The organism is Streptomyces sp. NPDC107522 (assembly GCF_055657525.1).
Genome location: NZ_JBVKAU010000020.1, coordinates 56462 through 112082, shown reverse-complemented (window position 1 = coordinate 112082; position 55621 = coordinate 56462). Strand labels below are relative to the sequence as shown.

Annotated in this window: 56 protein-coding genes and 1 riboswitch (2 of these 57 cut by a window edge); of the genes, 32 read left to right on the top strand and 24 right to left on the bottom strand. The window is 71.7% G+C overall.

Features of this window, described 5'->3' with window-relative positions; all coding sequences use genetic code 11:
- Together ACZ7L6_RS38215 and ACZ7L6_RS38210 are read right to left on the bottom strand one after the other, a co-directional pair.
- Positions 1 to 48, bottom strand: the 5' end (the start) of a protein-coding gene (locus ACZ7L6_RS38215; RefSeq protein ID WP_471932211.1) for a carbon starvation CstA family protein. It extends 2106 nt beyond the left edge of the window; only the first 48 of its 2154 coding nucleotides appear in the window; the start codon lies at positions 46 to 48; its stop codon lies off the left edge, out of view.
- Positions 49 to 163: 115 nt separating this feature from the next.
- Positions 164 to 382: a DUF3311 domain-containing protein gene (locus ACZ7L6_RS38210; RefSeq protein ID WP_471932209.1), complete on the bottom strand. Its 219-nt coding sequence runs from the start codon at positions 380 to 382 to the stop codon at positions 164 to 166.
- A 169-nt stretch (positions 383 to 551) separates the two neighbouring features.
- Between ACZ7L6_RS38210 and ACZ7L6_RS38205 the strand changes: the two genes are divergently transcribed.
- The 5 genes from ACZ7L6_RS38205 to ACZ7L6_RS38185 are packed head-to-tail and all read left to right on the top strand — an operon-like array spanning position 552 to position 5559.
- Positions 552 to 2090: a sodium:solute symporter family protein gene (locus ACZ7L6_RS38205; protein WP_471932207.1), complete on the top strand. Its 1539-nt coding sequence runs from the start codon at positions 552 to 554 to the stop codon at positions 2088 to 2090.
- Between the two features lie 8 nt (positions 2091 to 2098).
- Positions 2099 to 2668 carry a sigma-70 family RNA polymerase sigma factor gene (locus tag ACZ7L6_RS38200; RefSeq protein WP_471932290.1) on the top strand — a complete coding sequence of 190 codons (570 nt, stop codon included), beginning with the start codon at positions 2099 to 2101 and terminating at the stop codon, positions 2666 to 2668.
- Positions 2665 to 2976 (top strand): hypothetical protein, encoded by a 312-nt coding sequence (locus ACZ7L6_RS38195; protein ID WP_471932205.1) that lies wholly within the window; start codon positions 2665 to 2667, stop codon positions 2974 to 2976. Before ACZ7L6_RS38200 ends, ACZ7L6_RS38195 begins: the two co-directional genes overlap by 4 nt.
- A 34-nt stretch (positions 2977 to 3010) precedes the next feature.
- Entirely contained in the window at positions 3011 to 4798 is a 1788-nt protein-coding gene (locus tag ACZ7L6_RS38190) for a glycoside hydrolase family 15 protein (protein WP_471932203.1), read from the top strand.
- 5 nt (positions 4799 to 4803) lie between these two features.
- Positions 4804 to 5559, top strand: coding sequence for an SDR family oxidoreductase (locus tag ACZ7L6_RS38185; RefSeq protein ID WP_471932201.1), 756 nt, complete (start codon positions 4804 to 4806; stop codon positions 5557 to 5559).
- 92 nt (positions 5560 to 5651) lie between these two features.
- Here ACZ7L6_RS38185 and amaP read toward each other — a convergent pair whose 3' ends face one another.
- From amaP to ACZ7L6_RS38160, 5 genes are read right to left on the bottom strand one after another with little or no spacing between them, the layout of a single operon-like run.
- Positions 5652 to 6230: an alkaline shock response membrane anchor protein AmaP gene (gene amaP / locus ACZ7L6_RS38180; RefSeq protein ID WP_471932199.1), complete on the bottom strand. Its 579-nt coding sequence runs from the start codon at positions 6228 to 6230 to the stop codon at positions 5652 to 5654.
- 5 nt (positions 6231 to 6235) lie between these two features.
- Complete coding sequence (locus ACZ7L6_RS38175) at positions 6236 to 6916, bottom strand: DUF6286 domain-containing protein (RefSeq protein WP_471932197.1); 681 nt, start codon at positions 6914 to 6916, stop codon at positions 6236 to 6238.
- Positions 6913 to 7296, bottom strand: coding sequence for an Asp23/Gls24 family envelope stress response protein (locus ACZ7L6_RS38170; protein ID WP_471932195.1), 384 nt, complete (start codon positions 7294 to 7296; stop codon positions 6913 to 6915). The genes ACZ7L6_RS38175 and ACZ7L6_RS38170 overlap by 4 nt, the downstream gene beginning before the upstream one ends.
- Positions 7293 to 7478, bottom strand: coding sequence for a hypothetical protein (locus ACZ7L6_RS38165; RefSeq protein ID WP_062709653.1), 186 nt, complete (start codon positions 7476 to 7478; stop codon positions 7293 to 7295). The genes ACZ7L6_RS38170 and ACZ7L6_RS38165 overlap by 4 nt, the downstream gene beginning before the upstream one ends.
- 60 nt (positions 7479 to 7538) lie before the next feature.
- A complete protein-coding gene (locus ACZ7L6_RS38160) occupies positions 7539 to 8012 on the bottom strand; it encodes an Asp23/Gls24 family envelope stress response protein (protein ID WP_471932193.1) in 474 nt (157 codons plus the stop codon).
- An 87-nt stretch (positions 8013 to 8099) separates the two neighbouring features.
- On the opposite strand from ACZ7L6_RS38160, the gene ACZ7L6_RS38155 reads away from it, so the two are divergent.
- A complete protein-coding gene (locus tag ACZ7L6_RS38155; protein ID WP_471932191.1) occupies positions 8100 to 8819 on the top strand; it encodes a nucleopolyhedrovirus P10 family protein in 720 nt (239 codons plus the stop codon).
- A gap of 42 nt (positions 8820 to 8861) precedes the next feature.
- Here the strand turns inward: ACZ7L6_RS38155 and ACZ7L6_RS38150 are convergent, their stop codons facing one another.
- The 4 genes from ACZ7L6_RS38150 to ACZ7L6_RS38135 all read right to left on the bottom strand — a co-directional run bounded on the left by ACZ7L6_RS38150 (position 8862) and on the right by ACZ7L6_RS38135 (position 12879).
- Positions 8862 to 9665, bottom strand: coding sequence for an enoyl-CoA hydratase/isomerase family protein (locus ACZ7L6_RS38150; RefSeq protein ID WP_471932189.1), 804 nt, complete (start codon positions 9663 to 9665; stop codon positions 8862 to 8864).
- A gap of 132 nt (positions 9666 to 9797) precedes the next feature.
- On the bottom strand, positions 9798 to 10019 hold the full coding sequence (locus ACZ7L6_RS38145) for a helix-turn-helix domain-containing protein (protein ID WP_004002281.1): 222 nt from the start codon (positions 10017 to 10019) through the stop codon (positions 9798 to 9800).
- Between the two features lie 335 nt (positions 10020 to 10354).
- On the bottom strand, positions 10355 to 11953 hold the full coding sequence (locus ACZ7L6_RS38140; protein ID WP_471932187.1) for an ABC-F family ATP-binding cassette domain-containing protein: 1599 nt from the start codon (positions 11951 to 11953) through the stop codon (positions 10355 to 10357).
- A 125-nt stretch (positions 11954 to 12078) separates the two neighbouring features.
- On the bottom strand, positions 12079 to 12879 hold the full coding sequence (locus ACZ7L6_RS38135) for a hypothetical protein (protein WP_471932185.1): 801 nt from the start codon (positions 12877 to 12879) through the stop codon (positions 12079 to 12081).
- A gap of 322 nt (positions 12880 to 13201) precedes the next feature.
- On the opposite strand from ACZ7L6_RS38135, the gene ACZ7L6_RS38130 reads away from it, so the two are divergent.
- Positions 13202 to 13615 (top strand): VOC family protein, encoded by a 414-nt coding sequence (locus tag ACZ7L6_RS38130; protein ID WP_471932183.1) that lies wholly within the window; start codon positions 13202 to 13204, stop codon positions 13613 to 13615.
- A gap of 13 nt (positions 13616 to 13628) precedes the next feature.
- Here the strand turns inward: ACZ7L6_RS38130 and ACZ7L6_RS38125 are convergent, their stop codons facing one another.
- The 3 genes from ACZ7L6_RS38125 to ACZ7L6_RS38115 form a co-directional block, all read right to left on the bottom strand.
- Positions 13629 to 15038, bottom strand: a complete 1410-nt coding sequence (locus tag ACZ7L6_RS38125) for a hypothetical protein (protein ID WP_471932181.1) — start codon at positions 15036 to 15038, stop codon at positions 13629 to 13631.
- A gap of 269 nt (positions 15039 to 15307) precedes the next feature.
- Positions 15308 to 16429 carry an alpha/beta hydrolase gene (locus ACZ7L6_RS38120; protein WP_471932179.1) on the bottom strand — a complete coding sequence of 374 codons (1122 nt, stop codon included), beginning with the start codon at positions 16427 to 16429 and terminating at the stop codon, positions 15308 to 15310.
- Between the two features lie 340 nt (positions 16430 to 16769).
- The gene (locus ACZ7L6_RS38115) at positions 16770 to 17510 is read right to left on the bottom strand and encodes a class II aldolase/adducin family protein (RefSeq protein WP_471932288.1); all 741 of its coding nucleotides are present in this window, start codon (positions 17508 to 17510) and stop codon (positions 16770 to 16772) included.
- 219 nt (positions 17511 to 17729) lie between these two features.
- Between ACZ7L6_RS38115 and ACZ7L6_RS38110 the strand changes: the two genes are divergently transcribed.
- From ACZ7L6_RS38110 to cobC, 16 genes are all read left to right on the top strand, one after another.
- Positions 17730 to 18479: a lysozyme gene (locus tag ACZ7L6_RS38110; protein WP_471932177.1), complete on the top strand. Its 750-nt coding sequence runs from the start codon at positions 17730 to 17732 to the stop codon at positions 18477 to 18479.
- Between the two features lie 163 nt (positions 18480 to 18642).
- Positions 18643 to 19878, top strand: coding sequence for an inorganic phosphate transporter (locus ACZ7L6_RS38105; protein ID WP_471932175.1), 1236 nt, complete (start codon positions 18643 to 18645; stop codon positions 19876 to 19878).
- 34 nt (positions 19879 to 19912) lie between these two features.
- Complete coding sequence (locus tag ACZ7L6_RS38100; protein WP_471932173.1) at positions 19913 to 20134, top strand: hypothetical protein; 222 nt, start codon at positions 19913 to 19915, stop codon at positions 20132 to 20134.
- A 591-nt stretch (positions 20135 to 20725) separates the two neighbouring features.
- Positions 20726 to 20865, top strand: a riboswitch (cobalamin riboswitch).
- Between the two features lie 102 nt (positions 20866 to 20967).
- Entirely contained in the window at positions 20968 to 21927 is a 960-nt protein-coding gene (locus tag ACZ7L6_RS38095) for a cobalamin biosynthesis protein (RefSeq protein WP_471932171.1), read from the top strand.
- Entirely contained in the window at positions 21924 to 23435 is a 1512-nt protein-coding gene (locus ACZ7L6_RS38090) for a cobyric acid synthase (RefSeq protein WP_471932169.1), read from the top strand. Before ACZ7L6_RS38095 ends, ACZ7L6_RS38090 begins: the two co-directional genes overlap by 4 nt.
- Positions 23432 to 27088, top strand: a complete 3657-nt coding sequence (gene cobN / locus ACZ7L6_RS38085; RefSeq protein WP_471932167.1) for a cobaltochelatase subunit CobN — start codon at positions 23432 to 23434, stop codon at positions 27086 to 27088. The genes ACZ7L6_RS38090 and cobN overlap by 4 nt, the downstream gene beginning before the upstream one ends.
- Positions 27085 to 29091 carry a putative cobaltochelatase gene (locus ACZ7L6_RS38080; RefSeq protein WP_471932165.1) on the top strand — a complete coding sequence of 669 codons (2007 nt, stop codon included), beginning with the start codon at positions 27085 to 27087 and terminating at the stop codon, positions 29089 to 29091. The genes cobN and ACZ7L6_RS38080 overlap by 4 nt, the downstream gene beginning before the upstream one ends.
- A complete protein-coding gene (gene cobO, locus ACZ7L6_RS38075) occupies positions 29091 to 29690 on the top strand; it encodes a cob(I)yrinic acid a,c-diamide adenosyltransferase (protein WP_471932163.1) in 600 nt (199 codons plus the stop codon). Before ACZ7L6_RS38080 ends, cobO begins: the two co-directional genes overlap by 1 nt.
- A complete protein-coding gene (locus ACZ7L6_RS38070; RefSeq protein ID WP_471932161.1) occupies positions 29687 to 31255 on the top strand; it encodes a cobyrinate a,c-diamide synthase in 1569 nt (522 codons plus the stop codon). Before cobO ends, ACZ7L6_RS38070 begins: the two co-directional genes overlap by 4 nt.
- Positions 31240 to 31986, top strand: a complete 747-nt coding sequence (cobI, locus tag ACZ7L6_RS38065) for a precorrin-2 C(20)-methyltransferase (protein WP_471932159.1) — start codon at positions 31240 to 31242, stop codon at positions 31984 to 31986. The genes ACZ7L6_RS38070 and cobI overlap by 16 nt, the downstream gene beginning before the upstream one ends.
- 64 nt (positions 31987 to 32050) lie before the next feature.
- A complete protein-coding gene (gene cobM / locus ACZ7L6_RS38060) occupies positions 32051 to 32869 on the top strand; it encodes a precorrin-4 C(11)-methyltransferase (protein WP_471932157.1) in 819 nt (272 codons plus the stop codon).
- Positions 32866 to 34122, top strand: a complete 1257-nt coding sequence (gene cbiE, locus ACZ7L6_RS38055; RefSeq protein WP_471932155.1) for a precorrin-6y C5,15-methyltransferase (decarboxylating) subunit CbiE — start codon at positions 32866 to 32868, stop codon at positions 34120 to 34122. Before cobM ends, cbiE begins: the two co-directional genes overlap by 4 nt.
- Complete coding sequence (cobJ, locus tag ACZ7L6_RS38050) at positions 34119 to 35819, top strand: precorrin-3B C(17)-methyltransferase (RefSeq protein WP_471932153.1); 1701 nt, start codon at positions 34119 to 34121, stop codon at positions 35817 to 35819. The genes cbiE and cobJ overlap by 4 nt, the downstream gene beginning before the upstream one ends.
- Entirely contained in the window at positions 35816 to 36406 is a 591-nt protein-coding gene (locus tag ACZ7L6_RS38045) for a precorrin-8X methylmutase (protein ID WP_471932151.1), read from the top strand. Before cobJ ends, ACZ7L6_RS38045 begins: the two co-directional genes overlap by 4 nt.
- Positions 36403 to 37338 carry a sirohydrochlorin chelatase gene (locus tag ACZ7L6_RS38040; protein ID WP_471932149.1) on the top strand — a complete coding sequence of 312 codons (936 nt, stop codon included), beginning with the start codon at positions 36403 to 36405 and terminating at the stop codon, positions 37336 to 37338. The genes ACZ7L6_RS38045 and ACZ7L6_RS38040 overlap by 4 nt, the downstream gene beginning before the upstream one ends.
- Positions 37328 to 38389, top strand: coding sequence for an Rv2231c family pyridoxal phosphate-dependent protein CobC (cobC, locus tag ACZ7L6_RS38035; protein ID WP_471932147.1), 1062 nt, complete (start codon positions 37328 to 37330; stop codon positions 38387 to 38389). Before ACZ7L6_RS38040 ends, cobC begins: the two co-directional genes overlap by 11 nt.
- A 7-nt stretch (positions 38390 to 38396) precedes the next feature.
- Here cobC and ACZ7L6_RS38030 read toward each other — a convergent pair whose 3' ends face one another.
- The 5 genes from ACZ7L6_RS38030 to ACZ7L6_RS38010 form a co-directional block, all read right to left on the bottom strand.
- On the bottom strand, positions 38397 to 39317 hold the full coding sequence (locus ACZ7L6_RS38030) for an SCO1860 family LAETG-anchored protein (protein ID WP_471932145.1): 921 nt from the start codon (positions 39315 to 39317) through the stop codon (positions 38397 to 38399).
- 167 nt (positions 39318 to 39484) lie between these two features.
- Positions 39485 to 40576 (bottom strand): amidohydrolase family protein, encoded by a 1092-nt coding sequence (locus ACZ7L6_RS38025; RefSeq protein WP_471932143.1) that lies wholly within the window; start codon positions 40574 to 40576, stop codon positions 39485 to 39487.
- A gap of 34 nt (positions 40577 to 40610) precedes the next feature.
- Positions 40611 to 41414, bottom strand: coding sequence for an amino acid ABC transporter ATP-binding protein (locus ACZ7L6_RS38020; protein WP_471932141.1), 804 nt, complete (start codon positions 41412 to 41414; stop codon positions 40611 to 40613).
- Entirely contained in the window at positions 41411 to 42244 is an 834-nt protein-coding gene (locus tag ACZ7L6_RS38015) for an amino acid ABC transporter permease (protein ID WP_471932139.1), read from the bottom strand. The genes ACZ7L6_RS38020 and ACZ7L6_RS38015 overlap by 4 nt, the downstream gene beginning before the upstream one ends.
- The gene (locus ACZ7L6_RS38010) at positions 42241 to 43095 is read right to left on the bottom strand and encodes a transporter substrate-binding domain-containing protein (protein ID WP_471932137.1); all 855 of its coding nucleotides are present in this window, start codon (positions 43093 to 43095) and stop codon (positions 42241 to 42243) included. The genes ACZ7L6_RS38015 and ACZ7L6_RS38010 overlap by 4 nt, the downstream gene beginning before the upstream one ends.
- Before the next feature lie 177 nt (positions 43096 to 43272).
- Between ACZ7L6_RS38010 and ACZ7L6_RS38005 the strand changes: the two genes are divergently transcribed.
- Positions 43273 to 44373 carry a pyridoxal-phosphate-dependent aminotransferase family protein gene (locus tag ACZ7L6_RS38005; protein ID WP_471932135.1) on the top strand — a complete coding sequence of 367 codons (1101 nt, stop codon included), beginning with the start codon at positions 43273 to 43275 and terminating at the stop codon, positions 44371 to 44373.
- A gap of 310 nt (positions 44374 to 44683) precedes the next feature.
- Here the strand turns inward: ACZ7L6_RS38005 and ACZ7L6_RS38000 are convergent, their stop codons facing one another.
- Complete coding sequence (locus ACZ7L6_RS38000; RefSeq protein WP_471932133.1) at positions 44684 to 45643, bottom strand: GlxA family transcriptional regulator; 960 nt, start codon at positions 45641 to 45643, stop codon at positions 44684 to 44686.
- A gap of 140 nt (positions 45644 to 45783) precedes the next feature.
- Between ACZ7L6_RS38000 and ACZ7L6_RS37995 the strand changes: the two genes are divergently transcribed.
- From ACZ7L6_RS37995 to ACZ7L6_RS37985, 3 genes are all read left to right on the top strand, one after another.
- The gene (locus tag ACZ7L6_RS37995; protein WP_471932131.1) at positions 45784 to 46083 is read left to right on the top strand and encodes a putative quinol monooxygenase; all 300 of its coding nucleotides are present in this window, start codon (positions 45784 to 45786) and stop codon (positions 46081 to 46083) included.
- A gap of 130 nt (positions 46084 to 46213) precedes the next feature.
- Positions 46214 to 46708 carry a PaaI family thioesterase gene (locus tag ACZ7L6_RS37990; protein ID WP_471932129.1) on the top strand — a complete coding sequence of 165 codons (495 nt, stop codon included), beginning with the start codon at positions 46214 to 46216 and terminating at the stop codon, positions 46706 to 46708.
- A 15-nt stretch (positions 46709 to 46723) separates the two neighbouring features.
- Positions 46724 to 47047: a DUF4326 domain-containing protein gene (locus tag ACZ7L6_RS37985; RefSeq protein WP_471932127.1), complete on the top strand. Its 324-nt coding sequence runs from the start codon at positions 46724 to 46726 to the stop codon at positions 47045 to 47047.
- Positions 47048 to 47056: 9 nt separating this feature from the next.
- Here ACZ7L6_RS37985 and ACZ7L6_RS37980 read toward each other — a convergent pair whose 3' ends face one another.
- Genes ACZ7L6_RS37980 through ACZ7L6_RS37970 form a run of 3 tightly spaced genes read right to left on the bottom strand, consistent with a single transcriptional unit; the run spans position 47057 to position 51023 of the window.
- Complete coding sequence (locus ACZ7L6_RS37980) at positions 47057 to 48919, bottom strand: GMC family oxidoreductase (protein ID WP_471932125.1); 1863 nt, start codon at positions 48917 to 48919, stop codon at positions 47057 to 47059.
- Entirely contained in the window at positions 48916 to 50310 is a 1395-nt protein-coding gene (locus ACZ7L6_RS37975; protein WP_471932123.1) for a hypothetical protein, read from the bottom strand. Before ACZ7L6_RS37975 ends, ACZ7L6_RS37980 begins: the two co-directional genes overlap by 4 nt.
- On the bottom strand, positions 50307 to 51023 hold the full coding sequence (locus ACZ7L6_RS37970) for a FadR/GntR family transcriptional regulator (RefSeq protein WP_471932121.1): 717 nt from the start codon (positions 51021 to 51023) through the stop codon (positions 50307 to 50309). The genes ACZ7L6_RS37975 and ACZ7L6_RS37970 overlap by 4 nt, the downstream gene beginning before the upstream one ends.
- Positions 51024 to 51215: 192 nt before the next feature.
- Here ACZ7L6_RS37970 and ACZ7L6_RS37965 point away from each other — a divergent pair, with 192 nt between their 5' ends.
- The 5 genes from ACZ7L6_RS37965 to thpD all read left to right on the top strand — a co-directional run bounded on the left by ACZ7L6_RS37965 (position 51216) and on the right by thpD (position 55249).
- Complete coding sequence (locus tag ACZ7L6_RS37965) at positions 51216 to 51743, top strand: DinB family protein (protein ID WP_471932119.1); 528 nt, start codon at positions 51216 to 51218, stop codon at positions 51741 to 51743.
- A gap of 305 nt (positions 51744 to 52048) precedes the next feature.
- A complete protein-coding gene (gene ectA / locus ACZ7L6_RS37960; RefSeq protein WP_471932117.1) occupies positions 52049 to 52555 on the top strand; it encodes a diaminobutyrate acetyltransferase in 507 nt (168 codons plus the stop codon).
- A 55-nt stretch (positions 52556 to 52610) separates the two neighbouring features.
- Positions 52611 to 53882, top strand: a complete 1272-nt coding sequence (gene ectB, locus ACZ7L6_RS37955) for a diaminobutyrate--2-oxoglutarate transaminase (protein ID WP_471932115.1) — start codon at positions 52611 to 52613, stop codon at positions 53880 to 53882.
- Positions 53883 to 53934: 52 nt separating this feature from the next.
- Complete coding sequence (locus ACZ7L6_RS37950; protein ID WP_471932113.1) at positions 53935 to 54339, top strand: ectoine synthase; 405 nt, start codon at positions 53935 to 53937, stop codon at positions 54337 to 54339.
- A gap of 7 nt (positions 54340 to 54346) precedes the next feature.
- A complete protein-coding gene (thpD, locus tag ACZ7L6_RS37945; protein ID WP_471932111.1) occupies positions 54347 to 55249 on the top strand; it encodes an ectoine hydroxylase in 903 nt (300 codons plus the stop codon).
- A 39-nt stretch (positions 55250 to 55288) separates the two neighbouring features.
- Here the strand turns inward: thpD and ACZ7L6_RS37940 are convergent, their stop codons facing one another.
- Positions 55289 to 55621, bottom strand: partial view of a maleylpyruvate isomerase family mycothiol-dependent enzyme gene (locus ACZ7L6_RS37940; RefSeq protein ID WP_471932109.1) — the final stretch only. It continues 687 nt past the right edge of the window; 333 of the gene's 1020 nt are visible here — the last part of the coding sequence; the start codon falls outside the window, past its right edge; the stop codon is at positions 55289 to 55291.

Here is a 55621-nt window from a genome sequence, read left to right as displayed (position 1 = left end):
CTTTTCCGGCGCCGAGCGGCCGGATTCGGGCATGGCTGATGTGGGCATGGCGGCTCCTGACCTCAACAGGTGGGCACAGCAGGGGGTGACGCGAAACAGGGCAGAACAGGGGCAGAGCAGGGGTGAAGCAGACCGGCGGTGAAGCCGTAAGGGAACGTGCGGCTCAGCGATGTCGATGTCGGTCCGTCAGCGCGTACGCCGCGAGCAGGCAGAGGCCGCACCCCGGCACCCAGGCGAGCTGGTACCAGTAGAAGAACGGCGTCCCGGCCAACCGCGGTTCGGCACCGGCGTACCAGGGGACCCACAGCAGGCCTGCGGCGGGCGCCAGAAGCAGTACGGCGATCGCGACGCGCCGTAGCCGGTGATGCCCGGTCCGTGCCATGACCTGCGCTCCTCTCCCGCTCGCTGTCGGTCTGTGCAAGAGTTGCCCACCCGCGGGATCCGGTTGACAGCGAATTTCCAGAAGATTTCCCCCCGGTTTTCTGTCATCCGTTCCGGCCGCTCGCGCAACTACTCGCGTGAGGGCACAGGCACACCAAGGACGGTGACCCATGGCCGATGGCGCCATGACCGCGACGTTTCTCGCCGTGATCGGCGGAGCGTCGCTGCTCGCCGTCACCGCGCGGCGCCTGCGTACGAGCGATCGCCTGCCGTCCCTGGAGGGCTGGGCGCTCGCCGACCGCAGCCTCGGCCCGGTGTGGACCTGGCTGCTGCTCGGCGGCACGATCTTCACCGCGTACACCTTCGCCGCCATACCGGGCCTGGCCTACGGCAACGGCGCCCCCGCCTTCTTCGCGGTGCCGTACACCGTGATCGTCTGCCCGATCGCCTTCGTACTGCTGAGCCGCCTGTGGACCGTGGCCCGCACGCACGGCTACGTCACGGCGGCCGACTTCGTGCGCGGCCGGTACGGCTCGCCGCCGCTGGCGCTGGTGGTCGCGCTGACCGGGATCCTCGCGACGATGCCGTATCTCGCGCTGCAGCTGCTCGGCATACGGGCGGTGCTGGCGGCGGGGGGTGTGTATCCGCGGGGTGCGGCCGGTGATCTGGTGATGGTGGCGCTGTTCGCGGGGCTGGCGGTCGCCACCTACCGGCACGGGCTGCGCGCCCCCACCGTCATCTCCGCGCTCAAGGCCGTGGCCGTCTTCGTCTCGCTGACCGCGGTGACCTGGCTGGTGCTCGACCGGCTCGGCGGCCCGGGCGCCGTCTTCGACGGTGCGGCCGAGCGCCTCGGCGGCCCGGCGCTGCTCCTCACCCCCGAGCAGCAGCCCGCCTACGCCACCCTCGCCCTCGGATCGGCGCTCGCGCTGCTGATGTACCCGCACGTCCTCACCGCCGGTTTCGCCGCCGACGGCCCGCAGACGCTGCGCAAGGTGTCCGTGGCCCTGCCCGCCTGGACCGGGCTGCTCGCCCTGTTCGGCTTCCTCGGCATCGCGGCCCTGGCGACGGGCGTGCGCGCCCCGGCCGGCGGCGCCGAGGCCGCCGTACCGATGCTGGTCGACCGGCTGATGCCGGGCCCGCTGGCCGGGCTGGTGTTCGGCGCGATCACCGTCGGGGCGCTGGTCCCGGCGGCGGTGATGTCGATCGCGGCCGCCACGAGCTTCGTGCGCAACGTGTACGTCGAGTACGTCCATCCGACGGCCACGCCCAAGCGGCAGGTGCGCATCGCCAAGGCGGTGTCGCTGACCGCGAAGGTGGGCGCGGTGGCGTTCGTGTTCGGGCTGCGCGACCAGGACGCCATCAACCTCCAGCTCCTCGGCGGGGTCTGGATCCTGCAGATCTTCCCGGCCGTCGCGGTCGGGCTGTTCACCGGGCGGCTGCATCCGCGGGCGCTGCTCGCCGGATGGGCGGTGGGCATGGTGGCGGGGACCTACATGGTCGTACGGGAGGGGTTCTCGTCGATCGTGGCCCTCGGCTCCGGGCCGGAGATCTACGCCGGGCTCGCCGCCCTGCTGCTCAACCTGACCGTCGCCGTGGCCGGGACCGCGATGCTCGAACGCCTCGGCGTCCCGCGCGGCGCCGACCTCACCGACCTGCCGTCACGCCTGAGTGTCAGGCGGCGCCCCGAGACGGGAGCGAACAACCCGTGAGACAGCATCTGAGACGCGAAACGGAGACTCAATCAGAGACTCCCGTACCGGCCGTGCCCCTCGCCCCCGCGGTGAGCGACCCGGCGGACCTGGAGCGCGAGGCGGGCCTCGCCCGCCTGTTCGAGCTGCACTACTCCTCGATGCTGCGCCTCGCCGTCCTGCTCGGTGCCGACGACCCGGAGAACGTGGTCGCGGAGGCCTACTACCAGATCTACCGGAAGTGGCGGCGGCTGAGGGACATCGAGGCGGCGGAGGCGTATCTGCGCTCCACCGTCTGTAATCTGACGCGGATGCGGATACGGCATCTCCAAGTGGCCCGCAAGCACGTGGAGAAGCCCGCCGAGGAGCTCGTCGCCTCCGCCGAGAGCACCGCGCTGCTCCACGACGACCAGCGCGTCCTGATCGACGCGCTCCAGCAACTGCCCGCCCGGCAGCGCGAGGCGCTGGTGCTGCGGCACTGGCTCGGGCTGAAGGAGAGCGAGATCGCCGCGGCGATGGGGATCTCCTGCGGTTCCGTCAAGACCCATACGGCGCGCGGCCTCGCCGCCCTGACCCAGGCGATGGAGGCCCGGCGATGACGCATCGAGACGCGACTGGGTCGCGGGGCACCGGTCCGGACCGCACGGAGCAGGAACTTCGCGAGGCGCTCTCCGCGCTCGCCGACGGGGTGCAGGCGGCGCCCGACGCCTATCGCACGGCGCGCGGCGAATGGCTGCGCCGGGAACGCCGGCGCCGGCTCGTCCTCGCCGTCCTCGTCATGGTCGTGTTCGCCCTGGCCACGCTGATCGGCCTGTGGGTCCTCAACCAGGCGCCGGCGGACCCCGGCGTGATCTTCTCCGGCACCGGGTCCGCGGCGGGCGCGTCACTCCCCCGGCCCCACCCCTGATTGGCCTACCGGCCCTCGGGGAACCCGCACTTGCGTGCACCCGCGCATCGAGGACTACGCCCTCATCGGCGACGAGCAGACGGCCGCCCTGATCGGCAGGGACGGCTCCGTCGACTGGCTGTGCCTGCCCCGCTTCGACTCGGGCGCCTGCTTCGCGAGGCTCCTCGGCGACACGGACAACGGCCACTGGCGCATCGCCCCCAAGCACGCGAAAGGCCCCTGCACCCGCCGCGCCTACCGCCGGGACACCCTGGTCCTTGACACCGAGTGGGAGACCGACGAGGGCGCGATCCGGGTCACCGACCTGATGCCCCAACGCGACCGCGCCCCCGACCTCGTGCGCATCGTGGAGGGCCTGCGCGGCCGTGTCACCGTGCGCAGCACCCTGCGGCTCCGCTTCGACTACGGCTCGATCGTCCCCTGGGTGCGCAGGTCCGACGGGCACCGGGTGGCCGTCGCCGGCCCGGACTCGGTCTGGCTGCGCAGCGAACCCGAAGTGCACACCTGGGGCAAGGACTTCGGCACGCACTCGGAGTTCACCGTCGACAAGGGCGAGAAGGTCGCGTTCGTCCTCACCTGGCACCCTTCGCACGAGCCGCGCCCACCGCTCGTCGACCCGCACAAGGCGCTGCGCGCCAGCGTGCGCGACTGGCGCAAGTGGGCGGGGCGCTGCCACTACGACGGCCCGCACCGCGACGCCGTCGTCCGCTCCCTGATCACCCTCAAGGCCCTCACCTACCGGCCGACCGGCGGCATCGTCGCCGCCCCCACCACCTCGCTCCCCGAGGAGCTGGGCGGCGTCCGCAACTGGGACTACCGCTACTGCTGGCTGCGCGACTCCACCCTCCTGCTGAACGTGGGACTGTCGGCGGGCTACCGGGAGGAGGCCGAGGCCTGGCGCAACTGGCTGTTGCGCGCGGTCGCCGGTGATCCGGCCGACCTGCAGATCATGTACGGCCTGGCGGGCGAACGGCGGCTGCCCGAGTTCGAGGTGCCGTGGCTGTCCGGCTTCGCCGGCTCCGTTCCCGTACGCATCGGCAACGAGGCCGTGAAACAGCTGCAGTTGGACGTGTACGGCGAGGTCATGGACACGCTGGCCCTGGCCCGGGACGCGGGCCTGCCCATCAAGCCGCACATGTGGGCGATCCAGGCCTCCCTCATGGAGTGGCTGCGCTCGGCGTGGCGCCAGCCGGACGAGGGACTGTGGGAGGTGCGTGGCGGCCGCCGTCACTTCGTGCACTCGAAGGTGATGGTGTGGGTGGCCGCGGACCGGGCGGTGCGCACTCTGGAGAAGAACCCGAAGCTGCAGGGCGACCTCGACGGCTGGCGGGAGTTGCGCGACGAGGTGCACCGCGAGGTGTGCGAGAAGGGCTACGACGCCGAGCGGAACACCTTCACGCAGTTCTACGGCTCCCGTGAACTCGACGCCGCGCTGCTGCTCATCCCGCGGGTGGGCTTCCTGCCGCCCGACGACCCGCGCGTCCTCGGCACCATCGACGCGATCCGCGCCGAGCTCAGCCATCAGGGCTTCCTGCGCCGCTACAGCACCGACGGCACGACCGTCGACGGGCTGCCGGGTGACGAGGGCACGTTCCTTGCCTGCTCGTTCTGGCTCGCGGAGGCGCTGCACATGACGGGGCGTACGAAGGAGGCACGTGAGCTGTTCGACCGGCTGGTGGGTCTCGCCAACGACGTGGGCCTGCTGTCCGAGGAGTACGACCCGGTGGCCGACCGCCAGCTCGGCAACTTCCCGCAGGCCTTCAGCCACATCGGCCTGGTGAACACCGCCCTCGCCCTGTTCGGGGGCGACGGGGCAGGATAGGGGCCATGGATCTTGGACTGAAGGACCGGGTGTACGTCGTCACGGGGGCCACCCGCGGACTGGGCAACGCGGCGGCGCGTGAGCTGGTGGCCGACGGGGCGAAGGTTGTCCTGACGGGCAGGGACGCCGAGCGGGCCGGCGCCGCGGCTGCTGAGCTGGGGTCGAATGCCGTGGGTGTGGCCGTCGACAACGCCGATCCTGAGGCGGCGGCGCGGCTGATCGCCACGGCGGGTGAGCGGTTCGGCGGGTTCGACGGCATTCTCGTCAGTGTCGGTGGGCCGCCTGCCGGGTTCGTCGCGGACAACACGGACGAACAGTGGCAGGCCGCGTTCGAGTCGGTGTTTCTGGGCGCGGTCCGGCTCGCGCGGGCGGCAGCGGCGGAGCTCGACGAGGGTGGCGTCATCGGGTTCGTGCTGTCGGGTTCGGTGCATGAGCCGATTCCTGGGCTGACGATTTCAAACGGGCTGCGGCCGGGGCTCGCCGGGTTCGCCAAGTCCCTTGCGGACGAGTTGGGGCCGCGGGGAATTCGGGTCGTGGGGCTGCTTCCGTCCCGTATCGACACGGATCGGGTGCGGGAGCTGGACGGCATGTCCGCCGACCCGGAGGCGACTCGGGCGGCGAACGAGGCGCGCATTCCGCTGCGACGGTACGGGACTCCGGAGGAGTTCGGGCGTGCGGCTGCGTTTTTGTTGTCTCCGGCCGCGTCTTATCTGACGGGGATCATGTTGCCTGTGGATGGCGGGATGCGGCACGGGTTTTGAGCGCCATTGCCGTCTGACGGTTTGTGGGGCCTGATCGCGCCCGCGCGGCGGAGCCGCATATCGATACAGCCCCGCGCCCCTGTCGGGGCGCCTCAACTCACCCTCTCAGCACGGCGCTTGACGCCCTTCAAGCGGACCTCGGTCGGCAATTGCGCCAAGCCCGCTGAATTGCGGGCGTGGGTGAGGGCCTGTGCCGTGAGGCCGTTCAGTGCCGTCCCGGGATCCACGTGCGGCTCCAGCAGCAGCCGTACCCGGGTCTCGGGTGCGCTGCGGCGGCCCCACAGGTGGACGTGGGCGCGGTGGACACCCTCCATAGTCGTCGCCTCGTTCGCCAGGACGGTCTCCAGAGCCCGGCCCCGCAGCAGTGCGCCCTCGCCGTCGCCGGTGTCGACGAGGACTTCGGTGAGGCGGTGCCGACGCAGGTTCGCGGTCAGCCACCACAGGGCGAGCAGGACAAGGACGGCGAGTACGGCGATGACCGTCGGCCACCACCAGCCGTCGTCCCGCCAGCGCGTCCGTTCGGCTTCGCTGAGCAGGACGTCGTGCCGGCTGTCGTGGATCCACCAGGACGGGGGGTCCAGCCCGAGTCCCACGGCCAGTACGGAACCGCCGATCACGAGCAGCACCAGCCCGACCAGCCCGATCAGTACCCGGTTGACCACCCTGAGCACGGCACTCACCCCTTCCGTCCGAGCCGCCGTACCCGCACCGACAGCGCGGGCGGCCGGGTCAGGCCCAGGCCCCTGATCGCGTCGGCGAGCGTGGCGTCCAGGTCGGCGCGTACGTCGTCCAGCTCGCGGAAGTGGGAGACGGCGCGGACGTCGGCCCGCCTCCGGCGCATCCGCACCCGGACCGACTGGACGCCGGAGACCTCCATGGCCCGGTCGCGCAGCACGAGGGCGGCCAGCTCTCGGTGGAGGCCGGCGCGTACGTCGGGGTGGGTGCGCCGCATCGGCAGGACCGACCGCAGCCCGGGCGTGGTGGCCAGGACGAGCAGCCAGAGGCCGAGGACGGCGGCGACACCCGCGCCGACGAGCACCCAGGTGTCGTCGAGGGGGCGTTCGGCGAGTCCGCGGGCCAGTTCCCGGCGCCAGCGCATGGCTGGCCGGTCGGCGCGCACGGAGGCGATGTCGTACAGGAAGAAGCCGGCGACGACGAAGAGCAGCAGAGCCGTGATCGCGGCCGGGATGCGGCGTGCCGACCAGAAGCGGCGGTTCGCGCCGTCCTCGCCGTCGAGTGCGGGTGGGGGCTTGTAGTCCGCCGCCGACGCCGACTGGTCGAGGGTGTCGGGGCCGGTCTCCTTCTCGATGACCGGCAGTCGCTGTGTGGTGCCTTCGGAACCCTGGGACTCGCTCATCGCGTCCTCCCCTGTGCCGCGCCCTGTCCGGGCGCCGGGTGCAGCCGCTCCACGTGCACGGCGACCTCCGGCACCTCCATGCCCACCAACGCGCCTACCCGCTCGGCGACATGCCGACGCACGGCCGCGCAACGCGCGCCGATGTCGGTGGGGTACTCGAGTTCGACGTGGACGCGGACCCGGGCGGTGTCGTGGGCGACGACGACATTGGCGTACGGCCGGGCGGCGTCCGCGGGCGGCTTCCCCACCGCCTCGCGCGCGGCCTGGGAGGCGACCTTCGCGACGACCCGGTCGGCGATCCGGGTCGCCCCGCGCTCGCCCGGCGGGACGACGGGAAGGGGTCTGCCGAGTTCACCGGCCCCCGTGCTCACCGGCGTCACCGCCGCCGTTCGTCACGGCGCCGGAAGAAGTCACCGAGCTCGTACTCCCCTTCCAGGAACCGCCCGACGACGAAACCGACGGCGCCCAGGGCCGCCACCAGCAGGAAGGCTCCGAATCCGCCGAAATACCCGGCGAAGCCCAGTGCCATGCCGGCGATCATGCCGACCACGGCCATGCTCATGGTGCGCTCCTCAGCTCCTCAGCAACTCCCCGGCCCTTGCGTCGTCCGGTCGCCGGCGCCTCACTGGATCCGACGCTCCGGTTCCTCTTCCTCTTCCTCCGGAAGCTTCACATCACTCACCGCGATGTTGACCTCGACGACTTCGAGGCCGGTCATCCGCTCGACGGCGGTGATCACGTTCTCGCGCACGTCCCGGGCCACATCGGCGATCGACACGCCGTACTCGACGACGATCTCCAGGTCGAGCGCGGCCTGTACCTCGCCGACCTCGGCCTTCACCCCGCGCGTGACCGCCTTCGTCCCGCCCGGGACCCGGTCGCGCACGGCCCCGAAGGTCCGCGCCAGTCCGCTGCCCATGGCGTGCACGCCGTCCACGTCGCGTGCGGCCATCCCGGCGATCTTCTCCACGACGCCGTCCGCGATGGTCGTCCGCCCCCGTGAGCCGGGGTCTCCCCCGCCACGCCTCGTCTGAGCCTTCCGTGTGATGGGGGCCTCGCCTTCCGTCCCCCGGTTCTGCTCCGTCATCTCAGTCATGGCCGCACATCCTTTTCGGTTGTCGTCCTTTGACCACGTTAATCACGGTTACGCGATCGCGCGCCAGGGATACGGCAGGCTGGAGGAATGACGGCGGAAAGATGGACGCAGGCAGTGAAACGGCAGCTCGGCCTCGGCAGGCTCCTGCCCCTGGGCGGCCCGCGCGACGGCGCGTGGATCGCCGAGGCGGCGGCCGAGGCGGTGCTGCGGCGCGCGGCCGAGGACATGCGCGGGGTACGGCTGGGCGTGCTGCGGATCGCGCTCGTCGACCCGGACGACGCCGGAGAGGCGGCCGTACCACCGCCGCCGAGCGCCCTGCCGCCGGGTCCCCTGCGGGTGACGGCGGATTTCGCGGCGACGGCGACCGAGCCGTTGCCGGCAGCGGCGGACCGGCTGCGCGAACTGCTGGCCACCGCGGCGACGGAACGCCTCGGCCTGACGGTGGCGGAGGTCGACCTACGGGTGACGGCCCTGCTCGACGACGACGTGGAACCCGCTCCCGTACGGCAGCCGGAACCGACGCGGGCCGCGGAGCCCGGGAACCCCGACGAGGAGCGCGTCTGCGCCGCGGCACAGGCGGTCCCGGGCGTGACCCGATTGACGGGCGCCTTCGGCGGGTTGGCCCGAGCGGTGCACATCGAGGAGCGGCAGGACGAGGCCGCCCTGCCGCACCGGCACGCGCGCGTCGAGATCGCGGTGAGCGCGGACCACCGGGCCGTGGAGGTGGCCCGTGGGGTCCGCAGGAAGGTGGGAGAGGCGCTGCCGGATCACCCGACGGTGGCGGTGCTGGTCACGGCCGTCGGCTGATCGGCGCATGACTCATCGCCACGTGACGCGTCAGCGCACGGCTCACTCGCCGAGGCCGGCCAGATCCCGCAGCCGCCGCGCCTGCGCGGCCCGCTCGGCGCCGCGCTGCTCGTCGTACGTACGGTCCACGGCACCACGAAGCAGCGCCTTGGTCTCGATCACGGCATCCCGCGGCGCGGACACGATCGCCCCCGCCAGATCCCGTACGGCGTCCTCGAGCTGCTCGGCGGGCACCGCGAGGTTGGCCAGCCCGCTGCTGACGGCCTCCTCGGCCGACACGAACCGCCCCGTCACGCAGATCTCCAGCGCGCGGCCGTAGCCGACCAGCCCGACCAGCGGGTGCGTACCCGTCAGGTCCGGCACCAGCCCGAGGCTGGTCTCACGCATGGCGAACTGCACGTCGTCGGCGACGACGCGCACGTCACAGGCGAGCGCGAGCTGGAAGCCCGCCCCGATGGCATGGCCCTGTACGGCGGCGATGGACACGATGTCGTTGCGCCGCCACCAGGTGAAGCCCTCCTGGAACTCGGCGATGGCAGCGTCGAGTTCACCGTCGCTGCTGCGCGCGAGGTCGATGAACGAGGACTCGCCCTCCATCCCGTCGGGCGTGAACATCTGCCGGTCGAGTCCGGCGGAGAAGGACTTACCCTCTCCGCGCAGCACGACGACCCGCACGCTGCCCGGCAGGACCCGCCCGGCCTCGGCGAGCGTCCGCCACATGGCGGGGCTCTGTGCATTGCGCTTGGCCGGATTGGTCAGGGTCACCGTGGCGATCGCGCCGTCGACGGTGAGCCGTACGCCGTTCTTGTCGAGCAGGGGAGCCAGTTCCTGGTCGGACGAAGCCATGGGGTGCCTCCGATGAGTGCGGTCATCATGGGATGCCCGGAAGGGCACCCCCTAAGTGACTGCACAGTAACCACCCGGTCGATCAGCCGACCGACCGGGTGGCCACCATCGAAGCCGATGGGCCGCCCGGGCTCAGGACGATGCGGCCTTCTTGCCCCGTGTCGCCCCGCCACGCCCACGAAGCGTGACGCCCGATTCGCTGAGCATCCGGTGTACGAAGCCATACGAGCGGCCGGTTTCCTCGGCCAGTGCCCGAATGCTCGCACCGGAGTCGTACTTCTTCTTCAGGTCTGCCGCGAGCTTGTCGCGCGCGGCGCCGGTTACCCGGCTGCCCTTCTTCAGAGTCTCGGCCACCCGTGCCTCCTCATGGGAAGTGCGCTCTGGTCTCCTCATGATCACCCCTCCGGAGCTTCATGGCCACCCATTCGGCAAGGTCCGTGAGACAAGGTTTTGACGACAGGAGCGCATCCCCACATGCGGAATCTGAAATTCCGGCGGGTGGTGTCCGTACGGCCGAACGGGTTCTTTCGCGAAGTGGCAGGTCAGAGACGCGCGACGGCCGAGCCCTTGTCAATAAAGGACTCGGCCACGAAATCGATGTAGTACACACCTCGGTACGAGGAGATCTCACACAGATGATGGATCACCAATGGGCCGAATGATCCATACGCCGGTGATCACGCATTCGATCAAGCCAGGGCGACGAGATCCGCGTAGTCGGCGCCCCACAGGTCCTCGACACCGTCGGGCAGCAGAATGATCCGCTCCGGCTGCAGTGCCTCGACGGCGCCCTCGTCGTGGGTGACGAGCACGACCGCGCCCTTGTAGGTGCGCAGCGCGCCGAGGATCTCCTCGCGGCTGGCCGGGTCGAGGTTGTTGGTGGGCTCGTCGAGCAGCAGCACGTTCGCCGACGACACCACCAGGGTGGCGAGCGCGAGGCGGGTCTTCTCGCCGCCGGAGAGGACGCCCGCCGGCTTGTCGACGTCGTCGCCGGAGAACAGGAACGAGCCGAGCACCTTGCGGACCTCGACGAGGTCCATGTCGGGGGCCGCGGAGCGCATGTTCTCCAGGACCGTGCGGTCGGGGTCCAGGGTTTCGTGCTCCTGGGCGTAGTACCCGATCTTGAGCCCGTGGCCGGGGATGACTGCGCCGGTGTCCGGCTGCTCGACGCCCGCGAGGAGCCTCAACAGGGTCGTCTTTCCGGCGCCGTTGAGCCCGAGGATGACGACCCTCGACCCCTTGTCGATGGCCAGGTCGACGTCGGTGAAGATCTCCAGGGAGCCGTACGACTTCGACAGGCCCTCGGCGGTCAGCGGGGTCTTGCCGCAGGGCGCCGGCTCCGGGAAGCGGAGCTTGGCGACCTTGTCGGACTGGCGGACCTCTTCCAGGCCGGACAGCAGGCGCTCGGCACGCCGGGCCATGTTCTGCGCGGCGACGGTCTTGGTGGCCTTGGCGCGCATCTTGTCGGCCTGCGCGTTGAGCGCGGCGGCCTTCTTCTCGGCGTTCTGCCGCTCGCGCTTGCGGCGCTTCTCGTCGGCCTCGCGCTGCTGCTGGTAGAGCTTCCAGCCCATGTTGTAGATGTCGATCTGGGCGCGGTTGGCGTCCAGGTAGAACACCTTGTTGACGACCGTGTCGACCAGGTCGACGTCGTGGGAGATCACGATGAACCCGCCGCGGTACGTCTTCAGGTAGTCCCGCAGCCAGATGATCGAGTCGGCGTCGAGGTGGTTGGTCGGCTCGTCGAGCAACAGGGTGTCCGCGTCCGAGAACAGGATGCGGGCGAGCTCGATACGGCGGCGCTGACCGCCGGAGAGGGTGTGCAGCGGCTGGCCGAGCACCCGGTCGGGCAGGTTGAGCGCGGCGGCGATGGTGGCGGCTTCGGCCTCCGCGGAGTAGCCGCCCTTGGTGAGGAACTCCGTCTCCTGGCGCTCGTACTGCTTGAGGGCCTTCTCGCGGGTGGCGCCCTTGCCGTTGGCGATGCGCTGTTCGTTGTCGCGCATCTTGCGGATCAGTACGTCCAGACCGCGCGCTGAGAGGATGCGGTCGCGGGCGAGGACGTCGAGGTCGCCGGTGCGGGGGTCCTGCGGGAGGTAGCCGACCTCGCCGGAGCGGGTGATGGTGCCGGCGGCGGGGATGCCGTCGCCGGCGAGGCACTTGGTGAGGGTCGTCTTGCCGGCGCCGTTGCGGCCGACCAGGCCGATGCGGTCGCCCTTGGCGACGCGGAAGGTCGCGGACTCGATGAGGACGCGCGCACCGGCGCGCAGCTCGATACCGGAGGCGGAGATCACGGACAGACTCCAGGGCGGGGGTAGGTGGCGGGATGGGCGGCTGAGGACGTTCCCGCCGTCTAATGCGCGAGGAGAATGGCCATGGGAGCCAGTCTAACGGGGCCGTGCAACCACTTTTTCTGGGTTCACGTGTTCGGACCCCGGCTCGCCGCCGTCCCCTTGCGGACCTCGTTGCCGAGCGGTCTGCGGTGCGGGGCGATGCGTCCCAGGTCGTCCATGGCGATGAGCTGTGCGGTCCAGGCCGCGCGGGGGCAGGGCTGGGCGACGAGGAGCGCCCTGCCGTGACGTACGGCACGCGCGGGTTCGAAGGCACAGCCCTCACGGGCCGGCAGCACCCAGCGCAGGTCGCCGTCGGCGATCCGGTACGCGGAGACGCGGCGGGGCGTCACGACGGCGAGGATGCCGCGGCCGAGGGGGCGCAGGACGCCGGTGCCGCGGTGGGCCGGGAGCCAGTCGCGGGCCGCGGGCAGGGCGCGGTGCCAGCGGACGGTACGGCCGTCGGTGTCGGTGACCATGCCGTCGTCCCACAGCGTGATCACCTCCACGCGCGCGTGGGGCGAGGTGACGCGGAGAGAGGTCAGCGGGCGCCGGCCTTCCCGGGTGTAGCGCCAGTGGGTCGTCCCCGTGCGGGGGGTGTAGGCCTCGACGGCCGTTCCGCGCGTGCGCAACCGGGTCGTCGTCGGCTGCTGTGCGGTGGTGTGCCGTACGCGCGCGTGGACGGTGAGGTGGTCGCCGTAGGGGGTGGGGCGGGTGTGGTGGGCGGCGGTGAGGAGCGGGGCTGCGAGGAGGAGGACCAGGGCGGCTGCGCGGAGGGGGCGGGGGACGTGGAGGGAGCGGCGTGAGGTGGTGCGCGGGGTGGGTTCCGGGAGGTGCTCCGGTCGGGAAGGCACGGCGGTGCTCGTGCGGCCGCCCGGTTCGAGGGTCATCGCTGCGTCGCCTCGGCCGGTAGAACAACCACCCACGCCCCCTTGGGACCCTTCGTGGGGCCTCTCGGCCCTCTCCCGACGGCTGCTTCCGGCGGATCAGGCGCAGAGCGTAGCCATGCCCGGTGCGGGTGGCGGGGCATGCCTTCGGGACACGGCGCGTCGGCGGAGGTCTCTCCCCCGTTCGGCCCTGCGGCCGGGCCGGGCACCTCGGCTCACGGGCCGTTGTCAGTGGTCGCTGCAAGACTGGTCTGCGGGTCGGAATCCGGCATGTTCCGGCGTGTGACGGCAGGTGACAGCGATGGATCACGAAGGGGTGGTCGGCATGGCAGACGCGAGCGGTGGGCGTCCGAGCATCTACCCGACGCTGCTCTACGCGGACGCGAAGGCGGCGATCAAACAGCTCACGGAGGCCTTCGGGTTCACCGAGCTGTCGGTGTACGAAGGCGAGGACGGCTCGGTGCTGCACGCCGAGCTCGTGCAGGGCAACGGCGCGGTGATGCTCGGTTCGAAGGGCCGCGGCGGCGTCTTCGACGCGGCGATGAAGGACGCCGGCACGACCGGGGTGTACGTCGTCGTGGCCGACGTCGACGCACACCACCGGCGGGCCGTGGAGCACGGCGCGGAGATCCTGATGCCCCCGACGGACCAGGAGTACGGCTCACGGGACTACATGGCCCGGGACGTCGAGGGCAATGTGTGGAGCTTCGGCACCTACGCGCCCGCGATTCAGGGCTGAGCGCCGGTCCGGCTCAGTTTCCCCCGGTGTGCACCTGGAAGGCGGCGCGGCGTACGGCCTTGGCGAGGGCGGGGTCGGGGTGCGCGGCGGCGAGCGCGACCAGGACCTGCACGGTGCGGGGGTGACCGACGGCGCGCACCTCGTCGAGGAGCGCGGGGACGGTCGGCTGGAGCGCGGACTCCAGGTGCCGTACGAGCATCGGGGCCTCGCCGTGGTCGGCGACGGCGGCGGCGGTGTCGACCCACAGCCAGGTGGCCTCCTCCCGGGTGAGCACCTCGTGGGCGTCCTCGGGGTCGACGCCGTCGTGCTCGGCGAGCCACAGCAGGGCGTACGGCCGTAGCGTCGGCTCCTCGACTACGGCGCGTACGTCGGGCTCGGCGGGGGCGCCGACGACGCGCAGCGCCTCGAAGGCGAGGCCGCGCAGCAGGGCGTCCTCGCCGCGCGCGGCGGCGAGGAGTTCGGTGACGGCGCTGCCGACGGGGCGGGCGGCGAGCCAGGCGCGGTACTCGTCACGGGCGGCGTTCGGGCGGAGCTGGGCGCAGCCTCGGAGCATGTCCTCGGCGGACTGCTCGATGTTCCCGGCGGGGCTCTGGGCGGCGACGCAGATCTGCTCCAGCTTGACCCAGACCGCCCAGTTGCCGAGGGGGGTGAGCGTGGCCTGTCCGTCGCCGTAGGTGAGGGCGCCGACGGAGGCGAGGGCGTGCAGGGCCCAGTCGAGGAGGGGGGCCAGAGGGGTGTCGTCCGCGGGTGTTGCGGCGTGGGCGACCGGCTCGGGCCGGGGACCGTAAGTGATCTCGCAGCGCTCGGTGCGCAGTTCGGTGACCCGCTGCTCCAGCAGGTCCAGGAGCTGCTCCACGGGGACCGGACCGGCGGACAGCTGCAGGAAGGAGAGCACCTGGGGCATGGCCGAGACGACGTCGGCCACGGCGGCGGCGTGCTCGTGCTGCTCGGGTTCCGGGTGGGCGAGCGACCAGGCGTCGAAGAGGGCGACCCAGCCGCGCAGAACGGCACTGTCGTCACGGTCCCAGGCGCGCAGCCGCCAGCCGGGGCGGGCGCTGTCGCCGTGCACCTCGACGAGGCCGGCGAGGCGGGCGGTGTCCCAGTCGGCACGGACCTGAGCCACGGTCAGGCCGAGGTCGTGGGCCGCCCGTTCGGCAGTCGCGTCGGAGAGCGTGCCCTTGCCGTCGGAACCGGCGCCGTCACGGCCGGGGCGCAGGGCGGTGTCGGCCCAGTGGGCGACGCGGGCCGCGGCGGCGAGACCGGAGCGAGCCATTCTGGCCAGCTCGGCCCGGGCCGGTGTGCCCTCCGGGGGGCGCGGTGCGGGGCGGCGTGGGCGCCGCTGGTTCACGGCTCTGGGGGCGGCGGCCAGGGGTCGCGGGCGGACGAGTCGAAGCCTGGAGTCGCGCGGGATACGGGACGTCACGGGTGCAGTCTTCCGGTTGACGGTCCGAAAACCCAAACGGAATGTCACGAGGGGCGACGGGGATGGCCAACGCACGGGGTGCTGCGGGCGGCGAGGGACCGATAACAGGCCAGTGGTACGGGGTTAAACGGAATCTGTGGGACCGGTACGGAGGGGAGGTGACCGAGGGTGGGAACGGCGCGTAAGGAGAGCGTACGGAGCGACTGACAGAGTCCTGCCGCCGGGAAGGTGCGGAGTGGGCCCTGGGAGAGGTCGGCGAGCCGGCGGGGTCACATGAGGGGTGTCATGAAGCGGCGGAGGGCTTCTTCGTAGGCCTCGGGGTCGGCGTTCCACATGGCTGAGTGGGGGGCGTTCCTGACCGTGTGGAGGGCCACCAGGTTGGGGTGGGCGTCGGCCAGGCGGCGGGAGAGGGCCCAGGGGGCCACCCTGTCGTCCGGGCCGTGGAAGATGAGGGTCGGCACCGTGAGGCGGTCGGGGGCGCCGTCGCCGCGTGCGGTGTCCAGGCCTGTGCGGCCCTGGGCCGCGCGGACCGCGAGCGGCAGCAGGGCGCTCGGCGTGTGGCGGGCCCTGGCGAGGGCACGCAGGGTGGTCTCCCAGCTGAGGACCGGGGAGTCCAGGACGAGGCCGGAGACACGGTCACGCAGACCGGAGTGCGCGGCGGCACGCAGCGCCATCGTCGCGCCGGTGGACCAGCCGAGCAGCACGAACTGCTTGGCGCCGTACCGCACGGCGTACCGCATCGCGGCGTCCAGGTCGCGCCACTCGGTCTCGCCGAGGTGGTTCAGGCCGTCCGGCGGGCGGGGTGCGCCGAGGTCGCCGCGGTAGGCGAGGGCGAGGACCGGGAAGTGGCGGCCGCTGAGGAACCGCATGACGTTCATGGCGTGTTCGCGGGTCGTGCCGAGGCCGTGCACCGCGATGACCCAGGTGTCCCGTGTGGCGGGGACGAACCAGGCGGGCAGGGAGCCGAGTTCGCCGGGGACGTCGACATCGGCGTGGTCGAGGCCGAGGGCGGCGCTCGGGTTGCCGACGTACACGTTCGGGGTGAGCCAGACGCTGTCGCCGGGCCGGAGGGTGCCGTGGGTGACGCGCTCCAGGCGGCGTACGACGGTGTCGGCGGAGTGGTTCGCCGTGGCGAGGACGGGGCCGACGACCGCGTGCGAGGCGTCGCCGGCAAGGCCGTAAGTGCCGGGGCGCAGGGAGGCGAGGTCTCGGGTGAGTGCGATCTGACCGGCGGCCGTGGCGTGCACGGTGAGCCGGGGTTCGGTGGGCAGGGGCCGGCCTGGGGGCGCCGTCAGCGCGGCGCCACTGGCGAACCGGCCGGCGGCGACGCTCGCGGCGCCGGCGGCGAGAGCCACGGTGACGGCAGCGGCCGTCGCTTTGACAGTGCGCACGGGTCCAGTGTCCGGGCGTATGGGGGGAGCGGCCAGTGGGAGGGCGGCATGGAGTGAGGTCCGGTGGGGGTGCGGGGGTGCCGTCGCCGTGGGCTTGCGAGGTGTACGGCGCTGTGGCCGACCGGGGGGGGCGCGTGGCCCGGCGCCAAGGGCGTGCCGCCCGCGTCCTGGATTTTCTCGCCCTCGCCGCCCCTACCCATCCCATACTCCAGGGGCGCTGCCCCTTCGACCCCGGCTCCTGGGGGCTGCCGCCCCCAGACCCCCGCTTCGGCCTCGAAAGGGCCTCGTCCTCAAACGCCGGACGGGCTGAAATACCCCGCCCAACCGCCGGAGGCAACCGTCACGCCCGCTGCCCGTACCCCCGCAACCGCTCGCCCACCTCCGCCACCTGCCCCTCCGACAGCAGCGTCGGCGTGAGCCCCGGTACCGATGACGCCGTGAGCCACAGGCGGCACATCCACTCCAGCTGGGCCGTGCGGTCGTAGGCCTGGTCCAGGGTCGTGCCGTAGGCGATCGTGCCGTGGTTCCGGAGGAGGCAGGCGGTGCGGTCGGTGAGGGCCCGGAGCATGTTCTCGGCCAACTCCTGGGTGCCGTACGTCGCATACGGGGCAACCCGGACCGGTCCACCGAGCGCGGCGGCCATGTAGTGGATCAGCGGGAGCTCGGGGACCAGGGTCGAGACGGCCGTCGCGTGGACGGCGTGGGTGTGGACGACGGCGCCGGCGTCCGTGGCGCGGTAGACGGCGAGGTGCATCGGCAGCTCGCTCGTCGGCACCAGCGCGCCCAGCACCTGCCGGCCGTCGATGTCGACCCCCGTCACGTCCTGCGGCGTCAGGCGGTCGTACGGCACTCCCGACGGCGTGACCAGCACCGTGTCCCCGACCCGCACCGAGACGTTCCCGGACGTGCCGACGACCAGCCCGTCGGCGACGGTCCGGCGCGCCGTCGCCACAAGGGCCTCCCAGGCATCCGCCTCCTCGGGGCGCACGCGCCTGCCCCACGGCTCGCCCACTTCCTGCGCGCGCTCGCGCGCATCCCTCCCACCCCGAACACCCCGCTGGTCCCGTCGCTCCTCAGCCATGTCCTCAGCCATGCGGCGATCCTGCCAGGCCCCATCGCGACGCGGCCTCAAGTCGCCCAGGAGGCGGGGCACTTTAGGCCGGAAGACCGGCGTCCGGAAGGGTGCATATACGGATACATCACTCTCTTCCCGTGCTTGGCCGGAGATCGACAGGCATTCAATGACCTTCCAGTAATCTCTGGGGGATTTGTCGTGCACGTCGCCATTCCGGGGGGAAATATGGCTCGTGATCGCAAACCGTCCCGTCACCGCTCCCGCCTCATAGCGGCGTCCGTGGCAGCGCTCGCCTTCGGGGGGACCGCGCTCGCCGAGATTCCGGCGGCGGCAGCAGGCAAGCCCAAGGGCCACGACGTCTCTTCCCACCAGAAGAACGTCAACTGGCAGAGCTCGAAGGCGAAGGGCGCCACGTTCGTCTACGTCAAGGCGACCGAGTCGCACACCTACCGCAACCCCTACTTCAACCAGCAGTACAACGGTTCCCGCAACGCGGGCCTCATCCGCGGCGCCTACCACTTCGCATTGCCGGACAAGTCGTCGGGCAGGTCGCAGGCGCAGCACTTCGTGCGCAACGGCGGCGGCTGGACGCCGGACGGCTGGACGCTGCCGCCCGCGCTCGACATCGAGTACAACCCGTACAGCAAGCACAAGTGCTACGGACTGAGCAAGGCCAAGATGGTCAACTGGATCCAGTCCTTCAGCAACGAGGTGAAGCGTCTCACCGGCCGTCGTCCGGTGATCTACACCACCACGCACTGGTGGAACACCTGCACCGGCGCCAGCCGCGCCTTCGCCTCGAATCACGCCCTGTGGACAGCCCGCTACAACTCCTCGAGCGCGGGGGCACTGCCGGCCGGATGGCAGTTCTGGACCTTCTGGCAGTACGACAACGGCGGCGGGAGCCTGCCGGGTGACCAGAATCTCTTCAACGGGTCCATGAGCCAGCTGAGGAAGTTCGCCCGCGGCTACTAGCCGTGCGGCGCCCGGGCCGCGCGCTGTCCGACGGAACCGGAGCCTCCGCTCATAGGAGAAACCCTCCCTGCCGGACACCGTGCGGCCTGCCCCAGTTCACCTTCCGTTCACTCAGGTTACCTACGTTCGACAGGCCAACGACCTCGAACGATTGCCTGGGTAAATGGAAAACTTCTCGCTGATCCTCGCGATTGTGGTGGTAACCGCACTCGCGTTCGATTTCACGAACGGTTTCCACGACACCGCCAACGCGATGGCCACGACCATCTCGACCGGTGCGCTCAAGCCCAAGGTCGCGGTGGCCATGTCCGCCGTGCTGAACCTTGTAGGCGCCTTCCTCTCCGTGGAGGTCGCCAACACGATCTCCAAGGGTCTCGTCGACGAGACCGGCATCCGTCCCGAGGTCATCTTCGCCGCCTTGGTCGGCGCGATCCTCTGGAACCTCCTGACCTGGCTGGTCGGACTTCCGTCCAGCTCCTCGCACGCCCTCATGGGCGGTCTGATCGGCGCCACCATCGCCTCGGCGGGCATGGGCGCGGTCCACGGTGACGTACTGGTCACCAAGGTCCTCATCCCGGCGATCGCGGCCCCGCTGGTCGCGGGCATCGCCGCCATGCTGGCCACCCGCCTGACGTACTCCCTGGGCAAGAAGGCCGACGGCAACGCGTCCAAGAAGGGCTACCGCGCCGGCCAGATAGCCTCCGCCGGCCTGGTCTCCCTCGCCCACGGCACCAACGACGCGCAGAAGACGATGGGCATCATCACCCTCGCCCTGGTCGCCGGCGGCACCCTCGCCCCCGACTCCGACCCTCCCACCTGGGTCATCCTCTCCGCGGGTCTGGCCATCGCGCTCGGCACCTACCTCGGCGGCTGGCGCATCATCCGCACCATGGGCAAGGGCCTGACCGACCTCCAGCCGCAGCAGGGCTTCGCCGCCCAGACCAGCGCCGCGACGGTCATCCTGGCCTCCTCCCACCTCGGCTTCTCCCTCTCCACCACGCACTCCGTCTCCGGCTCGGTGATGGGTGCGGGCCTCGGCCGCAAGGGCGGCGTCGTCCGCTGGTCGACCGCCACCCGCATGTTCGTCGCCTGGGGCCTCACGCTCCCGGCCGCCGCGCTGGTCGGCGCGCTCGCGGAGTACGTGACGGGCTTCGGCAACTGGGGCACGGCCCTCGTGGCGGTCTTCCTGGTCGCCTCCAGCGCCGCGATCTGGAAGCTCTCCCGCCGTGAGGTCGTCGACCACACGAACGTCAACGAGACCGACGAGCCGGCCGGCGTGGTGACCACAGCCATCGCCGCCGTGACCCCGCCCCCGACAGGCACGGCGACCGAGGACCTCACGGCCACGATCCCGGCCCCGGCGACCGAACCGGCGGCCTCGCCGGCCACCACGGTCTGAGCCCCGCCCACCCGGTAACGAAGGAAACAGCAGTATGAAGATCGACTGGGCGGCCCTCGGTTCCGTCTTCGGCGTCAGCCTCGTGGTCACGGTGGCCCTCGTGGGCCTGTTCACCCTCGGCATCGCGGGCCTGTCCCGCCAGGAGAAGGCCTCGGCCCAGGGCGGCTCGGCCGCCTTCGCGGTCACCGGCGCGTACGCGTGCTTCGCTGCGTGTGCGGCGGCTGTGGGATACGGGATCTATCTGATCGTGGCCTGACATACGGATTGCGCCGGGCGGGTGCGGGGACGACGTTCCCCGCACCCGCCCGGTCGTCATTTCCGGGACAGTAGCGCGACCTTGCTGTCGTACAGAGGGGCGCCGAACTCGATACAGCCGGCGAGTCGTGGCCGGACTCCCACCGGACGCCACGGCGGCTGTCCATGGTGAAGAAGGCGGCCAGTTCGTCAGCCTCCGCGCCATCCGATTCCTTCAGACGGACAGGCTCCGCCGTCAGTTCCTCACCCCGTCGCTCCACGATCAGCCGACCGAACAAGTACTCGGCGCCGTGCTCGGCGCCGGCGGGAAAGACCCACCGCCGCGCCGAGCCCTGCCAAGAGGCGGGCTGCTCCCGGTCCACCCGATTCGTCAATTCCCATACAGTTTCGACGAGTTCCTTACATCTCGTAGCACCTCGTACGACTTATTGGAGGCGCCCGATACCCTCGCCGCAACGGACTTCGCGGAAGGCCACCCGTCACAGGGAATTCGACCCGAGTCGGTTTCCTGGGCCCCGGCGGGGTGCTGGCCGGTGCCACTCATGTGGGCTTCTGCACACTCTCCCCTCGCAGGTCAACAGCAAGTTGACGCCCCTTCCAACCCCGTGGTGGACTGCCGGAGCCATGTACGGCGGTAGGAGAGGAAGCCGGTGTGAATCCGGCGCGGTCCCGCCACTGTCACCGGGGTAGATAGCCCCGGGAGCCAGGAACTCTCACCGCCGGTCTCGTCGAACCAGGGCGTGGACACCCTGAGTGAGGACATAACGCGATGCTCGCCTGCCGATCGAGATGCAGTGTCGGACCCACGTCTGAACCGACGGTCGGCTGACCCCGATGCGTGCCGATCGCGTCTTCGCGTACGGCGCCGCCGCCGGACTTCTCGGTGATCTGCTGCTCGGCGACCCGCGCCGGGGGCATCCGGTCGCCGCGTTCGGGCGGGCCGCCGGGGCCGTGGAGAAGGTGTTGTGGCGGGATCACCGCGGACGGGGCGTGCTGCACACCGCCGTGTGCGCGGGCGGTGCGGTGGCGCTCGGCGCCGTCGCGCAGCGCGTCGTACGGCCGTCGCGTGCCGCCTCCGTCGCGCTGACCGCCGCCGCCACCTGGGCCGTTGTCGGCGGGACCTCGCTCGCGCGTGAGGCGCGGGTCATCGGGCGTGCCCTCGATGCGGGGGACGTCGAGGGGGCCCGGGAGCGGCTGCCGCATCTGTGCGGGCGGGATCCGCAGGCGCTGGACGCGGACGGGATCGCCCGGGCCGTCGTCGAGTCCGTTGCGGAGAACACCTCCGATGCGGTGGTGGGGGCGCTCGTGTGGGGAGCCGTCGGTGGGGTGCCGGGGCTGCTCGGGTTCCGGGCCGTGAACACGCTGGACGCCATGGTGGGGCACAAGTCGGCCCGGTATCGGCGGTACGGGTGGGCCTCGGCCCGGCTCGACGACGTGGCGGGCTGGCCCGGCGCGCGGCTGACCGCCGTGCTGGCCGCTGTTGGGAGTGGTGACGCCCGCGGGGCCGTACGGGCGTGGCGGGCCGATGCCGCGAAGCACCCGAGCCCCAACGCCGGGCCCGTCGAGGCCTCGTTCGCGGGGGCCCTCGGGGTGCGCCTGGGCGGGACGCTGTCGTACGGCGGGCGGGTCGAGCACCGGCCCGTGCTCAACGGCGCCGCCGGGCGCCCCGTTCGGGTCACGGACATCGAGCGTGCCGTACGGCTGTCGCAGCGCGTGAGCTGGCTCGCGCTGGGCGTGTGCGCCGGCGCGCGGCTCCTGAAACGAGGCCGCACCAAGAGAGGACGTACGTCATGACGGGTGGTGGGCTTCTCGTCGCCGGTACCACCTCCGACGCCGGGAAGAGTGTCGTCACCGCCGGGATCTGCCGGTGGCTGGTGCGGCAGGGCGTCAAGGTAGCGCCCTTCAAGGCGCAGAACATGTCCCTCAATTCGTTCGTCACGCGCGAGGGCGCCGAGATCGGGCGGGCTCAGGCCATGCAGGCGCAGGCCTGTCGCGTCGAGCCGACCGCGCTGATGAATCCCGTGCTGCTCAAGCCCGGTGGCGAGCAGAGCAGCCAAGTCGTGCTGCTGGGCAAGCCGGTGGGTGAGCTGAGCGCACGCGGATACCACGGCGGGCGGCAGCAGGCGCTGCTGGGGACCGTGCTGGACTGTCTCGCCGAGTTGCGGGGCACGTATGACGCGGTGATCTGTGAGGGGGCGGGGAGTCCCGCCGAGATCAACCTCAGGCGGACCGACATCGTGAACATGGGGATCGCCCGGAACGCCGGGCTGCCCGTGCTCGTGGTCGGGGACATCGACCGCGGCGGGGTCTTCGCCTCGTTCTTCGGGACCGTCGCGCTCCTCAGCCCCAAGGACCAGGCGCTCGTCGCCGGGTTCCTCGTGAACAAGTTCCGGGGGGATGTCAGCCTCCTGGAGCCCGGCCTGGACATGCTGCACGGGCTCACCGGGCGGCGGACGTACGGTGTCCTGCCCTTCCGGCACGGGCTCGGCATCGACGAGGAGGACGGCCTGCGGGTCTCCCTGCGGGGGACGGTACGGGAGTCCAACGTCGCTCCGCCGGTCGGGGAGGACGTGCTGCGCGTCGCCGTCTGTGCGATTCCCCTGATGTCCAACTTCACCGACGTCGACGCCCTGGCCGCCGAGCCGGGTGTCGTCGTGCGGTTCGTGGACCGACCGGAGGAGCTCGCCGACGCCGACCTGGTGGTCATCCCCGGCACCCGCGGAACCGTCCGCGCCCTGGAGTGGCTGCGCGAGCGGGGGCTCGCCGAGGCCCTCGTGCGCCGGGTCGCCGAGCAGCGGCCCGTCCTCGGCATCTGCGGCGGCTTCCAGATCCTCGGCGAGCACATCGAGGACGACGTCGAGAGCCGGCGCGGGCATGTCGACGGGCTCGGGGTCCTGCCCGTCCGGGTGCGGTTCGCCCGCGAGAAGACCCTCACCCGGCCGAGCGGGGAAGCTCTCGGCGAGCACGTCGACGGGTACGAGATCCATCACGGGGTTGCCGAGATATCGGGTGGCGACCCCTTCCTGGACGGCTGCCGGGTCGGCCAGACCTGGGGCACGCACTGGCACGGCTCGCTCGAGTCGGACGGTTTCCGGCGGGCCTTCCTGCGGGAGGTGGCGGCCGCCGCGGGCCGCCGCTTCGTGCCGGCCGCCGACACGTCGTTCGCCGCGCTGCGCGAGGAGCAGCTCGACCGGCTCGGCGACCTGATCGAACAGCACGCGGACACGGACGCGCTCTGGCGGCTCATCGAGTCGGGCGCGCCGCAAGGACTGCCTTTCATTCCACCGGGAGCGCCCGCATGAGCACTGTGTTGTTGTTGTCGACCGCCGACACGGACCTGCTGGCGGCCCGGGCCGCCTCCGGTGCCGACTACCGGATCGGCAACCCGACGCGCGTGGACGTCGACGGCGAGCTGGCCGCGCTGCTCGACGGCGCGGACATCGCCGTCGTACGGCTGCTGGGCGGCAAGCGGGCCTGGGAGGACGGGCTCGCCAAGCTGAAGGCGTCCGGTGTCCCGACCGTGCTGCTGGGCGGCGAGGCCGTCCCCGACGCCGAGTTGATGGCCGAGTCGTCCGTCCCGGCCGGTGTCGTGGCCGAGGCGCTGAAGTACCTTGTCGAGGGCGGGCCCGCCAACCTCACCGAACTCGCGCGGTTCCTCTCGGACACCGTGCTGCTGACGGGCGAGGGCTTCGTCGAGCCGCAGAAGATGCCGGAATACGGCGTCCACGGCGAGCGCCCCTTCGTCGAGGGCCGTCCGACCGTCGGCGTGCTCTTCTACCGGGCCCATGAGCTGAGTGGCAACACCGCCTTCGTGGACACCCTGTGCGACGCCGTCGAGGCGCACGGCGCCAACGCCCTTCCCGTGTACTGCGGTTCGCTGCGCGGCGCGGACGACGGACTGTACGAGATCCTCGGCAAGGCCGACGCCCTCGTCGCCACCGTCCTCGCGGCGGGCGGCACGCACGCCTCGCAGGCATCGGCGGGCGGCGACGAGGAGGCCTGGGACATCGGCGCGCTCGCCGACCTGAACGTCCCGGTGCTGCAAGGGCTCTGCCTCACCTCGTCCCGGGCCGCCTGGGACGAGTCGGACGCCGCCCTCTCCCCCATGGACGCGGCGATGCAGGTCGCGATCCCCGAGTTCGACGGGCGTCTCATCACGGTCCCGTTCTCCTTCAAGGAGCAGGGCCCGGACGACGTGCCGGTGTACGTGGCCGACCCGGAGCGGGCCGCGCGGGTCGCCGGGATCGCCGTACGGCACGCGCAGTTGAAGCACAAGCCCAACGCGGACAAGAAGCTCGCGCTCGTCTTCACCGCCTACCCGACCAAGCACTCGCGGGTCGGCAACGCGGTCGGCCTGGACACGCCCGCGTCGGCGGTACGGGTGCTCGACGCGCTCCGGGACGCCGGGTACGGGCTCACCGAGTACCCCGACAACGGCGACGAGCTGATCCACCGGCTCATCGAGGCCGGCGGGCACGACGTCGAGTGGCTGACCGAGGAGCAGCTGGCCTCCGCGCCGGCGCGTGTGCCGCTGGCCGACTATCAGGCCTGGTTCGACAAGCTCGACCCGGAGCTCAGGGACGCGATGACCGAGGCGTGGGGCGAGCCGCCGGGCTCGCTGTATGTCGACGGGGACGACATCGTCCTCGCGTCGCTCCAGTTCGGGAACGTCGTCGTCATGATCCAGCCGCCGCGCGGCTTCGGCGAGAACCCGATCGCGATCTACCACGACCCCGACATGCCGCCCTCCCACCACTACATGGCGGCGTACAGGTGGCTGGAGAACAGTTTCGGCGCCGACGCCATCGTGCACATGGGCAAGCACGGCACGATGGAGTGGCTGCCGGGCAAGGGGCTGGGGCTGAGCGGTGGTTGCGCGCCGGACGCCGTACTCGGCGGTCTGCCGCTGATCTACCCGTTCATCGTCAACGACCCCGGCGAGGGCACCCAGGCCAAGCGGCGCGGTCACGCCACAGTCGTCGACCACCTCGTACCGCCCATGGCGCGTGCCGACACCTACGGCGACCTGGCCAAGCTGGAGCAGCTGCTCGACGAGTACGCGCTGGTCTCCGACCTGGACCCGACGAAGGCGCCGGCGGTCAGGGCCCAGATCTGGACCCTCGTGAAGGCCGCCGAGCTCCACCACGACCTGCATGTCGACGAGCAGCCGGACGACGAAGAGTTCGACGAGTTCGTCATGCACATCGACGGCTATCTGTGCGAGATCAAGGACGTGCAGATCCGGGACGGGCTCCACATCCTGGGCGGCGGTCCGGTCGGCGAGCCGCGCGTCAACCTCGTGCTGGCCGTGCTGCGCGCCTCGCAGGTGTGGGGCGGGCAGGCGAACGCGCTCCCGGGGCTCCGGGCGTCCCTCGCGGCCCACTTCGGGCTCGTCGAGAAGGAGCTGCTCGCCGAGCCGGGCGCTCCGGTGAAGGTGCCGGTCGAGCTGACGGATCTGGTCGAGGGCCCGTCCCGGACGGCCGCCGACGCCATCGACCTGCTGGAGCAGCTGTGCCGGCGGGTCGCGGAGGGGATGGAGGCCCGGGCGTGGGACGTCTCGGCCGTCCCCTCCCTCGTCCGTGACGTCCTCGGCACCGAACTCCCGGACGCGGTCGCCGTGTTGGAGTTCGCCTGCAACGAGGTCGTACCGCGTCTGGCCAGGACCACGGACGAGATCGGGCACATCCTGCGGGCGCTAAACGGCGGTTACGTCCCGGCGGGCCCGTCCGGTTCGCCCACGCGCGGACTGGTCAACGTCCTGCCGACCGGCCGGAACTTCTACTCCGTCGACCCCAAGGCCATCCCGTCCCGGCTGAGCTGGGAGGTCGGGCAGTCGCTCGCCGACTCGCTCGTGCAGCGGTACCTCCAGGACACCGGCGAGTACCCGAAGTCCGTCGGCCTGACGGTCTGGGGCACGTCCGCGATGCGCACTCAGGGCGACGACATCGCCGAGATCCTCGCGCTGCTGGGCTGCCGCCCGGTGTGGGACGAGGCCTCGCGGCGGGTGACCGGGTTCGAGGTGATCGGCCTGGAGGAGCTCGGCCGTCCCCGCATCGACGTCACCGTCCGCATCTCCGGCTTCTTCCGCGACGCCTTCCCGCACGTCGTCGGCCTGATCGACGACGCCGTACGCAAGGTCGCCGAGCTGGACGAGCCCGCCGACCGGAACTTCGTGAAGGCGCACGCCGACGAGGACACCGCCGAGCACGGTGACCGGCGGCGCGCGACGGCCCGTATCTTCGGCTCCAAGCCGGGCGCGTACGGCGCCGGTCTGCTGCCGCTGATCGACGCCCGCAACTGGCGAAGCGACGCCGACCTGGCCGAGGTGTACGCCGTCTGGGGCGGCTACGCCTACGGGCGTGGGCTCGACGGGCGGGCGGCGCGCGGGGACATGGAGACCGCGTTCAAGCGGATCAACGTCGCAGCGAAGAACGTCGACACACGCGAGCACGACCTCGTCGACGCCGACGACTACTTCCAGTACCACGGCGGCATGGTCGCCATGGTGCGGCACCTGACGGGCGCCAACCCCGAGGCGTACGTGGGTGACAGTGCCACTCCCGACCAGGTGAAGACCCGCACGCTCGGCGAGGAGACCCACCGCGTCTTCCGCGCCCGGGTGGTCAACCCGCGCTGGATGGCGGCCATGCGGCGGCACGGCTACAAGGGCGCCTTCGAGATGGCGGCGACCGTGGACTACCTCTTCGGGTACGACGCCACGGCCGGGGTCGTCGACGACTGGATGTACGAGAAGCTGTCGGCGGAGTACGTCTTCGACGCCGAGAACCGGGACTTCATGAAGAAGTCCAACCCGTGGGCGCTGCGCGGCATCACCGAGCGGCTGCTGGAGGCCGCCGACCGCGGGCTGTGGGCCGAGCCGGACGCGGACACGCTGGAGCGGCTGCGGGCGACCTACCTTGAGCTCGAAGGCGACCTGGAGGGCGACGAGAAGTGACAACTCCCTTCCCTTTCACCGCTGTTGTCGGTCAGGACGATCTGCGGCTCGCGCTGCTGCTGAACGCCGTGTCGCCGGCGGTCGGCGGAGTGCTGGTGCGCGGCGAGAAGGGCACCGCCAAGTCGACGGCCGTGCGCGCCCTTTCGGCGCTGGTGCCGCAGGTCGCGGTCGTCCCCGGGTGCCGTTTCTCCTGTGACCCCGCCGCGCCGGACCCCTCCTGCCCGGACGGGCCGCACGAGAGCGGGGGCGGCGTCGAGCGCCCCGCCCGTATGGTCGAACTCCCCGTCGGCGCCTCCGAGGACCGGCTGGTGGGCGCGCTGGACATCGAGCGGGCGCTGGCGGAGGGCGTGAAGGCCTTCGAGCCCGGCCTGCTCGCCGACGCGCACCGCGGGATCCTCTACGTCGACGAGGTCAACCTCCTCCACGACCACTTGGTGGACCTGCTCCTCGACGCGGCCGCGATGGGTGCGTCGTACGTGGAGCGCGAGGGTGTCTCGGTCCGGCACGCGGCCCGTTTCCTGCTCGTCGGCACCATGAACCCCGAGGAGGGCGAGCTGCGGCCGCAGCTGCTCGACCGGTTCGGGCTGACCGTCGAGGTCGCTGCCTCGCGGGAGCCGGACCAGCGGGTGGAGGTCGTACGGCGGCGGCTCGCCTACGACGACGACCCGGGCGGGTTCGCCGCGCGTTGGGCGGACGAGGAGGCGGCCGTACGGGGACGGATCGTGGCCGCGCGGGAGCTGTTGCCGTCCGTGCGGCTGGGTGACGGGGCGCTGCGGCAGATCGCGGCGACATGTGCCGCGTTCGAGGTGGACGGCATGCGGGCCGACATCGTGATGGCGCGGACGGCGACGGCGCTGGCCGCGTGGGCCGGGCGGACGGATGTGCTCGCGGAGGATGTGCGGCAGGCCGCGCTGCTCTCGCTGCCGCACCGCAGGCGGCGTAACCCCTTCGACGCGCCGGGGCTCGACGAGGACAAGCTCGACGAGACGCTGGAGCAGTTCTCCGGGGACGGGGACGCAGAGGGTGACGAGGATCCCGATCCGGACGGGCCGGGCGGCGGGGGCGGCGGGCAGTCGCCTTCGGAGTCCGACGGTCCGCAGGGGGGTGACACCGCCGCGCGTCCCGAGGCCGGGGAGGGCGGGGAGCCGCAGCCTTCCGGGGCCGGGTCGGGTGAGCAGCAGGCGGTGCGTGCCGCCGAGCCCTTCCGGACGAAGGTGCTGAGCGTGCCGGGGATCGGCGAGGGTGCCGCCGGGCGGCGTTCGCGGGCCCGGACCGAGCACGGGCGGACGACCGGGGCCCGGCGGCCCCGGGGTGCCCTGACCAAACTGCATCTGGCGGCGACCGTGCAGGCTGCCGCGCCGCATCAGCGGGCCCGGGGACGGTCCGGGCCGGGGCTGGTGCTGCGCCGGGACGATCTGCGGCAGGCGGCGCGGGAGGGGCGCGAGGGGAATCTCGTGCTGTTCGTCGTGGACGCCTCGGGGTCGATGGCGGCTCGGCAGCGGATGAGTGCCGTGAAGGGGGCTGTGCTGTCGTTGCTGCTGGACGCGTATCAGCGGCGGGACAAGGTGGGGCTCGTGACCTTCCGGGGGGCGGCGGCCGATGTCGCGCTGCCGCCGACGTCGTCCGTGGACGCGGCGGCGGTCCGGCTGGAGTCGCTGCCGACGGGTGGGCGGACGCCGTTGGCCGCCGGGTTGCTGAAGGCGCATGACGTGCTGCGGGTGGAGCGGCTGCGGGATCCGGCGCGGCGGGCGCTGGTGGTCGTGGTGACGGACGGGCGGGCCACCGGTGGGCCGGAGCCCGTTGCCCTTGCGGGCCGGGCCGCTCGGCTGTTCGCGGCCGAGGGGGTCGCCTCCGTGGTCGTGGACTGTGAGTCCGGGCCCGTGCGGCTGGGGCTCGCCGGGCAGCTCGCGGGTGAACTGGGCGGTACGGCGGTGACGTTGGACGAACTACGGGCGGACAGCATCGCCGGGCTGGTGAAGGACGTACAGAGGAGGGCCGCGTAATGCCTCAGGGGCAACCGAGTGTGGTGCCGGACGACGGTTTGACGACGCGGCAGCGTCGTAATCGGCCGCTGGTCGTCGTGCACACCGGTATCGGGAAGGGCAAGTCGACCGCCGCCTTCGGGCTCGCACTGCGGGCCTGGAACCAGGGCTGGCCCATCGGGGTGTTCCAGTTCGTCAAGTCGGCCAAGTGGAAGGTCGGCGAGGAGAACGCGCTGCGGGTGCTCGGGGCCAGTGGTGAAGGCGGGTCCGTCGACTGGCACAAGATGGGTGAAGGGTGGTCCTGGGTTCAGCGGGACGACCAGATGGACAACGAGGACAAGGCCCGGGAGGGCTGGGAGCAGGTCAAGCGGGACCTGGCCGCCGAGACGTACAAGCTGTACGTGCTCGACGAGTTCGCGTACCCGATGCACTGGGGGTGGGTCGACACCGATGAGGTGATCGACGTGCTGCGGAACCGGCCGGGGACCCAGCATGTGGTGATCACAGGGCGGAACGCGCCCGAGAAGCTCGTCGACTTCGCCGACCTCGTGACCGACATGTCCAAGGTGAAGCATCCGATGGACGTGGGCCAGAAGGGCCAGAGGGGCATCGAGTGGTGACTTCTTCCGTCCCTCGGCTGGTCATTGCCGCGCCCTCCTCGGGCAGTGGCAAGACCACCGTCGCCACGGGGTTGATGGCCGCGCTCGCCGCGCGGGGGCTTGCCGTGTCTCCCCACAAGGTGGGGCCGGACTACATCGATCCCGGGTACCACGCGCTCGCGACCGGGCGGGTGGGGCGGAATCTCGACGCGTATCTGTGCGGGCCGGAGTTGGTCGGGCCGTTGTTCCTGCATGGGGCACGGGGGTGTGACATCGCCGTCGTCGAGGGGGTGATGGGGCTGTACGACGGCGCCGCGGGGGAGGGTGAACTGGCGTCCACCGCGCATGTGGCGAAGTTGCTGCGGGCGCCTGTGGTGCTGGTCGTCGATGCGTCTTCGCAGTCGCGGTCCGTGGCGGCGTTGGTGCATGGGTTTGCGTCCTGGGATCCGGAGGTGCGGGTCGGGGGCGTGATTCTGAACAAGGTCGCGTCGGATCGGCATGAGGAGTTGCTGCGGGAGGCGTTGGACCAGGCGGGGGTGCCTGTGCTGGGGGTTGTGCGGCGGGTTGCCCAGGTGGATACGCCGTCGCGGCATCTGGGGCTGGTGCCGGTCGCCGAGCGGCGGGCTGCCGCGGTGGACGCGGTTGCGGCGATGGCGGCGCAGGTCTCCGGCGGGTGTGATCTGGAGGCGTTGGTCGCGCTGGCGCGGAGTGCGGGTGCGGTGTCGTGTGCGGCTTGGGATGCGGCTGAGGTCGTCGCTTCTTCGCCCCCGCCGCCCCTGCCCTTCCCGTCCTCCAGGGGCTCCGCCCCTTCGACCCCGCTGGGGGCTGCGCCCCCAGACCCCCGCTTCGGCCCTGAAGGGGCCTCGTCCTCAAACGCCGGACGGGCTGAACAGTGCGGACCCGCGTCGACAAGTGTTCCCAGCGGGTGGGTGGGGGTTGGGGATGGCGTGTCCTCGTCCTCAAACTCCTCCAGAGGGGCTGGAATGCCGGTGGTCGCCGTTGCCGGAGGCTCAGCGTTCACGTTCTCCTACGCCGAGCACTCCGAGCTTCTCACCGCCGCCGGTGCCCAAGTCGTCCCCTTCGACCCCCTGCGGGACGAGCAACTCCCCGACGGCACACGCGGCTTGGTCATCGGTGGCGGGTTCCCCGAGGTGTACGCCGCCGAGCTGTCCGCCAATGAGCCGCTGCGCAAGGCCATCGGCGACTTCGCGCTGAGCGGGGCGCCCGTCGCCGCCGAGTGTGCCGGGCTGCTCTACCTGTGCCGTGAGCTCGACGGGCAGCCCATGTGCGGGGTGCTCGATGCCGCGGCGCGGATGAGCGAGCGGCTCACCCTCGGGTATCGGGACGCCGTTGCCGTCAGCGACAGTTCCCTCGCCGCCGCGGGGACGCGGATGCGGGGGCACGAGTTTCATCGGACCGTCGTCGAGCCCGGCTCGGGGGCGGCGCCCGCCTGGGGGGTCAGGACCCCTTGGAGGCGGGTCGAAGGTTTCGTACAGCAGGGCGTGCACGCGAGTTATCTGCACACGCACTGGGCCGGAGAGCCCGGTGTCGCCCGTCGGTTCGTGGAGAGGTGCCGGACGTCATGAGCAGCAGCAGGTTGATCGGAGTCGGGGTCGGTCCCGGTGATCCGGAGCTGGTGACCGTCAAGGGCGTCAACGCTCTGCGGGCCGCCGATGTCGTCGTCGTACCCGTCATGGACACGGGCGAGCGGGGGCGGGCCGAGGCGACCGTGCTGCATTACGTGCCCGAGGAGAAGGTCGTCCGGGTCGTGTTCGCCCTCAATGAGCGGACCGACCGGGGGCGGCGCGAGGCCGCCTGGGACGCTGCGGGCGAGCGGGTGGCGGAGTTGCTGCGCGGGCACGGCGTCGTGGCCTTCGCGACCATCGGTGATCCCAATGTGTACTCCACCTTCACCTATCTCGCGCAGACCATCGGCGAATTGGTGCCCGACACCGTCGTCGAGACCGTCCCCGGCATCACCGCCATGCAGGACCTCGCCGCGCGGTCGGGTGCCGTGCTGACCGAAGGGACCGAGCCGCTCACGCTCGTGCCCGTGACCGCGGGGGCGACCGTGCTGAAGGAGGCTCTCGCCGGGCCCGGGACCGTCGTTGCCTACAAGTTCGGGCGGCAGGCGCAGGAGGTCGCCGAGGCACTGCGGGAGACCGGGCGGATCGAGGACGCGGTGTGGGGGTCGGCGCTCGGGCTGGAGGAGGAGTCGATCCGGCCGGCCGCCGAGCTCGACGGCACGCCCCTGCCGTATCTGTCGACGCTCATCGCACCCGCGCGCCGCGACGGCGGGCGGGGCGGAAAGCTCTGACGCCGTCCGTACAACGCCCCCGCTGGACCCCGCTCAAATCCCTGTAGGAGAGGACCGATTCCCCATGGCCGATGCCCCCACCGGCAAGGTGACCTTCGTCGGTGCCGGCCCCGGCGCCGCCGATCTGCTGACGTTCCGTGCCGCGCGTGCCATCGCCGAGGCCGACGTCGTGATCTGGGCGGCCAGCCTGGTCCAGGCGGAGGTCCTGCAGCATGCGCGCGAGGACGCCGAGATCCTCGACTCGGCGACCATGTCCCTGGAGGACGTCGTCGCCGTGTACGAGCGGGCCGTCGCCGAGGGCCTGCGCGTCGCCCGTATCCACTCCGGTGACCCCGCGCTCTGGGGCGGTACCCAGGAGCAGCTCGACCGGTGTGCCCGGATCGGCATCGCCACCGAGGTCGTCCCCGGCGTCTCCGCCTTCTCCGCCGTCGCCGCGCTCGCGCAGCGGGAGCTGACCATCCCCGAGGTCGCCCAGTCCGTCGTCCTCACCCGGCTCGGCGGCGGCAAGACGCCGATGCCGCCCGGGGAGGAGGTCAGGGAGTTCGCCAAGCACGGCACCACCATGGCGATCTTCCTGTCCGCGGCCCGCAGCGGGCAGCTCGTGCGGGAGTTGCTGGAGGGCGGGTATCCGACGTCCACGCCGGTCGTCGTCGCCTACCAGGCGACCTGGCCGGAGGAGCTGATCGTGCGGTGCACCGTCGGCACGCTGGAGGAGACCGTCAAGGAGCACAAGCTCTGGAAGCACACGCTGTTCCTGGTCGGCCCGGCTCTCGACGCGCAGGGCACGCGTTCGCACCTGTACCACCCCGGTCACTTCCACGGGTACCGCAAGGCCGACCCTCAGGCCCGCCGGGCGCTGCGCGAGCGAGGGGCGAGTTCGTGATCCCCGGCAGGCCGATCACGGTCGTCGGCACGGGGACGGGGGCGCCGGTCGCCGACGACGTCCTCGCCGGGGTGCAGCTCGTCGTGGGCGGCAGGCGGCACCTCGATGCCGTACGACTGCCCGAGGCGGCCGAGACGGTCGTGCTCGGGCCGCTGGCGCCCGCCCTCGACACCATCGAACGGCATCTCGACAAGGACGGCCGTGTGGTCGTGCTGGCCTCCGGCGATCCCGGGTTCTTCGGGATCGTGCGGGTGCTGGCGGAGCGGTTCGGGGCGGAGCGGCTCGATGTGCGGGCCGGCGTCTCGTCCGTCGCCGGGGCCTTCGCGCGGGTCGGCCTGCCGTGGGACGACGCCGTGGTGGTCAGCGCGCACGGGCGGGAGTTGCGTACGGCCGTCAATGTGTGCCGGGCGCGTCCCAAGGTGGCCGTGCTGACCGGCCCCGGTTCCGGGCCCGCCGAGCTGGGGGCCGCTCTCGTGCACCGGGCCGACTCGCGGGTCCTCGTCGTCGTCTCGGCGCTCGGTTCGGCCGAGGAGCGCGTGGAGCGGGTGACGCCCGCCGAGGCCGCCGCCCGGGACTGGGGTACAGCGGTCAGTGTGGTGCTGTGCCTGGACGAGGCGCGGGCGCTCGGGGGCGTGCGCACGGTCGCCGGGGCGTCGGCCGGGCCCGCCGGATGGGCGCTGGACGAGGGCGAGTTCACCCACCGCGACTCGATGATCACCAAGTTCGAGGTACGGGCGCTCGCCCTGGCCCGGCTCGGGCCGCGCCTCGGCGATCTGGTGTGGGACGTCGGCGCGGGCTCCGGTTCCGTGGCCGTCGAATGCGCGCGGCTCGGTGCCGCCGTAACGGCGATCGAGAAGACCCGGGACGGTGTCGAGCGGATCCGCGCCAACGCCGCCGCGCACGGCGTCGACGTACGGGTCCTGCACGGGGCGGCGCCCACCGTCCTGTCGTCGGACCTCCACGATCCCGACGCCGTGTTCATCGGCGGCGGAGGCCGCGAGCTGCCCGCCATCGTCACCGCGTGCGCGCGACGCGCCCGGCGGACGGTCGTCGTCGCCATGGCCGCGCTCGACCGGGTACCGGCGGTACGCGAGGCGCTCACCGGCGCCGGGTTCTCCTGCGACGGGGTGCTGTTGCAGTCGTCCCGGCTCGCGCCGCTGCCGGGGGACGTGACCCGGCTCGCGGCGACCAATCCCGTTTTCCTGCTGTGGGGCGTGCGGCCTCAAGCCTGTACTGAAGGAGTTGCCCAGTGATCGGCCTCATTTCCGCCACCGCGGCGGGGGCGGCGGCGCGGGACCGGCTGGCCGCGGCGTGGCCGGACCGCACGCGCGTGTACGACGGCCCCGTCAAGGACGCCGTACGCCGGGCGTTCGCCGAGTGTGAGCAGCTCGTGTGCTTCCTGGCCACGGGGGCGGTCGTACGGCTGATCGCCCCGCTGCTGGGCGACAAGACGACCGACCCGGGTGTGGTGTGCGTCGACGAGGGCGGGCGGTTCGCCGTGTCGCTGGTCGGTGGGCACGGCGGCGGCGCCAATGAAATCGCCCGGCAGGTCGGGGAGTTGCTGGGTGCTGAGCCCGTGGTGACCACGGCGACGGATGCCGTGGGGCTGCCCGGTCTGGACACGCTCGGCTTCCCGGTCGAGGGCGATGTCGCCGGGGTCTCGCGGGCCATGCTGGACGGCGAGGCGGTCGCGCTGAAGGCCGAGGTGCCCTGGCCGCTGCCGCCGCTGCGGGCCGGCGCCGAGGGGTCGTACACGATCCGGCTGACGGACCGGCTCGTCGCCCCCGCGGAGCGCGAGGTCGTGCTGCGCCCGCCATCCCTCGTCGTCGGTGTCGGTGCCTCGAAGGGCGCCCCCGTCGAGGAGATCCTCGGGCTGATCGAGAGCGCGCTCGGCGACGGGGGTCTCTCCCCCAAGTCCCTCGCGGAACTCGCCACCGTCGACGCCAAGGCCGACGAGCCCGGCATCGTCGAGGCCGCCGCCCGCCTCGGCGTCCCCCTCGTCACCCACTCCGCCGAGGAACTGGCGGCCGTGGAGGTCCCCAACCCCTCCGACGCACCCCTCGCGGCCGTCGGCACCCCCTCCGTCGCCGAGGCCGCCGCCCTCGTGCGCGGCGGTGAACTCCTCGTACCGAAACGGAAGTCGGAGCGCGCGGACGGGCAGCCGGCGATGGCGACCTGTGCCGTCGTACGGCGTCCGGAGCGCGGGCGGCTCGCGGTGGTCGGGCTCGGGCCGGGCGCCCGGGACCTGCTCACCCCCCGCGCGAAGGCCGAGCTGGAGCGGGCCTCCGTGCTCGTCGGCCTCGACCAGTACGTCGACCAGATCCGCGACCTGCTGCGGCCCGGCACCCGGATCCTGGAGTCGGGGCTCGGCGCCGAGGAGGAGCGGGCGCGCACGGCCGTGGCGGAGGCCCGCAAGGGTCAGGCCGTCGCGCTGATCGGCAGCGGGGACGCGGGCGTGTACGCCATGGCCTCCCCCGCGCTCGCGGAGGCGTCCGACGACATCGACGTGATCGGGGTGCCGGGCGTGACCGCCGCCCTCGCGGCCGCCGCGATCCTGGGCGCCCCGCTCGGCCACGACCACGTGTCCATCAGCCTCTCCGACCTCCACACACCGTGGGAGGTCATCGAGCGGCGGGTGCGGGCCGCGGCCGAGGCGGACATCGTGGTCACCTTCTACAACCCCCGTTCCCGGGGCCGCGACTGGCAGCTGCCCAAGGCGCTCGCCATCCTCGCCGAGCACCGCGAGCCGACCACGCCGGTCGGTGTCGTACGCAACGCGTCACGGCCGGACGAGTCCGGTCGGCTCACGACACTGGGTGCCCTGGATCCGGCGACCGTCGACATGATGACGGTCGTGACCGTGGGCAACACGGCGACCCGGGACATCGCGGGCCGCATGGTGACGCCGCGCGGCTACCGCTGGCAGACAGCGCAGGAGGGCGCCGAGTGAACCGCGTGATCCATCCCATCGAGCAGGAGTCCTACCGGCGGCTGCGCGCCCGCCTGGACACCTCGCACTTCCCGCCGCTGACCCGGGCCGTGGTGGAGCGGGTCATCCACTCCGCCGCCGACCTCGGCTACGCCACCGACCTCGTCATGGACGAGGGCGCGTTGGAGAAGGCGCACGCGGCCCTGCACGCGGGCGCGCCCGTCGTCGTGGACGTGGAGATGGTCGGAGCCGGCATCACCCGGCGCGAGACCGTCTGCCGGCTCAGGGACGCCGTGGCCGGTCCGGGGCTGACCCGTTCCGCCCACGGCATGCGGCTCGCCTACGAGCAGGTCGGCCCGGGCGCCCTCTGGGTGATCGGCAACGCGCCGACCGCGCTGGAGGAGCTGCTGACGCTGGACGCCGATCCGGCGCTCGTCATCGGACTGCCCGTCGGCTTCGTCGGCGCGGTCGAGTCCAAGGCCGCGCTGCGCGAGAGCGGGCTGCCCGCCGTGAGCAACGTGTCCGAGAAGGGCGGTTCGGCGGTCGCCTCGGCCGCGCTCAACGCCCTGCTGTACCACCCCGCTTCCCATCCCGAGGAGAAACTGTGACCACCCCGCCGCCCGCCCTGCTCATCGCCGGTCACGGCACCCGGGACGACGCCGGGGCCGAGGCGTTCCGCGACTTCGTACGGGAGCTGGGGCGCCGCCACCCCGAACTGCCCGTCGCGGGCGGCTTCATCGAACTGTCCCCGCCGCCGCTGGGCGAGGCCGTCACCGAGCTGGTGGAGCGAGGCGTACGGCGGTTCGCCGCGGTGCCGCTGATGCTGGTGTCCGCCGGGCACGCCAAGGGCGACATCCCGGCCGCGCTGGCCCGCGAGAAGGAGCGCCACCCCGGGATCTCTTACACCTACGGCCGCCCGCTGGGCCCGCACCCGTCGCTGCTGTCCGTCCTGGAGCGCCGCCTTGACGAGGCGCTCGGCACCGAGGGGCGCACGCCCGGCGACCGGGCCGATGTCACCGTGCTGCTGGTCGGGCGGGGTTCCACGGACCCCGACGCCAACGCCGAGGTGCACAAGGCGGCGCGGCTGCTGTGGGAGGGGCGCGGATACGCGGGCGTGGAGACGGCGTTCGTGTCGCTGGCGGCGCCGGACGTGCCGAGCGGCCTGGACCGCTGCGTGAAGCTCGGGGCACGGCGCATCGTCGTCCTCCCGTACTTCCTCTTCACCGGCATCCTCCCGGACCGCGTCCGCCAGCAGACCGAGGGCTGGGCGGCCGCCCACCCGGAGATCGACGTGCGCTCGGCGGACGTCATCGGTCCGGAGCCGGAGCTGCTCGACCTGGTGATGGAGCGGTACGAGGAGGCGATCAAGGGCGATCTGCGGATGAACTGCGACTCGTGCGTGTACCGCATCGCGCTGCCCGGCTTCGAGGACAAGGTCGGCATGCCCCAGCAGCCGCACTTCCACCCGGACGACGACGGCCACCACCACGGTCATCACCACCACGGACACCACCATGGCACCCACTCCCATGCCCACTGAGGCACACGACCTGCGGCACCACGGGGACGCCGAGGTCCGTGACGACGGCTCGGCGCTGGTCGACCTCGCGGTGAACGTCCGCGCCGACACGCCCCCGGCCTGGCTGCGCGAGCGCATCGCCGACTCGCTGGGCTCCCTCGCGGCCTACCCGGACGGGCGGGCCGCGCGGGCGGCGGTGGCGGCGCGGCACGGGCTGCCGGTGGAGCGGGTGCTGCTGACGGCGGGGGCGGCGGAGGCGTTCGTGCTGCTGGCGCGGGCGCTGAAGGTGCGCCGGCCGGTCGTCGTGCACCCGCAGTTCACCGAGCCGGAGGCGGCCCTGCGGGACGCGGGCCACACCGTCGACCGGGTGCTGTTGCGGGAGGCGGACGGCTTCCGCCTCGACCCGGCGGCCGTCCCCGAGGACGCCGACCTGGTGGTGATCGGCAACCCGACCAACCCGACGTCCGTACTGCACCCGGCCGACGCCGTCGCCGAACTCGCCCGCCCCGGGCGGACGTTGGTGGTGGACGAGGCGTTCATGGACGCGGTGCCGGGTGAACGGGAGGCCCTGGCCGGGCGGACGGACGTGCCGGGTCTGGTGGTGCTCCGCAGCCTGACCAAGACCTGGGGCCTGGCCGGGCTGCGGATCGGCTACGTCCTGGCCGCCCCGGAGACCATCGCCGACCTGGAGCGCGCCCAGCCCCTGTGGCCGGTCTCCACGCCCGCGCTCGCCGCCGCGGAGGCCTGCGTGTCCCCCCGGGCCCTGGCGGAGGCGGCCCACGCGGCCCACCGCATCGCGGCCGACCGGGCCCATCTCGTCACCGGGCTCGGCGAGTTCGCCTCGTCCGGACTCCTGGTCGTCGAACCCGCCGAGGGCCCTTTCGTCCTCGTACGACTGCCCGATGCGGCTGCCGTACGACGGCACCTGCGCGACCTCGGGTTCGCGGTCCGGCGTGGGGACACGTTCCCCGGACTGGGCGAGGAGTGGCTGCGGCTGGCGGTGCGGGACCGGGGGACGGTCAGCTCCTTCCTGCGGGCGCTGGAGCGGGCGATGACGCTCCCACGTCGCTGACCCCGCGTCAGCCGCGACCCCGGCGCGCGAACGCCACCGCTCCCCCGCCCGCCAGGAGCAGCGCGACCGCGCCGCCCGCGATGTACGGCGTCGTGGAGCTGCCGCCGGTCTCCGCGAGGCCGTCGTCGTCCGACTCGCCCTGGGGCCGCACGTCGTCGGCCGGGTCCGTGCTCGACTCGGCGCTCGGGGCGGCTTCCTGAGCGGGCTCGGCCGGGGTCTCGCAGGTCGCCTTCGCCAGGGTCAGGGTGCCCTCGACATCGGCGACGTTCAGCTTCAACGGGTCGACGGCGACCTTGAGTTCGAGGGCGGTGGCGGCGGCCGTACGAGAGGTGGTCTCCGTCTTTGAGTAGTCCAGCCGGACGTCGCCCACGCCCGGCACCTGGACGTTCGTGGTCCCGCCCGCGGTCAGCGTGACCTTCTTGCCCAGCACGGTGACATCGCCCAGCAGGTTGGAGGAGGCGGTCGGCTTCCTGCCGGCCTCGCAGGTGGCCTTGGAGGTGACCTGTCCGACCTCGATGAGCGACAGGAGCGGCAGACCGGGCACATGGACCTTGGCGTGGGCGAGATTGGTGTATCCCTCGGCCTTGCCGTCGGCGACCGTCGCCTTCGCCGAGGCGACCTCCGCGCTCAGCACGCTGAACGGCTTTCCGCCGTCCACGCCGTTCAACTGGGCCGTCAGCGTGGCCTTGTCGGAGCTCTGCGGCGCCTGCACCTCGTTCAGGGAGACCGCGAGCGGGATGTTCACGGTCTTGTCGAGCAGATGGACGTCGAGCCCGGTGCGCAGGACGACGGCGCTCGCGCGCCCCTCGTCGCCGGTGGCGTGCGCGGGGCCCGCGAGGCCCAGGACCGCGGAACCGGCGGTCAGGGCGGTGGCCGTCGCGACGGTGGCGAGACGGCGTGCGGGCAGGCGGAATGTGTTGCCGTTCAAGGTGGGGAACCCCTCGGGGGAGACTTGCTCGGGACCCGGCAAGAATCGCGCACGCGGGGTGAACGGTCAGCATCCTGCCAGGACTTCACCCCTACGTGTGTTTCCCGTGCAGGTTTTCGAACCTCGTGGCACGCACGTTCTCCACAGTCACCCGCCGGGCAGCCGGTTCAGCCCACGATCTGCCCGTTCAGGACGACCCGCCGCGGTGCCGCCAGCACTCGTACGTCGGCCCGCGGATCCGTCTCGTACACCACCAGGTCCGCCACCGCCCCCTCCTCCAGGCCGGGTCGGCCGAGCCACGCCCGGGCCGCCCAGGTCGTCGCGGCGAGGGCCTCGACCGGCGGGATGCCGGCGGTGACCAGTTCCGCCACCTCGGCCGCCACCAGGCCGTGGGGCAGGGTGCCGCCCGCGTCCGTGCCGACGTAGACGGGGATACCGGCGTCGTAGGCGGAGCGGACGGTGTCGTAGCGGCGTTCGTGGAGGCGGCGCATGTGGGCCGACCAGCGGGGGAACCTGGACTCGCCGCCGTCGGCCAGCTTCGGGAAGGTCGCGATGTTCACGAGGGTGGGGACGATCGCCACCCCGCGCTCGGCGAACAGCGGGATCAGGTCCTCCGTCAGACCTGTGGCGTGTTCGATGCAGTCGATGCCCGACTCGACCAGGTCCTGCAGCGAGTCCTCCGAGAAGCAGTGCGCGGTGACGCGGGCGCCCAGGCGGTGGGCCTCGGCGATGGCCGCCTCGACCGCCTCGCGCGGCCAGCTGGGCGCGAGGTCCCCGAGGTCGCGGTCGATCCAGTCGCCGACCAGCTTGACCCAGCCGTCGCCGCGCCGGGCCTCCTGGGCGACGTAGGCGACGAGGTCGTCCGGTTCGATCTCGTGGGCGTAGCCGCGGATGTAGCGGCGGGTGCGGGCGATGTGCCGACCGGCCCTGATGATCTTCGGCAGGTCCTCGCGGTCGTCGACCCAGCGGGTGTCGGAGGGCGAACCGGCGTCGCGGATCAGCAGGGTGCCCGCGTCACGGTCGGTCAGCGCCTGCTTCTCCGCGATGTCGTCGTCGACCGGGCCGTGCGCGCCGAGACCCACGTGGCAGTGCGCGTCGACGAGGCCGGGCAGGGCCCAGCCTTCGACGGTACGGACGTCGTGGGCGCCGACGGGACGGTCGTAGGAGATCCGGCCGTCGACGACCCACAGCTCGTCCCGGACGTCGTCGGGTCCGGCCAGGACCCGGCCCTTCACGTGCAGCACCGCGCGTTCGCTCATGACTGCACCCTAATGACCGGACCCTGATGACCGGCTAGTCGCCCTTGCCCACCTGGTCCGAGGTCTCCTCCTCCACCTCCGCCATCGCCGGGTCGAGGAGGCGGGAGAGGAAGTGGCGGGTGCGTTCGTGCCGCGGGTTGGCGATGACCTGGTCGGGGGTGCCGTCCTCGACGATCACGCCGCCGTCCATGAAGACGACCCGGTCGGCGACCTCGCGCGCGAAGGTCATCTCGTGGGTGACGACCATCATCGTCATGCCCTCGTCGGCGAGCATGCGCATGACGGCCAGGACGTCGCCGACCAGCTCGGGGTCCAGCGCCGACGTCGGCTCGTCGAACAGCATCACCTGGGGGCCCATCGCGAGCGCCCGGGCGATGGCGACGCGCTGCTGCTGGCCGCCCGAGAGGGACGACGGATACGCCGTCGCCTTCTCCGCCAGGCCGACCCGCTCCAGGTTCTCGGCGGCGACCTTGGCGGCCGTGGCCTTGTCGCGCCTGAGGACCCGGCGCTGCGGCAGGGTGAGGTTCTCGGTCACCGTCAGGTGCGGGAACAGGTTGAACTGCTGGAAGACCATGCCGATACGGCGGCGTACGGCGTCGATGTCGACGTCCGGGTCGGTGAGCTCGGTGCCGCCGACGAAGACCTGGCCCTTGGTGGGTTCTTCGAGCAGGTTCACGCAGCGAAGGAGCGTGGACTTGCCCGAGCCGGACGGGCCGATGACGCACACGACCTCGCCCTGGCCGATCTCCAGGTCGATGCCGCGCAGCACCTGGTTGTCGCCGAACGACTTGTGCAGGTCTCGGACCTGGATCTCTGCCCTGGTACTCGTGGTGCTCACTTGACGGCCTCCTGGGCCTTCGCCTCCATACGGCGTACGACGAAGCCGAGCGGGATCGTGACCAGCAGGTAGCACAGGCCCGCGACCAGGATCGGCGTGGAGTTGGCGGTCGTGCTGGCCAGGTCGCGGCCGAACTTGGACAGTTCGCGTTCCTCCAGGGTGACGCCGAGGAACAGCACCAGTGAGGAGTCCTTGAAGAGGAGGACCAGCTCGTTGGTCAGCGGCGGGAGGATGATCCGGAAGGCCTGGGGGATGATGATCGAGACCATGGCCCGGGCCGGCGAGAAGCCCAGCGAACGGGCCGCCTCCATCTGCCCCTTGGGCACGGCCTGGATGCCCGCGCGGATCGTCTCCGCCATGTACGCGGCGGCCACCAGGCCGAGCGCGAGCGCGACCTTGCCGTAGGTGCCGCCGACGATCTCGGTACCCGGGAAGGCCAGGGGCACGGCCACGCCGATGAAGATGAAGATCAGCAGGGCGGGCAGGCCGCGGAAGATCTCGATGTAGACGCCGGCGAGCCAGCGGTAGGGACCCACGGACGACAGTCGCATCAGCGCGATCACCATGCCGAGGGCCAGTCCGACGGCGAACCCGGACACCGTGTACAGCACCGTGTTCTTCAACGCCAGCGTGATGACGTCCGGGAACATCTGCCGCGCGATGTCGCCCTGCGCGAACTGGTTCTGCAGCCGGTCCCAGTCGGCCGCGAGCGCGAAGGCGACCACGGCCGCGACGAAGACGACGTACTGGATGCCGCGCGACAGGGTGCGCTTCTGCCGCCGGGTCAGGCCCTTCTTCTTCGGCTGTACCTCTATGTCGGTGGCGGTCATGAGGCGGACGGGGACGCCGCGGACTCGTCGTACGGGCCGATCCACTGCTCGTACAGCTTCTTGTACGTGCCGTCGGCCTTGGCGTCGGCGAGCGCCTTGTTGATGGCGTCGCGGAGCTTGGTGTTGCCCTTCTTCACCGTGAAGCCGTACTGCTCGCCGGTGTTGAGGTTGTCGACGACCTCGAACTTGTCCGCGTTGGCCTTGTCCTTCAGCCAGCCCTGGACGACCGGGTAGTCGATGACGACGGCCTTGACCTGGCCGGTGCGCAGGCCGTTGAGGACGGCGTCGGAGGACTCGAAGGAGACCGGGTCGAAGCCCTTGCCCTTGACGTAGTCCTCGCCGGTGGTCTGTGCCTGGGCGCCCAGCTTCACGCCCTTCGACTTGATGTCGGCGAGCGAGTTCACGCCGCTGTTCTTGTCGACGAGGACGGCCTGGGTGGCGTCGAAGTACGGGTCCGAGAAGTCGACGTTCTTCTTGCGCTCCTCGGTGATGGTCATGCCGGCGGCGGCGAGGTCACACTGGCCGGCGTTGAGGGACCCGCCGGTCTTGAAGTTCTCGAAGGGCTGGTCGACGATCGTCTGCTTCACGCCCAGGTCGTTGGCGACCAGGTCGATCAGCGACACGTCGAAGCCCTGCACCTTGCCGTCGATCTCCGACTGGAAGGGCGGGTACGGCAGGTGGGTGCAGGTGGTGAGCCGGCCCGCCTTGACGAGCTCGACGCCGCCGGCCGCGGTCTTCGTACCGCTGCCGCCGTTGTCGTCGGAGGACGTGCAGCCGGCCACGAGCACCAGCCCGGCCGTCGCGGTCGTGGCGGCCAGAAGTCGGGTCCGGCGCCCGAGGGTCGTCTTCACGGGGAGCCTCCTGTCGGGGAACTGTGGGTTCCGATTATAAGGAAAGGTTTGAGGCCCTCAAACCAAACCGATGGTCGGAGGGCTGTCCGGCCTAAGAAGTCGACAATCCGAGGGCTGTCAGGGGCGATGGTTACCCTCGACACCGTCTGCCACTCCGACGTGAAGAGAGTTCCTGCCGTGACCCATCCCTTCCTCGACCTGTCCCCGCTGAGCGCGGAGCACTTCGCTTCCATCGAGGACCGGGTGGCACGGCTGCTCGGGACCGAGCAGGACGTCGTGATCATGCAGGGTGAGGCGTTGCTGCCGCTGGAAGGGGCGATCCGCGGGACGGCCGGGCCCGGCACGACCGCGCTGAACGTGATCACCGGTCCGTACGGGCAGACCTTCGGGAACTGGCTGCGTGACTGCGGCGCGACCGTGATCGATCTGGCGGTGCCCTTCCATACGGCCGTTACGGCGGACCAGATCCGTCAGGCCTTCGCCGAGCATCCGGAGATCGACTTCGTGTCCCTGGTGCACGCGGAGGCGGCCACCGGCAACACGAACCCCGTCGCGGAGATCGGCGAGGTCGTGCGGGAGCACGGGGCGCTGTTCTACCTGGACGCGGTGGCGTCCATCGGGGCGGAGCCGGTGCTGCCGGACGTGTGGGGTGTGGACCTGTGCGTGATCGGGGCGCAGAAGGCGATGGGTGGGCCGGCCGGGGTGTCGGCGGTGTCGGTGAGCGAGCGTGCGTGGGCTCGGATGGCGGCGAATCCGGGGGCGCCGCGGCGGTCGTATCTGTCGCTCCTCGACTGGAAGGAGCGGTGGATCGACGGCGGGCGCAAGGGGCTGCTGCATGCGCCGGCGCAGTTGGAGATGCTGGCGCTGGAGGCGTGCGTGGAGCGGATCGAGGCGGACGGGCCGGATGCGGTGATGGCCCGTCACCGGGCCGCCGCGCTGTCGACTCGGGCCGGGGCGGTGGCGCTGGGTGGGGGGTTGGAGCCGTACGTGTACGAGGCCGTGGAGGCCGCTCCTGTCGCTACGACGCTTCGGGCGCCGGCGGGGGTGGTGGCGTCGGAGGTCGTGGCTCGGGCGCTGGAGGTCGATCCCGGGTTGCCGTTGGCCGCGGGGGGTGGGGCGTTGGCCAAGGAGATGATCCGGGTCAATCACTACGGGGTGGATGCGACGGTCGGGGCTGTGCGGGGGTGTCTGGCGGCGCTGGGGGCTGCGCTGGCGGAGAAGGGGTTGGACGTGGATGTGGAGGGGGCGCTGCGGGTGGTGGACGCGGGCTGGCGGTAGCGGTTTCTCGCCCCCGCCGCCCCTACCCGTCCCATCCTTGAAGGGGCTCCGCCCCTTCCACCCCGCCAGGGGGCTCCGCCCCCTGGACCCCCGCCGGCCCCGAAAGGGCCTCGTCCTCAAACGCCGGACGGGCTGAATGATGCGGACCGGCGTCGAGAGGCGGAGCCCCTTGCGGGTGGGTGGGGGATCGGGACGGTTGCGGCCTCCGCCTCAAACGCCGGACCGGCTGGGATGCCAGGACCGGCGTCGCGAAGTGGCTGCCCCCTGCGGGTGGTAGGGGATCGGGACGGCGGCTCCTCCCCGTGGCCGGTCACCTCGCGCGCATCGCGCTCGCCGTCGTCCCTGTGCGCTCGCGCAGCAGGATGCGGAGGGTGTTGGCGTGTTCGTAGCCGACCTTGTGGGCGATGGCCTCCAGGGGGAGGTTCGTGGTGCGGAGGAGGTGGGAGGCGCGTTCCACTCGTAGGTCCTGGAGGAAGCCGACCGGGGACGTGCCCAGTGTGCGGCGCACAGCCCGCTGGAGTGTGCGTTCACTGACGCCGATGGCCCGGGCCGCGTCGGTGATGGAGATCGGCTGGTCGAGGTGGGCGCGGGCCCAGCGCTCGAACGCCGCCAGCGTCGGGTCGCTCTGCGCGAGCGCCGTCGAGATCGCGTACGCCGCCTGTGACGGGCGTTCGTCGACGACCAGATAGCGGGCGACCAGATCGGCGAGGGCCGGACTGGTCATCCGTACGATCGCGAGGGCCAGGTCGACGTGGCCGAAGGCCGCCCCCGCCGTGGTGACGCCGTTGGAACTGGCGACCATACGGGTCTGGTCGACGGTCACCGCCGGGTAGCGCTTGCGGAAGTACGGGGCGAGCCACCAGCTGGTGGTGGCCTCCAGGCCGTCGAGGATCCCCGATTCGGCCAGCAGCCATGTGCCCGTGCAGGCCGAGGCCACGGGTGTGCCGCGTTCGCGGGTGGCGGCCAGCAGGCGCCTCGCGGGGGCCGAGGCGGGACCCGAGACATGTGCGATCAGGGCGTCGGGGCGCCGTTCCGCCAGGGCGGGCACCACCAGCAGGTCCGCGTTCTCGACCGCGCCGACGGGGGCCGCCTCGACCACGTGTCCCGCGCCCGTACGGATCCGGCGGCGGAAGCCGATCGTGGTGACGTTCCAGGCGGGCGGGGGCTCCGGCAGCTCGCCCCGCATGCTGTTCGCCCCCTCGAGGACATCCAGGAGGGCGGCGAGCCCCGAGTCGAAGACACCGTCGTATGCGAGCACAGCCACGTCCATGACGGAAACGATATCGAAGACGTCGTTTACGACACTGGGACGGCCGGTCCGAGCGGCCTAGGTTCGTGGTGTCCGGACGAGATCCGGTGCCCGGTACCGGCACCGCCCGACGTACGCAGACCACACCACGGGAGTGCACCATGAACAACCTCGGACTGCTGGCCCGCATCGAGGCCAGGCCCGAGTACGCCGACAAGGTCGAGGTCCTGTTGCGCGACGCCCTGCGGCTCGCGGAGCAGGAGGACCACACCGTGACCTGGTTCGCGTTCCGGCAGGGCGCCACCACCTTCGGCGTCTTCGACACCTTCGCCGACGAGGACGGACGTAAGGGACACCTGCAGGGCAAGATCGCCGCCGCGCTCATGGACGCCGCCGAGACCCTGCTCAGCGAGGCGCCGGACATCCGGCCCGTCGACCTCCTGGCGGTCAAGCTTCCCTGACGAGGGGCGGCACGAGGACAACGCCGGGCGGGAGGGGGCGTCAAGCGCGCCTTGCCGCCCGGCGGCCCAAGACATCGGCAGTAGACCCCCGAAGGTGGGGTCTGTCATTACGGGACGGACAAAGCACACCATGGCGCACCCCGCCACGCACTATCACAGCACTGTCGGCGACGAAGCCGTCGGCGGCATCCCGGGCATCGAGCTGGCCCGTATGAGTCTGGACGGACGGCTGCCGGAAGCCCCGATCTGCGGGACGCTCGGCTTTCGGCTCGTGGAGGTGGAGGAAGGGCAGGCCGTGTTCGAGGGCCGGCCCGGGGAGCACCTTCTCAACCCCATGGGCACGGTCCACGGAGGCTATATGGCCACCCTTCTCGACTCCGCCCTCGGTACCGCCGTACTGACGCTCCTGCCGGCCGGCCGTGCCTACACCACCGTCCAGCTCGGGGTGAATCTCGTCAGGCCGGTGCTGGCCACGACGGCGACGCTGCGGTGTACGGCCGACGCGATCCATGTCGGCCGGACGACGGCGACCGCTGAGGCACGCATCGTCGGGATCGACGACGGCAAGCTGTACGCACACGGGACGGCCACCTGCGCCGTCTTCGCGATGCCGGGCGCGGGCTGAGGAGGCGCACAGGGCATGGACCGCAGGCAGCGGACCACGGTCGTCAACATGAAGGGGCATCGCGACGATCCGGACTACGCAGACGTCGTCTACGTCGGCCGCGCGATGCACCGCGGTGGGTGGGACCTGGAGGGATCTCCGCTCGCCAGCCCCTTCCGGCCGGGCCGGGACGGCACCCGGGAGGAGGTGGTCGGCAGGTACCGCGACCACCTGCTGAGCCGTCCCGACCTGCTCGCTCTGCTGCCCGCCCTCCGGGGCCGCAGGCTCGGCTGCTGGTGTGTCCCGCAGGCGTGCCATGCGCAGGTCGTCGCCGAGCTGGCCGACTCGCTCGAGCCGTAGCGCCCCCACCTATACGTCGGCCGTCAGTGAGCGCTCGGCGACGCCCAGCGCCGCCGCCATGATGCTCAGCTGCGGGTTCACCTCCGGACAGCTCGGCAGTACGGATCCGTCGGCGATCAGTACGCCGTGGACGCCGCGCAGGCGCCCTTCCGGGTCGGCCGGCGAACGCTCGGGGTCGACCCCCGCGGCTGCCGTACCCGTGGGGTGAAACGCGGATACATGCAGGTGACGCGCCGTCACCTTGTCGAGGAAAGCCTCCAGTTGGCCGGGAGTACGAGCGCGTGGGGCGTGCGGGACGCCGGTCAGGACCTCCTCCGCGCCGGCTGCGAACAGCAGGCGGCCCATGGCTCGTTGGGCCCGCAGCAGGCGGCGCGCGTCGCGCGGTGCCAGGTCGTAGCGGAGCAGCGTGCGGTCCCTGCCGAGGACGCGGCCGGAGGGGCGGTCGGCGATCATGGCGCCGAGTGTCGCCAGCTGTTCCGTTGCCTCCACCTCTCGGCGCAGTTCGCGGCCGACGCCGGGCAGTACGAACGAGCTCATGCCCGGGGGTGCGGCGGTGGCTTCGATGAGGATGCCGTCGGCGTGCAGTTCCTCCACGCCGACGCTCTGCAGGACGCCCTGCCAACCGGTGACCGGGCTGCTGAAGCGGCCCGCGACGCTGATCGCGGGGTGCACACTGAGGTTCCGGCCGGTCCGGGGATGTCCGCCGAGGCCCGAGCGGCGCAGCAACTGCGGGGTCTGCAGGGCGCCGGCGGCGACCACGACCAGCGGGCTGAGGATCTCCAGTTCGCTGCCGCCGGGGCGGGCCACCACCACCCCGGCGGCGCGTGGCCCGCCCGGCCGGTCGCGGTCGGTGAGGATCCGCAGGACGCGGGCGCCCGTCACGATGCGGCAGCCCGCCGCGCACGCTTCGGGGAGCACGGACAGCTGCACGCTCTGCTTGGCGCCGGTGGGGCAGCCGACGACGCACTGGCAGGAGCCCTTGCAGCCGGGGGCGTTGCGGCGCAGGGGTGCTGCGGTCCAGCCGAGTTCCTTCGCGCCGGCCAGGGCGAGGAGTCCGTTGTTGCCGAGGACGTCCAGCGGTTGCCGGGCGACGCGCAGGATGCGTTCCACCTCGTCGAGGTGGGCGTCGAAGCCCTCGGCGACGGCGAATCCGTAGCGGCCCCGCCAGCGTGTGAGGACGTCGTCCGGGGTGCGGTAGCAGGTTCCGGAGTTGACGACGGTGGTGCCGCCGACCGCGCGGCCGACGGGCAGGACCAGCGGAGGGTTGCCGAGGGCGATGGTGGCGCCGCCGTCCCGGTAGAGGTCGGTGAAGCGGTCGAGCGGGGTTCTGCGGGCGAAGGACGCGGTGGTGTGGTGGTCGCCCTCCTCGACGATGACGACGCGCATGCCGGCGCGGGCCAGGGTCCGGGCGGCCATGGCGCCGCCCGCGCCGGATCCGACGACGACGGCGTCGGCAGTGGAGCGCGTCGGCCAGTCCCGGGAGGGTGTGCAGTCGAGCGGCGGGTCCTCGGAGGTGGGTGCGGAGGGCGCCGGGCGGCCGTGGTGCAGGGTGCGTTCGGTGCCGGCCGCCAGCAGCACCGGCACCTTCACCGCGTCCAGGAGCGGCAGCAGCGCCCGGTGGGAGGCGAGGGACGCCATGACACGCTCGCGTTCCGTGGAGCTGAGCGCGGGCAGGCGTCGGCCCGTGCGGGCCAGGGCATAGGCGTTGATCGCCGCGGTCGCGCCGCGAATCGCCGTGCGGGCCGGGGCCGGCATGGCAGCGAGCAGCGTCTCGACGCGCCGGGGCACGGCCCGGGTCCACTCGGCCGTGCCGTCGTCCGCGAGCAGCGCCGCGGCAAGTGTCGTGATACGAGGGGCGGCTGAGGGAGTCATCGGTCGCCGACCTCCGCGTGGGCGGTGCCGGAGAGCCGCCAGGTGGCCTCCTGCCGCCACCTTCCCCACCAGCGCTCCAGGCTGACCACCGCGTCCGAGGTCTCGCTGTTGCGGCAGACCGCGGGGGAACCGTCGGGGTCGGTGTAGTCGAGCGCCAGGGTCCGCTGCGGCGGCTGGGTCACCGTCACACGGATACGGCGCCTGCCCACCCGGCCGGCCACCCGCCACTCGGGCAGGCCGATGTCCGCCCGGAACCGGCCGAGTCCCGCCCAGCCGACGGCCGTGCGCTCGGCGCGCCGGGGCCACGGGCGTCCGTCGCGCAGGAGCCGTAGGAACACCAGGGGAGGCAGGCGGTCGAGTCCGCGTCGCATGGACACCGCGGCGACGATCTCCAGGACATCCCCGCCGCCGAGGTCCGCGTGGAGCCAGGCCCAGCGCCGTGCGTTGCCATGCCCGTAGATGCGGGCGCTCGCTCCGGGGGCGCGGTCCAGGCGCAGCTCGTCGTCGCCGTATCGGACCGTGCCGCTGTAGAGGCAACGGGCGGCCGGCAGCATGTGGCTGGCCGGCAGCAAGGGGCGGCGCCAGGACCAGCGGGGGAAGGTGTGCAGCGGCCCGCTGAGGGGCGTCTCGGTGAGCGACCAGGTGAACGGCCCGGCAGATCCCGAGAGTTGGCCGGGCCGGACGTGAATGCCCTCGGCGGCGTAGCCCTGCTGCTGGGCCGTCCACGGTACGGGGCCGAAGCGTGCGTGCTCGGCGGGGCCGTCCTCGGGGAAGACGGCGACCCAGCCGTGGGCGTAGGCGGCGGAGCCGTCGGTGGGCGCCACGACTTCGTGGTGCAGCCAGACTCCGGTGCCGGTGGCGGGGTCGGTCAGGGTCGTGTACCAGACCTCCGTGCGCCCGGGTTCTCTGTCCCAGCGGGGGGCCAGGCAGGGGTCGGGCGCGGAGTCCGCCGTACGCGGGAAGCGGAAGCTCGTGAGGAAGGGCAACAGGCCGGTGGCGAGGGGGAAGCGCAGTGTGCCCTCGCCGACGCGTTCACCGTCCTCGTACAGGGTGTAGGGCAGAACGGTCATCGACGCGATGGGATGTGCGGGCGAGACGGACTTCCAGCCGTCGAGCACCAGACGCCGGCCCTCCATGGCGAAGGAGATCCGGTACCGGATCCTACGGCGGGCCAGGGGCGAGATCTCCAACTCGCCTCGGGCTTCGGCATCGTCCGCCCGCCCTGCTATCCGCACCCGCCCCGTCACGCGGGCCTGAGTCGTGCGGTGGGGCAGCATCACGGTGCCGGCCCGGACCACGAGGTCCAGTCGTACGGGGCGCTCGTGATCCTCGTCGGCCAGCCGCGCCCGGCCGAGCATCGCCTCCTGGAACACCGTCCCGCGTGAGGTCACCGAGCACCGTCCCGGCGTCGGCCTGCGCGTGCCAGCCCCTCGAGCATGATGCGTTCCGTCGCCGACAGGTAGGCGCCCGCGGCGACGCGTGCCGCGTCCTGGTCGCCGGCGGCCACGGCCTCGACGACCGGTGCGAGACGGTCGTGAGCGGCGCGGGCGTCCAGGAACGGGTCGACCAGGGCCGCGCGCACCGGAAGGTAGGCGTTGAACAGGGTGTTGGTCAACAGGACGTACACCCGGTTGCCGGTGGCCCGGGCGAGCGCGCGGTGCACTTCGGCGTCCGCGAGCTGCACGTCCTCGCCGCCGTCGGCGTCCCTGACGGCGGCGACCAGGGCACGCAGTTCGGCGACCTGGGCCGGCGTGGCGCGGGCGGCGGCACGTTCGGCGATCAACGCTCCGATGCTGCGGCGCACTTCGAAGATCTCGCCGATCCAGTCGGGGCTGTGCCGCACGAGCATCGGCAGGAGATCCGCCCCGCCCAGACGCAGGAAGTCCCGGACGCGGGTGCCCACTCCGTGCCGTGTCTCCAGCAACCCCGCTTGCACGAGCCGGCCGAAGGCCTGCTTCAGCGTGGTGCGGTTGACTCCGAACTCGTCGGCGAGCTCACGTTCGGGCGGCAGATAGCTCCCGGCCGGATGCCGCCCGGCGAGAATGTCCTCCCGCAGCCGCTTCTCCAGTACATCGACGGTGCTTTCACGCGGCAGTACGCCCATCCCGGCCCCCAACCAGCCAGTGGATCAGTGACTGGGCCACTGAACCACTGGGTAGACACCACGTCAACAAGTCGCGCATCGAAGGACCGAGCCACACCGCGAGGGAACAAGCCGCACACCCGAGGAAGCTCACGCGATGCGCCCACCGCTGAAAACCACCCCGCCGCCAGGCCGCCGTGTCACGCTCCCCGCATGACCACCAACGCACCCCAGACCCTCCCCGACGGCCGCCCCGTCCCGCTCCTGACCGGCGACGAGCGCCCCATGCTGGAGAGCTGGCTCGAGTTTCACCGGGCCACCCTGGCGCTGAAGTGCGCGGGGCTGGACGACACGCAGGTGCGGCTGGCCTCGGCGGAGCCGTCCGCGCTGACGCTGCTCGGGCTCGTGCAGCATCTCGCCGAGGTCGAGCGGAACTGGTTCCAGCGGGTGGCCGGGGGACTCGACGTGCCGCCGGTATACGCGGAGGAGACCGGGTACGCCCCCGATCCGGGGCGCGGTATCGAAGAAGCGCTCGCCCTATGGCGCCGGGAGATCGCGCGAGGGCGCGAGGTGTGCGCCGGGCGGTCGCTGGACCGTGCCGGGCGGATCGTCGACGGGCCGATGGCCGGCGTCGAGGTCAGTCTGCGCTGGGTGTTCCTTCACATGATCGAGGAGTACGCGCGGCACAACGGCCACGCCGACATTCTGCGAGAGCGTATCGACGGTGTTACCGGAGCCTGAATTCGGCGTAATTCCTGGAATTCTTTAGAGGGCAGCTTCCCCTCCTCTTCTGCCCGCTTTCCCCGAACCTAAACGCAAAGATTTCGCGAACGCCAACCGGCGTGATTCGGGCAGGTCTCGTGAGAGTTACATGGCTGTGACGCGTTCCACATCGCGTCCGTTTTGCACGGTATTAACCGGACAGAAGGGGCAAACAGCAGCGGTCTCGCGTAGGTGCTCACGCCCGCGTGATAACACACCCGAGCCTCACACGTAACCCCTCACGGCCATGCAATTTCGAATTTCCCTCGGTAAATTCAATTCGCATGACTGCCGCTCAAGCAGACCTGCAAATCGACCGTCCGGCGGTGGCCGACGGGGCCGCGCTGTGGCGGATTGCCAGAGACTCCAAGGCCCTCGACCTCAACTCGTCGTACAGCTATCTGCTGTGGTGCCGCGACTTCGCCGGCACGTCGGCCGTCGCGCGTGACGAGCGCGGGGAGCCGGTCGGCTTCGTCACCGGGTACGTACGGCCGGACCGCCCGAGCACCCTGCTCGTCTGGCAGGTGGCCGTGGACGACGCCCACCGCGGACGCGGCATCGCCGCCGCGCTGCTGGACGGGCTCGTCGCGCGGGTCGGCGGGGCGTACGGCGTCACGAGCGTCGAGACCACCATCACGCCCGGCAACACCGCCTCCGAGCGGCTGTTCCGCTCCTTCGCCGAGCGGCACGGCGCCGCCCTCGAGCGCGAGGTGCTGTTCCCCACGAGCGTGTTCCCGGACGGGCCCCACGACCCCGAAGTCCTGTACCGCATCGGTCCCCTCTCCCTGTGACCTGCCCACTGACTCCCCCACTGACCTCCCCCCACGCAACGAGGAGCGATTCGTCGTGACCATCACCCAGCCCGACCTCAGCGTCTTCGAGACCCTGGAGTCCGAGGTGCGCAGCTACTGCCGCGGCTGGCCCACCGTCTTCGACCGTGCGCGAGGCAGCCGCATGTACGACGAGGACGGCCACGAGTATCTGGACTTCTTCGCCGGGGCCGGCTCGCTGAACTACGGGCACAACAACCCGGTCCTGAAACGGGCGTTGATCGACTACCTGGAGCGGGACGGCGTCACGCACGGGCTCGACATGTCCACCAGCGCCAAGCGCACCTTCCTGCAGACCTTCCAGGACCTGGTGCTGCGGCCGCGCGACCTGCCGTACAAGGTCATGTTCCCGGGCCCGACCGGCACCAACGCCGTCGAGTCGGCGCTGAAGCTGGCCCGCAAGGTCAAGGGGCGCGAGGCCATCGTGTCCTTCACCAACGCCTTCCACGGCATGTCCCTCGGCTCCCTCGCCGTCACCGGCAACGCCTTCAAGCGCGCCGGCGCCGGGATACCGCTGGTGCACGGGACGCCCATGCCGTTCGACAACTACTTCGACGGCACCGTCCCGGACTTCCTGTGGTTCGAGCGGCTGCTGGAGGACCAGGGCTCCGGGCTCAACAAGCCCGCCGCGGTGATCGTCGAGACCGTGCAGGGCGAGGGCGGCATCAATGTCGCGCGTCCCGAGTGGCTGCGCGCGCTCGCCGAGCTGTGCGAGCGGCAGGACATGCTGCTGATCGTCGACGACATCCAGATGGGCTGCGGGCGCACGGGTGCCTTCTTCTCCTTCGAGGAGGCGGGCATCACACCGGACATCGTCACCGTGTCCAAGTCCATCAGCGGCTACGGCCTGCCCATGTCGCTGTGCCTGTTCAAGCCCGAGCTGGACATCTGGGAGCCGGGCGAGCACAACGGCACCTTCCGCGGCAACAACCCCGCCTTCGTCACCGCGGCCGCCGCCCTGGAGATGTACTGGGCCGACGGCAGCGCGATGGAGAAGCAGACCCGGGCGCGCGGCGAGCAGGTCGAGCAGGGGCTGATCGCCATCTGCGAGGAGAACCTCGCCGACGTGAAGGAGTACCGGGGCCGCGGGCTGGTGTGGGGCATGGAGTTCCACGACAAGGAGCGGGCCGGGCGCATCGCCCAGCGCGCCTTCGAACTCGGGCTGCTCATCGAGACGTCCGGCCCGGAGAGCGAGGTCGTCAAGCTGCTCCCCGCCCTCACCGTCACCCCGGACGAGCTCGACGAGGGGCTCAGCATCCTCGCCCGCGCCGCCCGCGAGACCGCCTGACCGACCCCCTCACCGACCGAGCACACCACCACCTAGGAGGCATCGCAGCACCGTGATCGTCCGTTCGTTCAAGGACATCGAAGGCACCGAGCGCCATGTGAAATCGGCGTCCGGCACCTGGGAGAGCAAACGCATCGTCCTCGCCAAGGAGAAGGTCGGCTTCTCCCTGCACGAGACGATCCTGTACGCGGGTACGGAGACGTCGATGTGGTACGCGAACCACATCGAGGCCGTCGTCTGCGTCGAGGGCGAGGCCGAGCTGACCGACCACGAGACCGGGCGGACGTACGCGATCACGCCCGGGACCATGTACCTCCTGGACGGTCACGAGAGGCACACGCTGCGGATCAAGGAGGACTTCCGCTGCATCTGTGTCTTCAACCCGCCCGTGACCGGCCGCGAGGACCACGACGAGAACGGCGTGTACCCGCTGCTCACCGAGCCCGAGGAGGTGTGAGAACCCCATGACCACTGCCATGACCGCACACGTCACCGATCTCTACCCCAGCCGCGGCGCCACCGAGGTGTCGACCCCGCGTCAGGACCCCGTCGTGTGGGGCGCCCCCGACACCCCGGGCCCGATCACGACCACGGACCTCCAGTCGTACGAGCGCGACGGCTTCCTCGCCATCGACCAGCTCATCACGGACGACGAGGTCGCCGTCTACCGGCAGGAGCTGGAGCGGCTCGTCACCGACCCGGGGATCCGCGCGGACGAGCGCTCGATCATCGAGCCGAAGTCCAAGGAGATCCGGTCCGTCTTCGAAGTGCACAAGATCAGCAAGGTGTTCGCCTCGCTGGTGCGCGACGAGCGGGTCGTCGGCCGGGCGCGGCAGATCCTCGGCTCGGACGTGTACGTCCACCAGTCGCGGATCAACGTCAAGCCGGGCTTCGGGGCGAGCGGCTTCTACTGGCACTCCGACTTCGAGACCTGGCACGCCGAGGACGGTCTGCCGAACATGCGGACGGTGTCCGTCTCGATCGCGCTGACCGAGAACTACGACACCAACGGCGGGCTCATGATCATGCCCGGCTCGCACAAGACCTTCCTCGGGTGTGCGGGAGCCACGCCCAAGGACAACTACAAGAAGTCCCTCCAGATGCAGGACGCGGGCACGCCGTCCGACGAGGCGCTGACCGCGATGGCGAGCGAGTACGGCATCAAGCTCTTCACGGGCAAGGCCGGTTCGGCGACCTGGTTCGACTGCAACTGCATGCACGGCTCGGGGGACAACATCACCCCGTTCCCGCGCAGCAACGTGTTCATCGTGTTCAACAGCGTGGAGAACGCGGCCGTCGAGCCGTTCGCGGCTCCCATTCGGCGGCCGGAGTTCATCGGGGCGCGGGACTTCACGCCGGTGAAGTGACCTCGCGCCGTGACGTGACCTCGCTGCGGTGAGGTGACCTCACAGCCACGACAGCGACGCGGCCCGCTCCAGTACGTTCCGTACGGCGGCCGCGTCGCCCGTCTCGCCCCTCGGCACCGCCTGCGGCGTGCACCGTCCGCCCACCAGCAGGCAGAAGTCGACGGGATCAAGGGTGAGTTCGGCCCGGACGGGCTCGTCCGCGGAGCCCAGCACCCACTCCTCGCCCCCGGTGACCGAGAACAGCACCGGGGGCGCGGTGGGTCCGAGGGCCAGACCGAGGACGCGGACGGCGAGGCGGACCAGCTGCTCCAGGTGCTCCTGGGGCGGGGGTGGGACGGCGAGGCCGAGCGCGCGGCCGATGTCGTCGGTGTG

Excerpts from the sequence above, each read along its gene's own strand:
- ACZ7L6_RS37970 (WP_471932121.1), bottom strand. The coding sequence starts at position 51,023 with ATGGGCGTACTGCCGCGTGAAAGCACCGTCGATGTACTGGAGAAGCGG.
- cobN (WP_471932167.1), top strand. The coding sequence starts at position 23,432 with ATGAGCACTGTGTTGTTGTTGTCGACCGCCGACACGGACCTGCTGGCG.
- ACZ7L6_RS38205 (WP_471932207.1), top strand. The coding sequence starts at position 552 with ATGGCCGATGGCGCCATGACCGCGACGTTTCTCGCCGTGATCGGCGGA.
- cobO (WP_471932163.1), top strand. The coding sequence starts at position 29,091 with ATGCCTCAGGGGCAACCGAGTGTGGTGCCGGACGACGGTTTGACGACG.
- cobC (WP_471932147.1), top strand. The coding sequence starts at position 37,328 with ATGCCCACTGAGGCACACGACCTGCGGCACCACGGGGACGCCGAGGTC.
- ACZ7L6_RS38130 (WP_471932183.1), top strand. The coding sequence starts at position 13,202 with ATGGCAGACGCGAGCGGTGGGCGTCCGAGCATCTACCCGACGCTGCTC.
- ACZ7L6_RS38150 (WP_471932189.1), bottom strand. The coding sequence starts at position 9,665 with ATGGCTTCGTCCGACCAGGAACTGGCTCCCCTGCTCGACAAGAACGGC.
- ectA (WP_471932117.1), top strand. The coding sequence starts at position 52,049 with ATGACTGCCGCTCAAGCAGACCTGCAAATCGACCGTCCGGCGGTGGCC.
- ACZ7L6_RS38110 (WP_471932177.1), top strand. The coding sequence starts at position 17,730 with ATGGCTCGTGATCGCAAACCGTCCCGTCACCGCTCCCGCCTCATAGCG.
- thpD (WP_471932111.1), top strand. The coding sequence starts at position 54,347 with ATGACCACTGCCATGACCGCACACGTCACCGATCTCTACCCCAGCCGC.
- ACZ7L6_RS38185 (WP_471932201.1), top strand. The coding sequence starts at position 4,804 with ATGGATCTTGGACTGAAGGACCGGGTGTACGTCGTCACGGGGGCCACC.
- ACZ7L6_RS38100 (WP_471932173.1), top strand. The coding sequence starts at position 19,913 with ATGAAGATCGACTGGGCGGCCCTCGGTTCCGTCTTCGGCGTCAGCCTC.
- ACZ7L6_RS37995 (WP_471932131.1), top strand. The coding sequence starts at position 45,784 with ATGAACAACCTCGGACTGCTGGCCCGCATCGAGGCCAGGCCCGAGTAC.
- ACZ7L6_RS38160 (WP_471932193.1), bottom strand. The coding sequence starts at position 8,012 with ATGACTGAGATGACGGAGCAGAACCGGGGGACGGAAGGCGAGGCCCCC.
- ACZ7L6_RS38000 (WP_471932133.1), bottom strand. The coding sequence starts at position 45,643 with ATGGACGTGGCTGTGCTCGCATACGACGGTGTCTTCGACTCGGGGCTC.
- ACZ7L6_RS38175 (WP_471932197.1), bottom strand. The coding sequence starts at position 6,916 with ATGAGCGAGTCCCAGGGTTCCGAAGGCACCACACAGCGACTGCCGGTC.
- ACZ7L6_RS38015 (WP_471932139.1), bottom strand. The coding sequence starts at position 42,244 with ATGACCGCCACCGACATAGAGGTACAGCCGAAGAAGAAGGGCCTGACC.
- ACZ7L6_RS38165 (WP_062709653.1), bottom strand. The coding sequence starts at position 7,478 with ATGAGCATGGCCGTGGTCGGCATGATCGCCGGCATGGCACTGGGCTTC.
- ACZ7L6_RS37980 (WP_471932125.1), bottom strand. The coding sequence starts at position 48,919 with ATGACTCCCTCAGCCGCCCCTCGTATCACGACACTTGCCGCGGCGCTG.
- ACZ7L6_RS38155 (WP_471932191.1), top strand. The coding sequence starts at position 8,100 with ATGACGGCGGAAAGATGGACGCAGGCAGTGAAACGGCAGCTCGGCCTC.
- ACZ7L6_RS38095 (WP_471932171.1), top strand. The coding sequence starts at position 20,968 with ATGCGTGCCGATCGCGTCTTCGCGTACGGCGCCGCCGCCGGACTTCTC.
- ACZ7L6_RS38195 (WP_471932205.1), top strand. The coding sequence starts at position 2,665 with ATGACGCATCGAGACGCGACTGGGTCGCGGGGCACCGGTCCGGACCGC.
- ACZ7L6_RS38105 (WP_471932175.1), top strand. The coding sequence starts at position 18,643 with ATGGAAAACTTCTCGCTGATCCTCGCGATTGTGGTGGTAACCGCACTC.
- ACZ7L6_RS37965 (WP_471932119.1), top strand. The coding sequence starts at position 51,216 with ATGACCACCAACGCACCCCAGACCCTCCCCGACGGCCGCCCCGTCCCG.
- ACZ7L6_RS38210 (WP_471932209.1), bottom strand. The coding sequence starts at position 382 with ATGGCACGGACCGGGCATCACCGGCTACGGCGCGTCGCGATCGCCGTA.
- ACZ7L6_RS38090 (WP_471932169.1), top strand. The coding sequence starts at position 21,924 with ATGACGGGTGGTGGGCTTCTCGTCGCCGGTACCACCTCCGACGCCGGG.
- ACZ7L6_RS38115 (WP_471932288.1), bottom strand. The coding sequence starts at position 17,510 with ATGGCTGAGGAGCGACGGGACCAGCGGGGTGTTCGGGGTGGGAGGGAT.
- ACZ7L6_RS38025 (WP_471932143.1), bottom strand. The coding sequence starts at position 40,576 with ATGAGCGAACGCGCGGTGCTGCACGTGAAGGGCCGGGTCCTGGCCGGA.
- ACZ7L6_RS37990 (WP_471932129.1), top strand. The coding sequence starts at position 46,214 with ATGGCGCACCCCGCCACGCACTATCACAGCACTGTCGGCGACGAAGCC.
- cobM (WP_471932157.1), top strand. The coding sequence starts at position 32,051 with ATGGCCGATGCCCCCACCGGCAAGGTGACCTTCGTCGGTGCCGGCCCC.
- ACZ7L6_RS37985 (WP_471932127.1), top strand. The coding sequence starts at position 46,724 with ATGGACCGCAGGCAGCGGACCACGGTCGTCAACATGAAGGGGCATCGC.
- ACZ7L6_RS38135 (WP_471932185.1), bottom strand. The coding sequence starts at position 12,879 with ATGACCCTCGAACCGGGCGGCCGCACGAGCACCGCCGTGCCTTCCCGA.